The sequence below is a fragment of the Streptomyces roseirectus genome, assembly GCF_014489635.1.
Taxonomy (GTDB): domain Bacteria; phylum Actinomycetota; class Actinomycetes; order Streptomycetales; family Streptomycetaceae; genus Streptomyces; species Streptomyces roseirectus.
Map to the genome: position 1 here is coordinate 401,106 of NZ_CP060828.1, position 56,593 is coordinate 457,698.

General features: G+C 73.5%; 51 protein-coding genes and 1 pseudogene (2 of these 52 only partly in view). 24 read left to right on the forward strand and 28 right to left on the reverse strand.

Annotation, left to right across the window (positions count from 1 at the left end):
- The 5 genes from IAG44_RS01510 to IAG44_RS01530 form a co-directional block, all read left to right on the forward strand.
- Window positions 1–1,077, forward strand: partial view of a hypothetical protein gene (locus IAG44_RS01510; RefSeq protein ID WP_187745317.1) — the 3' end only. Its footprint begins 2,124 nt before the window's first position; only the last 1,077 of its 3,201 coding nucleotides appear in the window; the start codon falls outside the window, past its left edge; the stop codon is at window positions 1,075–1,077.
- 436 nt (window positions 1,078–1,513) lie between these two features.
- Window positions 1,514–2,089, forward strand: a complete 576-nt coding sequence (locus IAG44_RS01515) for a 2-oxoacid:acceptor oxidoreductase family protein (protein ID WP_187745318.1) — start codon at window positions 1,514–1,516, stop codon at window positions 2,087–2,089.
- Entirely contained in the window at window positions 2,073–3,314 is a 1,242-nt protein-coding gene (gene porA, locus IAG44_RS01520; protein ID WP_187745319.1) for a pyruvate ferredoxin oxidoreductase, read from the forward strand. The genes IAG44_RS01515 and porA overlap by 17 nt, the downstream gene beginning before the upstream one ends.
- Window positions 3,311–4,300 (forward strand): thiamine pyrophosphate-dependent enzyme, encoded by a 990-nt coding sequence (locus IAG44_RS01525; protein WP_187745320.1) that lies wholly within the window; start codon window positions 3,311–3,313, stop codon window positions 4,298–4,300. The genes porA and IAG44_RS01525 overlap by 4 nt, the downstream gene beginning before the upstream one ends.
- Window positions 4,297–5,922 (forward strand): NAD(P)-binding protein, encoded by a 1,626-nt coding sequence (locus IAG44_RS01530; protein ID WP_187745321.1) that lies wholly within the window; start codon window positions 4,297–4,299, stop codon window positions 5,920–5,922. Before IAG44_RS01525 ends, IAG44_RS01530 begins: the two co-directional genes overlap by 4 nt.
- A gap of 53 nt (window positions 5,923–5,975) precedes the next feature.
- On the opposite strand, the gene IAG44_RS01535 is transcribed toward IAG44_RS01530, so the two are convergent.
- The 10 genes from IAG44_RS01535 to IAG44_RS01580 all read right to left on the reverse strand — a co-directional run bounded on the left by IAG44_RS01535 (window position 5,976) and on the right by IAG44_RS01580 (window position 16,075).
- A complete protein-coding gene (locus IAG44_RS01535; RefSeq protein WP_187745322.1) occupies window positions 5,976–7,382 on the reverse strand; it encodes an NAD(P)(+) transhydrogenase (Re/Si-specific) subunit beta in 1,407 nt (468 codons plus the stop codon).
- Between the two features lie 6 nt (window positions 7,383–7,388).
- Window positions 7,389–7,712 carry an NAD(P) transhydrogenase subunit alpha part 2 gene (locus tag IAG44_RS01540; RefSeq protein ID WP_187745323.1) on the reverse strand — a complete coding sequence of 108 codons (324 nt, stop codon included), beginning with the start codon at window positions 7,710–7,712 and terminating at the stop codon, window positions 7,389–7,391.
- Window positions 7,709–8,827 (reverse strand): NAD(P) transhydrogenase subunit alpha, encoded by a 1,119-nt coding sequence (locus IAG44_RS01545; protein ID WP_187745324.1) that lies wholly within the window; start codon window positions 8,825–8,827, stop codon window positions 7,709–7,711. Before IAG44_RS01545 ends, IAG44_RS01540 begins: the two co-directional genes overlap by 4 nt.
- Before the next feature lie 66 nt (window positions 8,828–8,893).
- Window positions 8,894–9,907: a zinc-dependent alcohol dehydrogenase gene (locus tag IAG44_RS01550; protein WP_187752444.1), complete on the reverse strand. Its 1,014-nt coding sequence runs from the start codon at window positions 9,905–9,907 to the stop codon at window positions 8,894–8,896.
- Between the two features lie 28 nt (window positions 9,908–9,935).
- Complete coding sequence (locus tag IAG44_RS01555; RefSeq protein WP_281404332.1) at window positions 9,936–11,459, reverse strand: aldehyde dehydrogenase family protein; 1,524 nt, start codon at window positions 11,457–11,459, stop codon at window positions 9,936–9,938.
- A 43-nt stretch (window positions 11,460–11,502) separates the two neighbouring features.
- A complete protein-coding gene (locus IAG44_RS01560) occupies window positions 11,503–12,696 on the reverse strand; it encodes a sigma-54-dependent transcriptional regulator family protein (RefSeq protein ID WP_187745325.1) in 1,194 nt (397 codons plus the stop codon).
- 35 nt (window positions 12,697–12,731) lie between these two features.
- On the reverse strand, window positions 12,732–13,553 hold the full coding sequence (locus tag IAG44_RS01565) for a universal stress protein (protein WP_187745326.1): 822 nt from the start codon (window positions 13,551–13,553) through the stop codon (window positions 12,732–12,734).
- 556 nt (window positions 13,554–14,109) lie between these two features.
- Window positions 14,110–14,811: a response regulator gene (locus IAG44_RS01570; RefSeq protein ID WP_187745327.1), complete on the reverse strand. Its 702-nt coding sequence runs from the start codon at window positions 14,809–14,811 to the stop codon at window positions 14,110–14,112.
- A gap of 64 nt (window positions 14,812–14,875) precedes the next feature.
- Window positions 14,876–15,586 (reverse strand): CBS domain-containing protein, encoded by a 711-nt coding sequence (locus tag IAG44_RS01575; protein WP_187745328.1) that lies wholly within the window; start codon window positions 15,584–15,586, stop codon window positions 14,876–14,878.
- 24 nt (window positions 15,587–15,610) lie between these two features.
- Complete coding sequence (locus IAG44_RS01580) at window positions 15,611–16,075, reverse strand: cyclic nucleotide-binding domain-containing protein (protein WP_187745329.1); 465 nt, start codon at window positions 16,073–16,075, stop codon at window positions 15,611–15,613.
- Window positions 16,076–16,323: 248 nt separating this feature from the next.
- Here IAG44_RS01580 and IAG44_RS01585 point away from each other — a divergent pair, with 248 nt between their 5' ends.
- The 8 genes from IAG44_RS01585 to IAG44_RS01620 all read left to right on the forward strand — a co-directional run bounded on the left by IAG44_RS01585 (window position 16,324) and on the right by IAG44_RS01620 (window position 25,993).
- Window positions 16,324–16,938 (forward strand): hypothetical protein, encoded by a 615-nt coding sequence (locus IAG44_RS01585; protein ID WP_187745330.1) that lies wholly within the window; start codon window positions 16,324–16,326, stop codon window positions 16,936–16,938.
- A gap of 72 nt (window positions 16,939–17,010) precedes the next feature.
- Window positions 17,011–17,853 carry a universal stress protein gene (locus IAG44_RS01590; RefSeq protein ID WP_187745331.1) on the forward strand — a complete coding sequence of 281 codons (843 nt, stop codon included), beginning with the start codon at window positions 17,011–17,013 and terminating at the stop codon, window positions 17,851–17,853.
- 24 nt (window positions 17,854–17,877) lie between these two features.
- Window positions 17,878–18,714, forward strand: coding sequence for a universal stress protein (locus IAG44_RS01595; RefSeq protein WP_187745332.1), 837 nt, complete (start codon window positions 17,878–17,880; stop codon window positions 18,712–18,714).
- An 18-nt stretch (window positions 18,715–18,732) separates the two neighbouring features.
- Window positions 18,733–21,090: a phosphoketolase family protein gene (locus IAG44_RS01600; RefSeq protein ID WP_187745333.1), complete on the forward strand. Its 2,358-nt coding sequence runs from the start codon at window positions 18,733–18,735 to the stop codon at window positions 21,088–21,090.
- A gap of 33 nt (window positions 21,091–21,123) precedes the next feature.
- Window positions 21,124–22,119 (forward strand): type I glyceraldehyde-3-phosphate dehydrogenase, encoded by a 996-nt coding sequence (gap, locus tag IAG44_RS01605; RefSeq protein WP_187745334.1) that lies wholly within the window; start codon window positions 21,124–21,126, stop codon window positions 22,117–22,119.
- Window positions 22,120–22,141: 22 nt separating this feature from the next.
- Window positions 22,142–24,838 carry a bifunctional acetate--CoA ligase family protein/GNAT family N-acetyltransferase gene (locus IAG44_RS01610; protein ID WP_187745335.1) on the forward strand — a complete coding sequence of 899 codons (2,697 nt, stop codon included), beginning with the start codon at window positions 22,142–22,144 and terminating at the stop codon, window positions 24,836–24,838.
- Window positions 24,839–24,851: 13 nt separating this feature from the next.
- On the forward strand, window positions 24,852–25,505 hold the full coding sequence (locus IAG44_RS01615; RefSeq protein ID WP_187745336.1) for a CBS domain-containing protein: 654 nt from the start codon (window positions 24,852–24,854) through the stop codon (window positions 25,503–25,505).
- Window positions 25,502–25,993: a flavodoxin domain-containing protein gene (locus IAG44_RS01620; RefSeq protein WP_187745337.1), complete on the forward strand. Its 492-nt coding sequence runs from the start codon at window positions 25,502–25,504 to the stop codon at window positions 25,991–25,993. Before IAG44_RS01615 ends, IAG44_RS01620 begins: the two co-directional genes overlap by 4 nt.
- Window positions 25,994–26,004: 11 nt before the next feature.
- On the opposite strand, the gene IAG44_RS01625 is transcribed toward IAG44_RS01620, so the two are convergent.
- From IAG44_RS01625 to IAG44_RS01635, 3 genes are all read right to left on the reverse strand, one after another.
- On the reverse strand, window positions 26,005–26,646 hold the full coding sequence (locus IAG44_RS01625) for a universal stress protein (protein ID WP_187745338.1): 642 nt from the start codon (window positions 26,644–26,646) through the stop codon (window positions 26,005–26,007).
- Between the two features lie 104 nt (window positions 26,647–26,750).
- The gene (locus tag IAG44_RS01630; RefSeq protein ID WP_187745339.1) at window positions 26,751–27,320 is read right to left on the reverse strand and encodes an Rv1733c family protein; all 570 of its coding nucleotides are present in this window, start codon (window positions 27,318–27,320) and stop codon (window positions 26,751–26,753) included.
- Between the two features lie 123 nt (window positions 27,321–27,443).
- Window positions 27,444–27,800 (reverse strand): STAS domain-containing protein, encoded by a 357-nt coding sequence (locus IAG44_RS01635; protein WP_187745340.1) that lies wholly within the window; start codon window positions 27,798–27,800, stop codon window positions 27,444–27,446.
- 214 nt (window positions 27,801–28,014) lie between these two features.
- Here IAG44_RS01635 and IAG44_RS01640 point away from each other — a divergent pair, with 214 nt between their 5' ends.
- A complete protein-coding gene (locus IAG44_RS01640; protein ID WP_187745341.1) occupies window positions 28,015–28,803 on the forward strand; it encodes a universal stress protein in 789 nt (262 codons plus the stop codon).
- Here IAG44_RS01640 and IAG44_RS01645 read toward each other — a convergent pair whose 3' ends face one another.
- Window positions 28,804–29,241 carry a pyridoxamine 5'-phosphate oxidase family protein gene (locus IAG44_RS01645; protein ID WP_187745342.1) on the reverse strand — a complete coding sequence of 146 codons (438 nt, stop codon included), beginning with the start codon at window positions 29,239–29,241 and terminating at the stop codon, window positions 28,804–28,806.
- Window positions 29,242–29,339: 98 nt separating this feature from the next.
- Window positions 29,340–29,675 carry a hypothetical protein gene (locus IAG44_RS01650; protein WP_187745343.1) on the reverse strand — a complete coding sequence of 112 codons (336 nt, stop codon included), beginning with the start codon at window positions 29,673–29,675 and terminating at the stop codon, window positions 29,340–29,342.
- A 217-nt stretch (window positions 29,676–29,892) separates the two neighbouring features.
- Between IAG44_RS01650 and IAG44_RS01655 the strand changes: the two genes are divergently transcribed.
- The gene (locus IAG44_RS01655) at window positions 29,893–31,584 is read left to right on the forward strand and encodes a sensor histidine kinase (RefSeq protein WP_246561365.1); all 1,692 of its coding nucleotides are present in this window, start codon (window positions 29,893–29,895) and stop codon (window positions 31,582–31,584) included.
- Between the two features lie 104 nt (window positions 31,585–31,688).
- The gene (locus IAG44_RS01660) at window positions 31,689–31,991 is read left to right on the forward strand and encodes an Hsp20/alpha crystallin family protein (protein WP_187745345.1); all 303 of its coding nucleotides are present in this window, start codon (window positions 31,689–31,691) and stop codon (window positions 31,989–31,991) included.
- A gap of 120 nt (window positions 31,992–32,111) precedes the next feature.
- Here IAG44_RS01660 and IAG44_RS01665 read toward each other — a convergent pair whose 3' ends face one another.
- Window positions 32,112–32,744, reverse strand: coding sequence for a CBS domain-containing protein (locus IAG44_RS01665; RefSeq protein WP_187745346.1), 633 nt, complete (start codon window positions 32,742–32,744; stop codon window positions 32,112–32,114).
- A 207-nt stretch (window positions 32,745–32,951) separates the two neighbouring features.
- Between IAG44_RS01665 and IAG44_RS01670 the strand changes: the two genes are divergently transcribed.
- Entirely contained in the window at window positions 32,952–33,125 is a 174-nt protein-coding gene (locus IAG44_RS01670) for a hypothetical protein (protein ID WP_187745347.1), read from the forward strand.
- A 59-nt stretch (window positions 33,126–33,184) separates the two neighbouring features.
- Here IAG44_RS01670 and IAG44_RS01675 read toward each other — a convergent pair whose 3' ends face one another.
- From IAG44_RS01675 to IAG44_RS01680, 3 genes are read right to left on the reverse strand one after another with little or no spacing between them, the layout of a single operon-like run.
- Entirely contained in the window at window positions 33,185–33,613 is a 429-nt protein-coding gene (locus tag IAG44_RS01675) for a universal stress protein (RefSeq protein WP_187745348.1), read from the reverse strand.
- Window positions 33,610–33,732 carry a hypothetical protein gene (locus IAG44_RS44155; RefSeq protein ID WP_281404264.1) on the reverse strand — a complete coding sequence of 41 codons (123 nt, stop codon included), beginning with the start codon at window positions 33,730–33,732 and terminating at the stop codon, window positions 33,610–33,612. Before IAG44_RS44155 ends, IAG44_RS01675 begins: the two co-directional genes overlap by 4 nt.
- A 48-nt stretch (window positions 33,733–33,780) precedes the next feature.
- Window positions 33,781–34,488, reverse strand: coding sequence for a CBS domain-containing protein (locus IAG44_RS01680; protein WP_187745349.1), 708 nt, complete (start codon window positions 34,486–34,488; stop codon window positions 33,781–33,783).
- Window positions 34,489–34,675: 187 nt separating this feature from the next.
- Between IAG44_RS01680 and IAG44_RS01685 the strand changes: the two genes are divergently transcribed.
- Entirely contained in the window at window positions 34,676–35,563 is an 888-nt protein-coding gene (locus IAG44_RS01685; RefSeq protein ID WP_187745350.1) for a universal stress protein, read from the forward strand.
- A gap of 416 nt (window positions 35,564–35,979) precedes the next feature.
- Here IAG44_RS01685 and ppdK read toward each other — a convergent pair whose 3' ends face one another.
- Together ppdK and IAG44_RS01695 are read right to left on the reverse strand one after the other, a co-directional pair.
- Entirely contained in the window at window positions 35,980–38,634 is a 2,655-nt protein-coding gene (gene ppdK, locus IAG44_RS01690) for a pyruvate, phosphate dikinase (protein WP_187745351.1), read from the reverse strand.
- A gap of 648 nt (window positions 38,635–39,282) precedes the next feature.
- Window positions 39,283–40,536, reverse strand: a complete 1,254-nt coding sequence (locus IAG44_RS01695) for an MFS transporter (protein WP_187752446.1) — start codon at window positions 40,534–40,536, stop codon at window positions 39,283–39,285.
- 246 nt (window positions 40,537–40,782) lie between these two features.
- Between IAG44_RS01695 and IAG44_RS01700 the strand changes: the two genes are divergently transcribed.
- The 5 genes and pseudogenes from IAG44_RS01700 to IAG44_RS43135 all read left to right on the forward strand — a co-directional run.
- On the forward strand, window positions 40,783–44,448 hold the full coding sequence (locus IAG44_RS01700; protein WP_187745352.1) for a nitrate reductase subunit alpha: 3,666 nt from the start codon (window positions 40,783–40,785) through the stop codon (window positions 44,446–44,448).
- Between the two features lie 3 nt (window positions 44,449–44,451).
- The gene (gene narH / locus IAG44_RS01705; protein WP_187745353.1) at window positions 44,452–45,963 is read left to right on the forward strand and encodes a nitrate reductase subunit beta; all 1,512 of its coding nucleotides are present in this window, start codon (window positions 44,452–44,454) and stop codon (window positions 45,961–45,963) included.
- Between the two features lie 25 nt (window positions 45,964–45,988).
- Window positions 45,989–46,717 (forward strand): nitrate reductase molybdenum cofactor assembly chaperone, encoded by a 729-nt coding sequence (narJ, locus tag IAG44_RS01710; protein ID WP_187745354.1) that lies wholly within the window; start codon window positions 45,989–45,991, stop codon window positions 46,715–46,717.
- Window positions 46,714–47,430, forward strand: a complete 717-nt coding sequence (narI, locus tag IAG44_RS01715; protein ID WP_187745355.1) for a respiratory nitrate reductase subunit gamma — start codon at window positions 46,714–46,716, stop codon at window positions 47,428–47,430. Before narJ ends, narI begins: the two co-directional genes overlap by 4 nt.
- Before the next feature lie 17 nt (window positions 47,431–47,447).
- Window positions 47,448–47,684, forward strand: a pseudogene (locus IAG44_RS43135) (IS630 family transposase); the annotation flags it as partial.
- A gap of 252 nt (window positions 47,685–47,936) precedes the next feature.
- Here the strand turns inward: IAG44_RS43135 and IAG44_RS01720 are convergent.
- Entirely contained in the window at window positions 47,937–48,797 is an 861-nt protein-coding gene (locus IAG44_RS01720; RefSeq protein ID WP_246561368.1) for an RNA polymerase sigma factor, read from the reverse strand.
- Between the two features lie 160 nt (window positions 48,798–48,957).
- On the opposite strand from IAG44_RS01720, the gene IAG44_RS01725 reads away from it, so the two are divergent.
- Entirely contained in the window at window positions 48,958–49,728 is a 771-nt protein-coding gene (locus IAG44_RS01725) for a FadR/GntR family transcriptional regulator (protein ID WP_187745356.1), read from the forward strand.
- Between the two features lie 9 nt (window positions 49,729–49,737).
- On the opposite strand, the gene IAG44_RS01730 is transcribed toward IAG44_RS01725, so the two are convergent.
- From IAG44_RS01730 to IAG44_RS01755, 6 genes are all read right to left on the reverse strand, one after another.
- On the reverse strand, window positions 49,738–52,035 hold the full coding sequence (locus IAG44_RS01730) for a right-handed parallel beta-helix repeat-containing protein (RefSeq protein ID WP_246563534.1): 2,298 nt from the start codon (window positions 52,033–52,035) through the stop codon (window positions 49,738–49,740).
- A 93-nt stretch (window positions 52,036–52,128) separates the two neighbouring features.
- A complete protein-coding gene (locus IAG44_RS01735; protein ID WP_187745357.1) occupies window positions 52,129–53,001 on the reverse strand; it encodes a sugar phosphate isomerase/epimerase family protein in 873 nt (290 codons plus the stop codon).
- A 4-nt stretch (window positions 53,002–53,005) separates the two neighbouring features.
- Entirely contained in the window at window positions 53,006–54,178 is a 1,173-nt protein-coding gene (locus tag IAG44_RS01740; RefSeq protein WP_187752449.1) for a substrate-binding domain-containing protein, read from the reverse strand.
- 22 nt (window positions 54,179–54,200) lie between these two features.
- Entirely contained in the window at window positions 54,201–55,172 is a 972-nt protein-coding gene (locus tag IAG44_RS01745; protein WP_187745358.1) for an ABC transporter permease, read from the reverse strand.
- Window position 55,173: 1 nt separating this feature from the next.
- Window positions 55,174–56,145, reverse strand: a complete 972-nt coding sequence (locus IAG44_RS01750) for an ABC transporter permease (protein WP_187745359.1) — start codon at window positions 56,143–56,145, stop codon at window positions 55,174–55,176.
- Window positions 56,142–56,593 carry the 3' portion of a sugar ABC transporter ATP-binding protein gene (locus IAG44_RS01755; RefSeq protein ID WP_187745360.1) on the reverse strand. It continues 1,060 nt past the right edge of the window, so 452 of the gene's 1,512 nt are visible here — the last part of the coding sequence; its start codon lies beyond the right edge, outside the window; its stop codon occupies window positions 56,142–56,144. The genes IAG44_RS01750 and IAG44_RS01755 overlap by 4 nt, the downstream gene beginning before the upstream one ends.

A 56,593-nucleotide genomic window follows, 5' to 3' on the forward strand; every position in this document is an offset into this window, starting at 1 on the left:
GCCCAGGAGCCGCTCAGCCATGAGACACAGTTCCGCAGGGCGACCGAGAACCGGAAGCTGTCCCGTGTCCTGGCCGACGCCGGGCGGCGGGGCGACGCCCGCGACCGCGCTCTGCTGGCGCTCCAGCAGTTCACCGTCCTGACCCGTACCGACGACTCGTACGCGTACCAACTGGGCAAGGCCCACGCGTTGAGCAACGCCGGGGTGCGCCATCGCGAGACCGGACGGCTCACCGAGTCGCTGGAGGCCGCTCGCGAGTCCGTACGTCTCTACGAGACGCTGCTGCATACTCACCGTGACCGTTCGCACCACCGCTATCTCAGCATCGCCCAGTGCAACCTGTCGGACTCGCTGTCGGACAAGGGCCGTTGGCGTGAGGCGCTCCAGGCCGCGGCCGACGCCTGCGCCCTGGTCTCCGGCGAGCTGCCCCCCCCCCCGGGTCCGCCGAGGAGTCGTTGCGCTCCTGGGAGATACCCGAGGCCCAGGCCCTCGCCTGGCGCGTTCTCGCCGAACGCCAGGCCGACGCGGCCGACCCGCGGGAGTTCGTCAAGGCGGTCGCCTCGGCCACCTGCGCCAGGGACGTCTACCGGCGTCTGCTGGACCGGCACAGCGGCCGGTGGGAACGCGACTACGCCCGCACGGTGGCCGTCCTGGGGCGCTGCCACAACGAGCGCTGTCAGTGGGACGACGGCATCAGGGTCCTCCGCGAGGCGGTCGCGCTGTACGAGGACCTGGAGCACCAGTACCGGGAGGCCTCACGCCCGCAGTACACCGAGGCACTGCGCGATCTGGCGTGCGCGTATCTCGGCAAGGCCGGGGAACCCGGCCGGGACGACGCTCCGGCGCTGCTGGCAGAAGGGGCGAGGTGGGCCGAGAGAGCCCACCGTCATCACGCGGACATGGCCCCGGAGGAGAAGAACGCCCAACGCGCGCACAACGCGCGCACCATGGGTGTGCGGGCCGCGCTGGAGCTGGGCCTGTGCCATCCACGGCGAGCCCGCGACCTGGCCGGGCAGGCCCTGGACATCCTGGACCGGCATGTGCCGGACAAGACCTGGAAGCACCGCCGTGACGTGATCTGGCTCACCCGTGTGTACGCCGGCGCCCTGAATGCCTGCGGTGACGCGGCCGCGGCGGACGAACAGTCCCGCAGGGCCGACAGCCTGCAGCAGCTCCTCAGTTACGAGGAGCCCTGCCGGCCGGCGGCCGGGCCGGTGGTTCCCCTGGCCTGCGTGCCGGGGGCGGGCCTGCGAGCCTCCCTGCCTCCGTACGGGGGCATGCCGTGAACGGTCCCGTTCCGCTCGCTCCTGTGCGGGCCGGTGCTCAGGATCGCGGCCGTGGCCGCAGCCGTCGTGATCTCCTCGGCCGTCTCGGGCCCGGGCCGGGTGAGGGTGCGGTGTCCCCGGCGGATTCCGTGCCGCCCGACCCCGGCGTCGGGGACGTTCGGCCCCTGAGACCCGGCCGGAGCGCACGGTAGGACTGAAACCACCGGCCCCGGCGGGAGGGAGTTGCCGTGTTCCAGGTGCGCATCCACGGCCGCGGCGGTCAAGGAGCCGTCACCGCGGCGGAGTTGTTGTCGGTGGCGGCGTTCGACGAGGGCCGGCACGCGCAGGCGTTCCCGAGTTTCGGTTCCGAGCGCACCGGTGCTCCGGTCCTGGCGTTCTGCCGGATCGACGACCGGCCGATCCGGGTGCGTGAACCGGTCACCCGCCCCGACGCCCTCGTCGTCCAGGACGCGACGCTGCTGCACCAGGTGGACGTCTTCCAGGGGCTGCGGCCCGGCGGCGCCGTCCTCGTCAACTCCCCCGGGGACGCCGACGCCCTGGGGCTGGGCCCGCTTCCCTGTCGCGTCCTCACCGTCCCCGCGACCGCACTCGCCCTTCGGCGCATCGGCCGCCCGGTGCCGAACGCCGCCCTGCTCGGCGGACTGGCCGCGCTGACCGGCTGCGTGGGCCTCGACGCGCTGACCGCGGCGATCCTCGAACGCTTCCCCGGCCGGCTGGGCCGGGCCAACGCGGACGCCGCACAGGAGGCGTACGCACTCGTCCGGAGCCTGTGTGAGGAGCACGCGCATGTGGAAGCAGACTGAAGGCTCGCGCGCGGTCGCCGAGACCGTCGCCCACTGCCGGCCCGAGGTGATCGCCGCCTACCCGATCTCGCCGCAGACGCACATCGTCGAGGAACTGAGCCGTCTGGTGCGCTCCGGGACGCTCGACCCGTGCGAGTACGTCAACGTGGAGTCGGAGTTCGCGGCGATGTCGATGTGCATCGGCGCCTCGGCGGCCGGCGCCCGTGCCTACACCGCGACCGCCAGTCAGGGCCTGCTGTACATGGTGGAGGCCCTCTACAACGCCTCCGGGCTGGGACTGCCGGTCGTGATGACGGTCGCCAACCGGGCGATCGGGGCGCCCATCAACATCTGGAACGACCACAGCGACAGCATGTCCCAGCGGGACTCGGGCTGGATCCAGCTGTACGCCCGGGACAACCAGGAGGCCGCCGACCTGCACCCGCAGGCGTTCCGGCTGGCGGAGGAGCTGTCGCTGCCGGTGATGGTGTGCATGGACGGCTTCGTGCTCACGCACGCGTGGGAGCGGATCGACGTCCCGGACCAGGAGCGGGTGGACGCGTTCCTGCCGCCGTTCGAGCCCCGGCAGGTCCTGGATCCGGCCGAGCCGGTGTCGATCGGCGCGATGGTGGGACCGGACGCCTTCACCGAGGTGCGCTACCTCGCCCACGCCAAGCAGACGCAGGCGCTGGAGGCGATTCCCCGCGTCTCGGCGGAGTTCGGGGAGGTCTTCGGGCGGGTGAGCGGCGGGCTGGTCCACCCGTACGCCTGCGAGGACGCCGACACGGTCGTCGTGTCGCTCGGGTCGGTGTGCGGCACGGTGTGCGACGTCGTGGACGAGATGCGCGAGCGTGGGGTGCGGATCGGCGCCCTGGCCGTCACGTCGTTCCGGCCGTTCCCGCTGGAGGAGGTCCGGGCCGTGCTCGGCGGGGCCCGTCGGGTCGTCGTGCTGGAGCGGGCGTTCTCGGTCGGCGTCGGCGGGATCGTGTCGGCGAACGTGCGCACCGCGCTGTCGGGGATCCGTCTCGACGGCCACACGGTGGTCGCCGGGCTCGGCGGGCGCGCGATCACGAAGGCGTCGCTGCACCGGCTGTTCGACGACGCGCTCGCCGGGCGGCTGGGCGAGCTGACCTTCCTGGACCTCGACACCGGGCTCGTGGAGCGGGAGCTGGCGCGCATGGCGCGCACCCGGCGGTCGGGTCCTTCGGCGGAGAACATCCTGCGGGACGTGGGGAGCAACCGATGAGCGGCGCACGGCAGGTGAAGTTCTACCAGGTCGGCAGTCTCGCCGCCGGGAACCGGCTACTGGCCCCCGCACTGCGCTCCGGCCAGGCCGACCCGGACCGGTCCAACGCGCTGACCTGCGGGCACCGGGCCTGCCAGGGGTGCGGAGAGGCGCTCGGCGCCCGGTACGTCCTGGACGCGGCGCAGCGGGCGTCCGGCGGGAAGGTGATCGCGGTCAACGCGACCGGGTGCCTGGAGGTGTTCTCCACCCCCTATCCGGAGACGTCGTGGCAACTGCCGTGGCTGCACTCGCTGTTCGGCAACGCGCCCGCTGTCGCGGCGGGGGTCGCCGCCGCGCTGCGTGCCCAGGGCCGCACGGACGTCCGGGTGATCGGGCAGGGCGGGGACGGCGGCACGGTGGACATCGGGCTGGGCTGTCTGTCGGGCATGTTCGAGCGTGACGACGATGTGCTGTACGTCTGTTACGACAACGAGGCGTACATGAACACGGGTGTGCAGCGCTCCGGGGCCACTCCCCCGGCCGCGCGCACCGCCACCACCCAGACGGGCGCGCCTTTCGGGCAGGGCAAGAGCCTGCCGCTGATCGCGATGGCGCACGGCATCCCGTACGTCGCCACCGCGACCGTCGCCGGGCTGCGCGACCTGGAGGCCAAGGTGCACCGGGCGATGGGGATGCGCGGCGCCCGCTATCTGCACGTGCTGGTGCCCTGTCCGCTGGGCTGGGGCACGGCGTCGCACGACACGGTGCGCGTCGCGCGGCTGGCCGAGCGGTGCGGCCTGTTCCCGGTGTTCGAGGCCGTGGACGGGGAGGTCACCGACGTGACGCCGATCCGGCGGCGGATCCCGGTCGAGGAGTATCTGCGCCCGCAGAAGCGGTACGCGCACCTCTTCGAGCCCGAGGTCCGCACGGACGTGATCGCCCGTCTCCAGCGGGCCGCCGACCGTAATGTCGCCCGCTTCGGGCTCGCCGAGGAGGAAGCGCCGTGAAGGAGAAACCGTTCGCGATCACTCTCGACGTGGGGTCCAGCCTCGCCAACCACACAGGGGCCTGGCGCACCGAGCGTCCCGAGTACGTCCACCGGCTGCCGCCGTGCAACCAGGCGTGCCCCGCCGGGGAGAACATCCAGCAGTGGCTGTTCCACGCGGAGAGCGGCGACTACGAGTCGGCCTGGCGGGAGCTGATGCGGGACAACCCGCTGCCCGCCGTGATGGGCCGGGTCTGCTATCGCCCGTGCGAGAGTGCCTGCAACCGTGTGCAGGTCGACAACGCGGTGGGCATCAACTCCGTGGAGCGGTTCCTCGGTGACGAGGCGATCCGGCAGGGCTGGAGCGTGGCCCCGCCCGCCACCGTCTCGGGCAGGCGGGTCCTGGTCGTCGGCTCCGGTCCGGCCGGCCTGTCGGCCGCCTACCACCTGCGGCTGCTCGGCCACGAGGTGACCGTGCGCGAGGCGCAGGAGCGGCTCGGCGGGATGATGCGGTACGGCATCCCGCGCTACCGGCTGCCCCGCGAGGTGCTGGACGCGGAGATCGGCCGGATCCGCGCGCTGGGCGTCGTCTTCGAGACGGGCGCGCGGGTGCGGGACGTGCCGGCAGCGCGGGAGGACGGCGGCTTCGACGCCGTGTTCCTCGCGGTGGGCGCGGGCATCGGCAAGCGGGCTTATCTCCCGGCAGGGGACAGCGCTCGGATCCTCGACGCGGTGGCGCTGCTCGGCAGCATGGAGGGGCAGGAGCCCCCGCTGCTGGGGCGCAGGGTCGCCGTCTACGGGGGCGGCAACACGGCGATGGACGCGGCCCGCACCGCCCGCCGCCTCGGTGCCACCGACGCCGTGGTGGTCTACCGGCGCACCCGTGACCGGATGCCCGCGCACGACGAGGAGGTCGAGGAGGCGCTGGAGGAGGGCGTGCGGATGAAGTGGCTGTCCACCATCAAGCACGCGGACGAGGGCCGGCTGACCATCGAGCGGATGGCCCTGGACGAGACGGGGTTCCCGCGGCCCACGGGCGAGTTCGAGGAGTTGGAGGCGGACTCGGTGGTGCTGGCGCTCGGCCAGGAGTCCGACCTGTCCCTCGTCGCGAGCATGCCGGACCTGACCGTCGACCACGGCACGGTCCAGGTGGCCGACGGGCTGTTGACCGGCCACGAGGGTGTCTTCGCCGGCGGCGACATGGTGCCCGCCGAGCGGACGGTCACCGTGGCCGTGGGGCACGGCAAGAAGGCGGCCCGGCACATCGACGCCTTCCTACGGGGCACGTCCTACGTGCCCGGCCCGAAGCATCCGCCCGCGAGTGCCGACCGGCTGAACACCTGGTACTACTCCGACGCCCCGGCCTCCGTGCGGCCCCGCCTGGCGCCGGCCCGCCGCGTGTCCACCTTCGACGAGGTGGTCCAGGGCCTCGACCGGTCCACCGCGCTCTTCGAGGCACGGCGCTGCATGTCCTGCGGGAACTGCTTCGAGTGCGACAACTGCTACGGCGTCTGCCCCGACAACGCGATCACCAAGCTCGGTCCGGGCCGGGGGTTCGCGATCGACCTCGACTACTGCAAGGGCTGCGGGCTGTGTGCCGCGGAGTGCCCGTCGGGGGCGATCGACATGGTGGCGCAGGAGTGATCCCGTGCGGCGGGCCCCGCGGTCCTCGCGCGGGGCCCGCCGTGTCCGTCGCGTCAGCCGACGTACTCGCCGAGGGCCGTCTTCAGTTCGGTCAGTCCCTTCTTCGCGTCGGTGAAGAACATCCCGGTCCTCGGGTCGGTGTAGAGCTCGTTGTCGAGGCCGGCGTACCCGTGGCCCATGGAGCGTTTGATGACGACGACGCTGCGGGCCTTGTCGACGTCGAGGATCGGCATCCCGGAGATCGCGTTGCCGGGGCGGCGGGCGGCCGGGTTGGTGACGTCGTTGGCGCCGATCACGAGGGCCACGTCGGCCTGCGGGAACTCGGGGTTGACGTCGTCCATCTCCTTGAGCCGGGTGTAGGGCACGTTCGCCTCGGCGAGCAGGACGTTCATGTGGCCCGGCATCCGGCCCGCGACCGGGTGCACGGCGTATCCGACGTCGACGCCGTGGTCGGTGAGCAGCTGGGCCAGGGCGCCGAGTTCGTGCTGTGCCTGGGCGGCGGCGAGGCCGTACCCGGGGACGAGGATCACCTTGCGTGCGTACGCCAGTTGGATCGCGACGTCGTCGGCGGACAGGGAGCGCACCTGGGCCGGGGCTCCCCCGGCCGCGGCGGGGGAGCTGTCGCCGGTGCCGAAGCCGCCGACGACGATGTTCGCGACGGAGCGGTTCATGGCGTCGGCCATCAGTTTGGTGAGGATGCCGCCCGAGGCGCTGACGAGCATGCCGGCGACAATCAGCGCGGTCTCGTTCAGCACGAAGCCCGCCATCGCGACGGCGGACCCGGTGAAGGCGTTGAGGAGGGCGATGACGACGGGCATGTCGGCGCCGCCGATGGGCAGCACCATGCTCACGCCGAACAGCAGCGCGACCGCCACGAGGCCGTAGAGGGCCGGCCGGGAGTCGGGAGCCAGCACGAGCCACACCGTGCCGGCGACGAAGGAGGCCGGCAGCAGCAGGTTCAGCAGCCGCGCCCCGGGGAGGACGACCGGCGCTCCGGAGACGACGCCCTGGAGTTTCCCGGCGGCGATCAGCGATCCGGAGAAGGTGACGGCGCCGATCACGATGTCGAGCGCGCCGGGCAGTGAGACCCGTACGCCGGTTCCCGCCGGGTCCCGGGCCTGGAGCAGGTCGTTCACGGCGATCAGCGCCGCCGCACCGCCGCCGACGGCGTTGAAGACGCTCACCAGCTGGGGCATGGCGGTCATCCGTATCTCGCGTGCCGCCCAGAGGCCGAGAGCGGCGCCGAGGAGTCCGCCCGAGGCCAGGACGAGCCAGCCGGTGCGGGTGATCGCGCCCTCGTCGGCGACGAGCCACACGGCGGCGGCGACCGCGAGGGACATGGCGGCGGCGGAGAGAGCGTTGCCGCGGCGGGCCGTGCGCGGATGGTTCATCAGATGCAGACCGAGGACGAAGCAGGCCGCCGCGGCCAGGAACACGTAGTGGACGGCGTCGGAGACCATGGCCGCTCACTCCCCCGCCTTCGTCCCGGCCTTCGTCCCGGCCTGCGGCCGGGCCCTGAACATCTCCAGCATCCGGTCGGTGACGACGTAGCCGCCGACGACGTTCATCGCGCCGAACACCATGGCGACGAAGGCCAGGACGTGACCGGGCCAGGTGTGGGACTCGGCGGCGATCAGCATGGCCCCGATGACGACGATGCCGTGCACCGCGTTGGAACCGGACATCAGTGGGGTGTGCAGGGTCGCGGGCACCTTGCTGATGACCTCGACGCCGACCAGCACGCTCAGGACGAACACGGTGATCGCGGTGAGCAGATCGAGGTCGTTCATGGTGTGTCGCCTCCCATCAGGGCCGCGGTGATCTCGTCGGCCGGGTCGAGGACGAGTACGCCGTCCCGCACCAGGTGGCGCAGGAGGGCGACGAGGTTGCGGGCGTAGGCCGTGGACGCGGCGGTGGCCGTCGCCGACGGCAGCCGTCCGGCGCCGATGAGAGTGACGCCGCCTTCCAGGACGTCCGTCTTGTCGGGTTCGGAGCCCTCGACGTTGCCGCCGGAGCCGCTCGCGGCGAGGTCGACGACGACCGAGCCGGGCCTCATCCGTTTCAGCGCGTCCCGGCTCACCAGGAGCGGCGGCCTGCGGCCCGGTACCTGGGCGGTGGTGATGACGATGTCGCAGCGGGCGATGTGGGCGTCGAGCGCGGCGCGCTGGGCCCGCTGTTCCCCGGCTGTCAGCTCCCTCGCGTAACCGCCTCGCTCGATGCCCGGTCCCTCTTGTGGCGGCGGGCTCGGTATGTCGAGGAACCGGGCGCCCAGTGACTCCACCTCCCCTCGGGATGCGGGGCGTACGTCGTACGCCGTGACGACGGCGCCGAGGCGGCGGGCGGTGGCGATGGCCTGCAGTCCGGCCACCCCGGCGCCGAGGACGAGGACCTGCGCCGGACGTGTGGTGCCCGCCGCGGTGGTCAGCATCGGGAGGAAGCGGTCGTACGCCTCGGCGGCGACGAGGGCGGCCTTGTAGCCGGCGACGTTCGCCTGTGAGGTGAGGGCGTCCATCGCCTGGGCCCGGCTGAGGGTGCGGGGCAGCAGGTCGAGGCTGATCGTGCGGACCCCGCGTCCGCGCAGGTCCCGCACGAGGCCGGGGTGGCGGGCCGGTTCCAGCAGGCCCACGAGGGTCTGCCCGCTCCTCAGTGCCCGGGCGCTGTCCGCGTCCGGCGGTCCCACGCACAGGACGGCGTCGGCGCGTGCGCACAGGACGTCGAAGGGTACGGTCTCGGCACCCGCCGCGGTGTAGTCGGCGTCGGTGAACCAGGCGGCGGAGCCTGCCCCGGTCTCGATCAGGACGTCGATGCCCGCCGTGCGCAGGAGGGCGACGGCCTCGGGGACGAGGGCGACGCGGCGTTCGCCGGGCGTCCGCTCGCGCGGCACGCCCACGGTGACGGTGGCCATGATCTGCTGCCTCTCCCCGGGGCCCGGTGGTGCCGGGCCCCGGACCTCTCGAAACGGCCGGAGTGCTCAGAACTCGAAGACGAGCCGCGCCTCGGCCCGGCCGCCGAGGACCTCGTCGAAGGACTCGTTGACCTGTTCCAGCCGCCGGGGTTCGGCGATGATCCGGGTGCGTCCGGCCGCGTGCAGCGCGAACACCTCGGTCAGGTCCTGGCGGGTGCCGACGATGGAGCCGAGGACGGAGATGCCGCCGAGCACGGTCTCGAAGACCGGCACACTGATCGCCGCGTCGTCGGCGGGCAGTGCCACCATGACGAGCCGTCCGCCCCGGTCCAGGCACCGGTACGCCTGCTCGAAGGCCGTGGGTGAGGCCGCCAGGACGACGGCGACGTCCGCGCCGCCGGCCCGCCTGATCTCCTCGACCGGGTCGTGGGTGCGGGCGTTGACGGTCCGGTCGGCGCCGAGGCGGTGGGCGAGGCCCAGCTTGCCGGGTTCGAGGTCGACTGCGGTGACGAAGCCGCCGACCAGGCGCGCGTACTGGAGCGCGAGGTGTCCGAGGCCGCCGATACCGAAGACGGCGACCCGTTCGGCCGGGGTGACCCGGGCGACCTTGATCGCCTTGTACGTGGTGACGCCGGCGCAGGTCAGCGGGGCGGCGTCGAAGGACGACACCGCGTCGGGCACCCGGACGACCGCCGTGGCGCTCGCGACGGCGTACTCGGCGTAGCAGCCGTCGACGGAGTAGCCCGTGTTGACCTGGGACGCGCACAGGGTCTCCCAGCCGGAGACGCAGTGTCGGCAGGTGCCGCAGGACGATCCGAGCCAGGGGACGGCGACCCGCTCGCCCGTCAGTCCGCCCGGGACTCCGGCGCCGACCGCCCGGACCGTGCCGACGCCCTCGTGGCCGGGGACGAACGGCGGGGTGGGTTTCACGGGCCAGTCGCCGTGGGCGGCGTGGATGTCGGTGTGGCAGAGCCCGGACGCCTCCATCTCCACGAGCAGTTGTCCGGGTCCGGGCTCGGGGACGGGCAGGTCCTGGATCTCCAGGGGCTTGCCGAAGTCGGTGACGACTGCTGCCTTCATGGTGGGGCGCGGTGTCACGGGATGCCTCCTAGAACAGGCCGAGCGGCTTGGTGCCGTAGCTGACCAGCAGGTTCTTGGTCTGGCTGTAGTGGTCGAGCATTGTCTTGTGGGTCTCTCGGCCGATGCCGGAGATCTTGTAGCCGCCGAAGGCGGCGCCGGCCGGGTACAGGTGGTAGCAGTTGGTCCAGACCCGTCCGGCCTTGATGGCGCGGCCGACGCGGTAGGCGCGGGCGCCGTCGCGGCTCCACACCCCGGCGCCGAGGCCGTAGAGCGTGTCGTTGGCGAGGGCCACGGCCTCGGCCTCGTCCTTGAAGGTGGTGACCGCGAGGACCGGGCCGAAGATCTCCTCCTGGAAGACCCGCATCCGGTTGTGGCCCTTGAGGACGGTCGGCTCGTAGAAGTAGCCGTCCGTGAACCGGCCGCCGAGGTCGGCCCGCTGTCCTCCGACGAGTACCTCGGCGCCTTCCTCGGCTCCGACGGCGACGTAGGAGGAGATCTTGTCGATCTGCCGCTGGGAGACCTGGGGGCCCATCATGGTGCCGGTGTCGAGCGGATCGCCCAGCCTGATGGCGCGGACACGCTCCAGGCAGCGCCCCATGAACTCCTCGTAGATGTCCTCCTGGATCAGGGCACGGGAGGGGCAGGTGCAGACCTCGCCCTTGTTGAAGGCGTAGAGCACCAGCCCTTCGACGGCCTTGTCCAGGAAGTCGTCGTCGGCGGCGGCCACGTCGCCGAAGAAGATGTTCGGCGACTTGCCGCCCAGTTCCAGGGTGACCGGGATGATGTTCTGCGACGCGTACTGCATGATCAGGCGGCCGGTGGTGGTCTCTCCGGTGAAGGCGACCTTGGCGATGCGCCTGTTGGTGGCGAGCGCCTTGCCGATCTCGGCGCCGGGGCCGTTCACGACGTTGAGGACGCCCGGCGGGAGGAGGTCACCGACGACCTCCATCAGCTTCAGGATCGACCACGGCGTCGGTGAGGCCGGCTTGATGACCGTGCAGTTGCCCGCGGCGAGCGCCGGGGCGAGCTTCCACGCGGCCATCAGCAGCGGGAAGTTGAAGGGGATGATCTGTCCGACCACGCCCAGCGGTTCGTGGAAGTGGTAGGCGATGGTCTCCTTGTCGATCTCGGTGATCTCGCTCTCCTCGGCGCGGATCGCCGCCGCGAAGTAGCGGAAGTGGTCGGCGGCCAGCGGGAGGTCGGCGGCCAGGGTCTCGCGGACGGGCTTGCCGTTCTCCCAGCTCTCGGCGACCGCGAGTTCCTCGCGGTGGGCGTCGATGGCGTCGGCGACCTTGTTCAGTGCGGCGGCTCGCTGTGCCGTGGTCGCCTCGCCCCAGGTGTCCTTGGCGGAGTGGGCGGCGTCCAGGGCGAGTTCGATGTCCTCGGGCCCGGACTTCGGGACCTCGCAGATCGGGCGGGCGGTGGCGGGGCACAGGTCCGGCGTGTACTGCCCGGTGGTCGGGGCCTGCCACTTGCCGCCGATGAAGTTCTCGTAGCGGGGTGCGACGTCGACGGGGCTGCCCGGTGCGCCCGGAGGCTCGTACTTCATGATCGTCCCCTTTCCGGTGACGACGGTCGGGCTGATGTGCGACACGCTAGGAGCGGGAACGCTGCAACCGCGCTGCATGTCCGGTGGTCCTCTCCAGATGGCCGGCGCGGGCAGCGGCGGCGGCGCGCTGCGGTGATCCGCCGGGCAGGGAGCGGGCGAGCGCGGTCCAGGCCGGGGCGTCGTCGGTGCCCCATTCCGAGACGGTCCAGCGGCGCAGCAGATCAGCGCTGCCCGCGGCCAGCACGGCACCGCGCAACTGCTGTTCCAGCGACCGCCGGTGTGCCACGACGAGCGGCGCCTCGGAGCGCGGCAGCAGCGGGCCGGGGTAGCGGGTGAGGGCCGCGGCCGGCCGGCCCTGTGCGAGGAGGCCGGCCACCTCGTCGTAGTCGGCGCGTACCGGGCCGAGCAGCGCGTAGGGCCGGGAGCCGAGGAGACCGGGGCCGAGGGCCGCGCGCAGCCGGGTCAGCTCGGCGCGCAGTGTCGAGGGGGGTATCTCGTGCTCCGAGAGGTCCACCGCGAGCCGGTCTCCGCTCACGCCCCGGCCCTCCAGGGCCAGTGTCACCACGATCTCGCTGTGCCGGGGGCTGAGGCGGCGCACGCGCCCGGCGTGCTCCAGCAGGGCGCTGTCCCGGGCGAGTGCCCGCAGCCGTACGACGTCCTCGGCGGCCGGGGTGCGCGGGAGCACCGCCTGTGCGGCCAGGGCCGCCGCGCGCACCGCGGCCAGTGCCGGGGGCGTGGCGATGCTCGGGCCGCCGGAGAGGTCGATCGCGCCGAGCAACAGCCCGGTGCGGGGGTCGCGCACGGGCGCCGCGGCACACGACCAGGTGCGGACGGCTGTGCCGTAGTGCTCGCCCTCCACGATCTGGACGGCCCGGCCCAGTTCCAGGGCGGTGCCGGGGGCGTTGGTCCCGGCCGACGGTTCGGACCACCCGGCGCCCTCGACGAACCGTATCCGCTCGGCTCGGCGCAGCGCGCTTCGGTCGCCCTCGACCCACAGCAGGGTTCCGTCGGTGTCCGCGACCGCGAAGACGTGCCCGTCGTCGGTGGCGCCCCGCCCCAGGAGGTCGCGCAGGAGAGGCAGCGCGGCGGCGAGGGAATGGCCGCGCCGGCGCTCGTCCAGTTCGGTGGCGGCTTCGGGCACCGGGGCGAGAGCGTCGGCCCGTACACCGCGTGCGGTACAGCGCGCCCACGACTCGGCCACCAGACGGCGGGGCCCGTGGGCGGGGGGAGGAACGGGCATGGCGCCTCCTGCGTGCGGTTCTCCGGCGTGCCGGTTCAGCCGGCGTCCGGCACCAGCACCACGGGGCAGTGGGAGCGGCTGAGCAGGGTGTGGGTGACGGGGCCGGAGTGCCGGTGGGTGCCGATGACGACGACGGCCGCCTCGCGGCCCGCCTCCAGGAGGGCGTGGGCGGGGTCGGTGTTCACGGCGCGGATGTCGACGGGTACGCGCGGGTGCCGCTCCCGCAGCCTGGCGACGCCGAAGCGGGGTACGGCCCCCTCGGCGCGTTCCTCCTGTGCCCGGCGCCGCTGGCCGGGGCTCGTCGCGGGGATCGGCGAGGGCATCTCGGGCGTGGTGTGTCGGTGGGCCATGGCGTGCAGGACGCGCAGCGGCGCCTGCCGGCGTTCCGCCTCCTCGAAGGCGTAGACGGCCGCTTCCTCGTCGGCGTCGCCCCGCAGCCCGAGCACCACGGGGCGTCCGGTGCCGGCGGGTTCGCGGGGGCGGTCGTCGCGTACGACGAGCAGCGGGCCGCGGGCCCGTGCGGCCAGCCTGAGGCTGACCGAGCCGGCGAGGAGCCCGGCGAGCGGGCCCATCCCCCGGGTGCCGACGACCGTGAGGAGCGCGCCGGCGCTCGCGCGGGCCAGCACCTCCACCGGCCCGCCCTCGACGGCCTCGCCGGTGACCGGCAGCCCCGGCCGGCGCAGCCGCGTGCGGCTCACGGCCGAGGCGAGCACGGGCCCCGCCTCGTCGCGGTCGCGCACGGCGTACACGACCCGCAGGGCGGCCGCCCGGCACCCGGCCTCCTCCATGGCGCGGTCCAGCGCGCGCACGGCGCCCGGTGAACCGTCCACTCCGACGACGACATCGTGGCGAGTCATGGTCCGTTCCCCTTCCCTGCGGCAGGCGGCTCCAGACCGATGCTCGTCCCGGGCCGGCACCGGTGACAGGGGCCTCAGGAACCCGGGGGCGCGCCGGACGGCCCCTTGCGGCGGGCCGAACGGCCCCGGCACGCACCGACGACGCCGCCCGCGGGCGGGGCGGCGGCATCCGGCAAAGCTGTCGGCCCACGCTGCGGCGGCCGGTGGGCGCGAGGGGTTCGCTGCGCGGCCACGGCTCGCACCGCCCGCCAGGCGATGTACCGCGTCGGGGCCGGTGGCCCGGCGCACCTCTCCCCGGACGACGGCGTAGTTGACGGGCACATCGAGGGGGTCCTCGACGGTGGGGACGGCGAGTTCGGTGCGGCGGGCGGTGTGTGCCTGGCCGGCGGGGCGGTCGGCGGTGGCGCCGGTGAGCGCCGACGCCGTGGTCTCCAGCGCGGCGGCGAGCCGGAACAGCGCGCCGGAGCCGGGGGCCGCCCCCTTCCGCGCCTGCGGACAGCCGAGACAGCCGGGCGCCGTGCCCGTCCGTGCGGCGATCTCCTGGCTCCCCGCGCCGCTACCTCCCCCGGCGCTCCTCCGGCTCCGGTGGCTCCAGGTGGGAGGCCAGGACGGCGGCCTGGACGCGGCGTTGGACGCCGAGTTTGGCGAGGAGGCGGGAGATGTGGTTCTTGACGGTCTTCTCGGAGAGGTAGAGCTTCTTGCCGATCTCCCGGTTGGTGAGGCCGTCGCCGATGAGGGCGAGGATGTCGCGTTCGCGCGGGGAGAGGCCGGCGAGTTCGTCGGGGACGGCCGGGGTGTCGGCGGGGTCGGCGCGCAGGGAGCGCATGAGGCGGGCGGTGGTCGCGGGGTCGAGCATGGACTGGCCTGAGGCGACCGTGCGGACCGCCGAGACGAGGTCGGAGCCCTTGATCTGCTTGAGGACGTAGCCGGAGGCCCCGGCCATGATCGCGTCGAGGAGGGCGTCCTCGTCGTCGAACGAGGTCAGCATCAGGCAGGCCAGCTCGGGCATCCGGTCGCGCAGTTCACGGCAGACGGTGATGCCGTCGCCGTCGGGGAGGCGGACGTCGAGGACGGCGACGTCGGGCCGCAGCGCCGGGCCCCGGACGAGCGCGTGCTCGACCGTCCCGGCGTCCCCGACGACCGAGATGTCGGGTTCGGCGTCGAGGAGGTCGGTCAGGCCGCGGCGTACGACCTCGTGGTCGTCGAGCAGGAACACGCGGATCGGGTCCTGCTCGGTGAAGGTGCGTGCCTGCGCCATGACGGCCTCTCGCTCGGTGGACGTGCTTGCCCACGACGATCATCACCGGCCGGGCCCGCTCGCACTAGGGCCGACCGGCCCCATCTGACATCTTCCCGCCCGGCACCAGTTCGAACGCGACGTCCACGACCCCTTCGACCGCTCGCACCAGCCGTGCGGCCACCGGCACGAGGGAGGTGTCGCGGATCCGTCCGGCGAGGGTCACCACGCCGTCGTGGACGTCGACCCGCACCAGGGAGGCGGGCTGCGGGAAGAGGTGGGCGACGATCTCGCGGCGGACCTCCTCGGCGATCGACTCGTCCTCGCGTAGGAAGACCTTGAGGAGGTCGGTGCGGCTGACGATGCCCTGCAGCCGGCCCAGTTCGTCCACGACGGGCAGGCGCTTGACCTTCGCGCGTGCCATGGTGCGGGCGGCCCGGGCGAGGGTGGTGTCGGGGCGGACGGTGAGCGCGGGGGAGGTCATCAGGTCCCGGGCTCGCAGGCCGCCGGCCTTCTCCAGGTCCTTGAGGCGACGCGGTTGGGCGATGGGGGTCCCCCCGGTCGAGCGCGGCCGAGACCGGGAGATGTCCGGGTCGCCGTCGCGGAACTCCTCCTTGCACAGCAGGTCCGCCTCGGAGACCACGCCGATCACCCGGTCCTCGGCCGCCAGCACGGGCAGACCGCTGACCCGCCACTCCCGCATCAGCCGCACGATCTCCTTGAAGCCGGCGTCCTGTCCGACGCTGACGACGGTGTGCGTCATGACGTCGCTGACGATGTGTGGTGTGCCGTGCATGGGTGTCCTCTCCTCGGTCAGAGGTCAGATGCGGGTGCCGGCGCCGTAGGGGGCGTACAGGTCGAGGAGCCGGGTGCGGGCGGAGCGCAGGCGGTGGGCCAGGATGCCGCCCACCCACAGGGCGACGGAGTTGCCGAGCGCCGGGTCGTCCTGGCACAGCGAGCGCACGGCGACGCCGTCGAACTCGTAGGCCCGCACCAGGGTCGTGGCCTCGGCGCCGAGGTGCCAGGCGTGAGGTCCCAGCAGCCAGGACCAGCCGACGAGTTCGTCGTGTCCCAGGTTCTCGATGACGGCGGCCCGGCGGCCCGGCACCTTCATGTCGAGTTCGACGCGTCCGGTGCGGATGACCCAGAACCGGTCGGCCCGCCCGCCCTCTTCGAAGATCCGGGTGCCCGGCGGGAAGGACACCTCGCTCGCGAGGCGCATCAGCCGGTGCCGGTGCTCGGCCGGGAGGGCGCGCAGCATGCTCGGGGTGGGGGCGGCGTTCATGGCGTGTCCTCCCGGTGCGGGGGCGTACGACGGGCTGCTGCCAGCGTGTGCCCGCCCCGCGCGGCGCGGCCATGGGCCGTTCGGTCCGCCGGCGCGCCGACCGGCACCCTCCCCGGACGGCGGCCCGGGTCAGGGCCGTTCGGCCCTGCGCGGGGCGACCTTCGGCATCCGGCGCCGGGCGCCGGCCCTGACGAGAGTGAGGTGTGTCAGGCAACGGCCTGCCCCGTCCCCGAAGGGAAACCACCGCCATGTCCGTGCACGAACACCCCCACCGCAGCTCCGGGTTCCACCTGCCGTCCTTCCGTGCCCGCCTGGCCCCGGCCACGGGTGAGGCGGTGCGCGCGCACACCGCGGCGGCGTACGCGTTCGCCTCCCTGCGGCTGCTCACCGGGTTCGTCTTCCTGTGGGCGTTCCTCGACAAGACCTTCGGTTTCGGTTACGCCACCGCCTCCGGCAAGGGATGGGTCGACGGCGGTTCACCCACCCGGGGCTTCCTGTCCCGTGTCTCGGCCGGTCCGATGGAGTCGACGTTCCACTCCTGGGCCGGGGACACCTGGGCGGACTGGCTGTTCATGCTCGGCCTGCTCGGCATCGGCCTCGCCCTCGTCGCGGGGGTCGCGCTGCGGATCGCCGCCGTCGCGGGCGCCGCGCTGATGGCGTTCATGTGGATCGCCGAGTGGCCGCCGGCCAAGCACCTCTCGGACGGCTCGGCCAGCATGTCGACCAACCCGTTCGCCGACTACCACCTGGTCTACGCGGTCGTCCTGATCGTGCTGGCCGTCGTCGCGGCGGGCGACGCGCTGGGCCTCGGACGGCTGTGGGCCCGGCTGCCCCTCGTGCGCGACCACGCCTGGCTGCGCTGACTCCCGGACGCGCGGTGGGCCCGCTCCCTCGGTCCACCGCGCTCCCAACCCCCTTTCCCGGAGGTGGAAGACATGCTGCGTTCGATCACCGTGGGCCTCGACGGCTCACCCGAGAGCCTGGCGGCGGCCGAGTGGGCGGCCTGCGAGGCCGTGTCGCTCGGTCTGCCGCTGACGCTCCTGCAGGTCGGGGAGCCGGTCCCCGCGCCGGTGCCGGGCCCCGAGACCTACCGGCGGTGGACCGACCACGTCCCCCGTCAGACCGCCCTCGGTCTGCGGCTGCGCCACCCCGGCGTGCGGGTGCGCGGCGAACACGTCACCGGCTCGCCCGCCGACGTCCTGTCGCACGCCTCGAAGGACGCCGAACTCCTCGTCCTCGGCTCCCGCGGGCCGGGCGGGATCGGCGGCTTCGTGACCGGTTCCGTCGGCCTGGGCGTGCTGGCCCACGCCCAGCGTCCCGTGGTGTTCGTCAGGGCCCGCAGGCCGCACGAGGGGCGGCCGGTCGTGCTGGGCCTGGACACCGATCACCCGGACAGCGCGCTCATGGACTTCGCCTTCGACTCCGCCGCCCGGCGCGGCACGCCCCTGCTGATCCTGCACGCCTGGAGCCCGGCGCCGTACCTCGCGTACGCGACCCTCGACGACCCGCCCCTGCGCGCCTCCCTCGCGCGGGGCGACGCCGAGGAGCTGGCCGACGTGGTGCGGCCCTGGCGGCAGAAGTTCCCCGACGTCGAGGTCGCCGAGGAGTCCCGGTACGGCAGCGCCGCCGCGCACCTCGTGGCCGCCGCGCGTGAGGCGTCGCTGGTGGTCGTGGGCCGCCGGGGGCGGCGCGGTCCTTTCGGCACCCACATCGGGCACGTCACGTACGCCGCCCTGCACCACTCCCCCGCCCCCGTCGCCGTCGTGTCCCACGGCTGACCGCCCCCCCCAAGGAGAACCCCCATGGAGACAACACCCGTCCGCCCCTGGTGCGGGGTGGTGAGGGCGGTGCGGGAGCCGGTCGTCGTCGGTGTCGACGGCTCCGAGGCGAGCCTGCGGGCCGTGGACTGGGCGGCGGACGAGGCGGCCCTGCGCGGGGCGCCGCTGCGCCTGGTGCACGCCTCGCTGTGGAACGACCACCAGGAGGACGGCTGGGGCTACGACTGCCGTCTCCTGGAATCCGCCGCCCGGCGTGCTCACCGCCGTGACCCCCGGGTGCGGATCTCCACCGAGGTCGCGGGCGAGCGGGCCGAGCGCGCGCTGCTGCGGGCCGGGGAGAGCGCCGCCGTGCTGGTGCTGGGCACCCGGGACCGCGCCGACCTCACCGGACGGCTGCTGGGCTCGCTGAGCCTGGCCGTGGCCGCCCGCGCCGACTGCCCCGTGATCGTCGTGCGGGACGGCCACCACGCCCCGGAGCACGGCAGGATCGTCGTCGGCGTCGGTGGTCCGGCGGCGGTGCGCTTCGCCCTGCGCGAGGCCGAGGTGCGTGACGCGGAGCTGGAGGCCGTCCGGACGTGGCGGTCCCCGGCGCGGCCGGGCGCCGGGCGGCCGGCGGGCGCGTCGCCCGAGCGGCGTGCCGCGCAGGCGCTGGAGCGGGCGCTGCGGCACGCGCCCGAGCGGCTGCGGATCCGGCGCCGCACCGCCGAGGGCAGCGCCCGCAACCTCCTCGTGTCCGCCTCCCGCGGGGCTGATCTCGTGGTCGTGGGCACCCGGTCCGGTGCCGGGCGGCTGGGTCAGGTGACCCGCCGGGTCCTGCGCCACTCCGCCTGTCCGGTCGCTGTCGTACCCGAGCGCCACTGAAACCCCCTGGAGCATCCGATGTCCCACCTGTCCGACGACGAACTGCGTACCCTCGACGCCCACTGGCGGGCCGCCAACTACCTCTCCGCCGGCCAGATCTACCTCCTGGCCAACCCCCTGCTGACCGAACCCCTCAGGCCCGAGCACATCAAGCCCCGGCTGCTGGGCCACTGGGGCACCTCGCCCGGCCTGACCCTCGTGTACACGCACCTCAACCGCGTCATCAAGGCGCGCGGTCTGGACGCGCTGTGCGTGTGGGGGCCGGGGCACGGGGGCCCGGCGGTGCTGGCGGGCTCCTGGCTGGAGGGCAGCTACGGCGAGACCTATCCCGACGTCTCCCGCGACGCGGCCGGCATGGAGCGCCTGTTCCGGCAGTTCTCCTTCCCGGGCGGGGTGCCGAGCCACGTCGCCCCGGAGACGCCGGGCTCGATCCACGAGGGCGGCGAGCTGGGCTACTCCCTCGCCCACGCCTACGGCGCCGCCTTCGACAACCCCGGTCTGCTGGTCGCGTGCGTGATCGGCGACGGTGAGGCGGAGACCGGTCCGCTGGCCGGGTCGTGGCACGCGAACAAGTTCCTCGACCCGGCGCACGACGGCGCCGTCCTGCCGATCCTCCACCTCAACGGCTACAAGATCGCCAACCCGACGGTGCTGTCGCGGCTGCCCGAGTCCGAACTCGACGACCTGCTGCGCGGCTACGGCCACCAGCCGATCCACGTCACCGGCGACGACCCGGCCGCCGTCCACCAGGCCCTGGCCGCGGCCATGGACGACGCCCTCGACCGCATCGCGATCATGCAGGAGACGGCCCGTGAGGGCGGCGTCACCGAGCGCGTGCACTGGCCGGTGATCGTCCTGCGCACCCCCAAGGGCTGGACCGGTCCCGCCGAGGTGGACGGCGAGCCCGTCGAGGGCACCTGGCGCGCCCACCAGGTCCCGCTGGCCGGCGTCCGGGAGAACCCCGAGCACCTGCGGCAGCTGGAGGCGTGGCTGCGTTCCTACCGGCCGGACGAGCTGTTCGGTTCCGACGGCCGCCCCACCGCCGACGTTCTCGCCTGCGTCCCGGAGGGCACCCGACGACTCGGCGCCAATCCCCACGCCAACGGCGGCCTTCTCACACGCGAACTGCCCCTGCCCGACCTGGACGAATTCGCCGTCCCCGTCGACAAACCCGGCACCACCCTCCATGAACCCACGCGCGTGCTCGGTGACTTGCTCGCCCGCGTCATGCACGACACACGGCTGCGCCGGGACTTCCGCATCGTGGGACCCGACGAGACGGCTTCCAACCGCCTCCAGGCCGTCTTCGGCGCCAGCGGCAAGGCGTGGCAGGCCGCGCTGCTTCCGGTGGACGAGCATCTGGAGCGGCACGGGCGGGTGCTGGAGATCCTTTCCGAACACCTGTGCCAGGGCTGGCTGGAGGGGTATCTGCTGACCGGGCGGCACGGGCTGTTCTCCTGCTACGAGGCGTTCGTGCACATCGTCGACTCGATGGTCAACCAGCACATCAAGTGGCTGAAGACGTCGCGGGAGCTGCCCTGGCGGGCGCCGATCGCCTCGTTGAACTACCTGCTGACGTCGCACGTGTGGCGCCAGGACCACAACGGCTTCTCCCACCAGGACCCGGGTTTCGTGGACCACGTCCTCAACAAGAGCCCCGAGGTCGTGCGGGTGTACCTGCCGCCGGACGCCAACACGCTGCTGTCGGTGGCCGACCACGCGCTGCGCAGCCGTGACCACGTCAACGTGATCGTGGCGGGCAAGCAGCCCTGCTTCGACTGGCTGTCGCTGGACCAGGCCCGCGCCCACTGCGCGCGCGGCGCCGGGATCTGGGACTGGGCGGGCACGGAGAGCGGGGGCGCGCCGGACGTCGTGCTCGCCTGCGCGGGCGACGTGCCGACCCAGGAGGTGCTGGCCGCCGCCCAGTTGCTGCGCCGGCACCTGCCCTCCCTGGCCGTGCGGGTGGTCAACGTGGTCGACATGACGCGCCTGCTGCCGCGCGAGGAACACCCGCACGGGATGAGCGACTTCGAGTACGACGGCCTGTTCACCGCGGACCGGCCGGTGATCTTCGCCTACCACGGCTACCCCTGGCTCATCCACCGCCTCGCCTACCGGCGCACCGGCCACGCCCAGCTGCATGTGCGCGGCTACAAGGAGTCGGGGACCACGACCACGCCCTTCGACATGGTCGTCCGCAACGACCTCGACCGCTTCCGCCTGGTCATGGACGTCATCGACCGCGTCCCCGGCCTCGCCGTGCGCGCGGCGGCCGTGCGCCAGCAGATGGCCGACGCCCGCACCCGCCACCACGCCTGGATCCGCGAGCACGGCACCGACCTGCCGGAGATCGCGGACTGGACCTGGACCGCCTGAGCATCCACGACCCGAGTGAAGGAGTTCACCGTCATGACCGTACGTGTCGGTATCAACGGCTTCGGCCGGATCGGCCGCACCTATCTGCGCGCGGCTCTGGAGCGCGGTGAGGGTGTCGAGGTCGTCGCCGTCAACGACGTCGCCCCCGCCGCCACCCTGGCCCATCTCCTGGAGTTCGACTCGACGTTCGGGCGTCTGGGGCGGGAGGTGCGGCACGACGAAGGGTCGGTCACCGTGGACGGCCGGCGCATCGCCGTCACCGCCGAACGCGATCCGGCCGCGCTGCGCTGGGGAGAGCTGGGCGTCGACGTCGTGATCGAGTCCACCGGCCGTTTCCGCGACCGTGACTCGGCCGCCCTGCACCTGAAGGCGGGGGCCCGCAGCGTGCTGCTGTCCGCGCCGGGCAAGGGCGTGGACGCGACCTTGGTGGTCGGTGTCAACCACACCGCCTTCGACCGTGCGCACGACCGGATCGTGTCGGCCGCGTCCTGCACCACCAACTGTGTCGCGCCGATGGTGAAGGTCCTCGACGACGCGTTCGGCGTCGAGCGCGGGATGCTCACCACCGTGCACGGCTACACCAACGACCAGGCGTTGATCGACGGCCCGCACAAGGACCTGCGCCGGGCCCGTTCCGCCGCCCTCAGCATCATCCCGACCGGCACGGGTGCCGCCCGCGCGGTGGGCCTGGTGCTGCCGGAGCTCGCCGGGACGCTGGACGGGATCGCGGTGCGGGTGCCGGTGGAGGACGGCTCGCTCACCGACCTGACGGTGGTCCTGAACCGTCCGGTGACGCGGGACGAGGTCAACGAGGCGTTCGAGGCGGCGGCCGAGGGCCCGCTGCGCGGCGTCCTGCGGGTCTCGCACGCCCCGATCGTCTCCCGCGACGTGATCGGCGACCCCGCCTCCTGTGTCTTCGACCCGGCGCTGACCCAGGTGGGCGGCACGCTGGCGAAGGTCTTCGGCTGGTACGACAACGAGTGGGGCTACACCAACCGGCTGCTGGACCTCACCCTCCTGATGGCCTGACCGTTCCCGAAGGAGTGCTCCGATGACGGACGACCTGCTCGACCGTGCCCCCGCGCACGTGCTGCTCGCGGACGGCACCACCGCGTGCGTGAGGCCCGTGCTCCCCGGCGACCACGACCAGGTGGAGGGGCTGTACGAGGAGATGTCGCCGGAGAACCTGCGGCTGAGGTTCTTCTCCCCGTGCCGGCGTTCGGCCGCCCTGGCCGCCGACCGGGCCTGCGCGCCGGCCCGCCCCGGCTACCGGGCCCTGCTCGCCGAGGTGCGCGGGCAGGTCCTCGGGATCGCCGAGTACGACACCGGCGGGGACGGTGACCGGGCGGAGATCTCGATCGCCGTCGCCGAGGGGATCCACGGCCGGGGTGTGGGGACCCTGCTCGTCGAGCACCTGGTGTCGGCGGCCCGCGCGGACGGGGTCACGGTCTTCACGGCGGACGCGCTCAGCGAGAACCGTGAGGTGCTGCGGCTCTTCGCCGACCTGGGCCTGCGCACCTCGCGCCGGTTCGAGGGCCCCGAGGTGCGGTGCGTGATCCGGCTGGACGAGGACGACGCCTATCTGAGGGCCGTCGAGGAGCGCGGCAGGCGCGCCGACGTGGCGAGTCTGCGTCCGCTGCTGCGCCCCCGGGCGGTCGCCGTCGTCGGTGCGGGGCGCACCCCGGGCTCGGTGGGCCGGGCGGTCCTGCACCACCTGCACACCGGCGGTTTCGCGCACCGCCTGTTCGCCGTGAACCCGAGCGTGACCTCGGTCCTCGGCGTGCCGTCGTACCCGGCGGTGAGCGTCCTGCCGCAGCCTCCCGACCTGGTGGTCGTGGCGGTGCCCGCGGCGGCGGTCGCGGCGACGGCCGAGGAGTGCGGCAAGGCCGGGGTGCGGGCGCTCGTCGTGGTCTCCTCGGGGCTGGACGCCGACCAGGCCAGGGGTCTGCTGGCGGCCTGCCGGACGTACGGGATGCGGCTGGTGGGGCCCAACTGCCTGGGTGTCGTCAACGCCGATCCCGCGCTGTGCCTCGACGCCACGTTCGCCGCCCGCCACCCGCTGCCCGGGGCCGCCGGGATCGCGGTGCAGTCCGGCGGGGTGGGCATCGCGCTGCTCGACGGGATGTCGCGGCTGGGCATCGGGGTGTCGTCGTTCGTGTCGCTGGGCGACAAGTACGACGTCAGCGGCAACGACCTGCTCCAGTGGTGGGAGGACGACGGACGTACCGCCCTGGCCGTGCTGCACCTGGAGTCCTTCGGGAACCCGCGCGCGTTCTCCCGCACCGCCCGCCGGGTCACCCGCCGGATCCCGGTGCTGACGGTGGACGCGGGGCGCACCGAGGCGGGCCGGCGGGCCGCCGCCTCGCACACCGCCGCCGCGGCCACGCCCACCATGACCCGGCAGGCGCTGTTCACCCAGGCCGGGATCACGGCGACCCGCTCGGTCGGCGAACTTCTGGAGACCGCGGCCCTGCTGTACTCCCAGCCGCTGCCCGAGGGGGCGCGGGTGGCGGTCGTCACCAACGCGGGCGGGGCCGGGGTGCTGGCCGCCGACGCCTGTGTGGAGGCGGGGCTCGTCCTGCCGTCCCTGTCCGGGGCCGTGCTCGAAGGGCTGCCGCGGGGCGTCGCGGCCGGGAACCCGGTCGACGCCACGGCCGCGGTGTCGGAGGCCCAGCTGGCCGAGTGCGTCGAGCGGGTCCTGGCGTCCGGGGGCGTCGACGCCGTGCTGGTCGCCCTGGTGCCGACCGCCGTGGCCGCCGCGACCGGCGACGACCTGGTCCGTGCCCTCACCTCGGGGCCGGGCCGCCGGGCCAAGCCGGTGCTCGCCGTGCGTCTGGAACAGGACGTGCCGGTCAGGCTGCTGCCCGCCGCCGGCGGCGGCACCGTCCCGTCGTACGCCGAACCGCAGGCGGCGGCCCGCGCGCTGGCCCACGCGGCCGGCCGGGCGGCCTGGCTGGCGCGGCCCGCCGGTGTCGTGCCGGAGCTGGACGACGTCGGCGCGGCGGACACCGCGCGGGCGCACGGTGTGGTCGACGCGTGGCTGGCCGCGCATCCGGACGGGGGCTGGCTCGACCCGCGGACCTGCGCCGATCTCCTGGCTTGCTACGGCGTGCCGCTGATCCCGTGGGCCTGGGCCGAGACGGAGGACGAGGCGGTGTGCGCGGCGGAGCGGCTGCGCGGGGCCGACGGGCGGGTGGTCCTGAAGGCGCACTGGCCGGGGCTGGTCCACAAGAGCGCGCAGGGGGCCGTCCGGCTCGACCTGCGCGGCGACCGCCAGGTGCGGGCCGCCTTCCGGGAGCTGGCGGAGCGTTTCGACGGGCAGCTGACCGGCGTGCTGGTGCAGGCGCTGGCCGGCCGGGGCACCGAGCTGTTCGCGGGCGTCGTCCAGGACGGGGTCTTCGGCCCGCTCGTCCTGTTCGGCCTCGGCGGGACGGCCACGGACGTACTCGCCGACCACGCGGCGCGGCTCGCCCCACTCACCGACCACGACGTGCACGACCTGATGACGTCGCCGCGCTGCGCGCCGCTGCTGTTCGGCACGGACGGCGAGGGCCCGGTGGCGCTGGAGGAGCTGGAACGGCTGCTCCAGCGGCTGTCGCGGATGGCGGCCGACCTGCCGCGGCTCGTGGAGGCCGACCTGAACCCGGTCCTCGCCACGCCGGACGGCGTGACCGCTCTCGACGCCCGGATCCGGCTGCTGCCGCACCGGGCCCACGACCCCTTCCTGCGCCGGCTGCGCGGGGACTGAGGAGGCATCGGAGATGAACGACGGAAAAGTGGGCTCCGTGATGACGGCGGACGTCGTCCACGCCCTGCCCGGCACCCCGTTCAAGGAGGTCGCGCGGCTGCTCGCCGACCACCGGATCAGCGGGCTGCCGGTACTGGACGACGACGACAAGGTTCTCGGGGTGGTCTCCGAGACGGACCTGATGGCACGCCAGGCGGCTCCGGGGCCGGAGCGTCCGGCGCGGCGTACCCGGGCGAAGCGTCGGCAGGCCACCAAGGTGGCCGCTCGCACCGCCGGGCAGCTGATGTCCGGGCCCGCGGTCACCGTGCACGCCGACGACACCATCGCCGAGGCCGCCCGCACCATGGCGGAGCGGCATGTCGCGCGGCTGCCCGTCGTCGACGTGGAGGAGCGGCTGGTCGGCATCGTCACCCGGGGCGACCTGCTGCGGGTGTTCCTGCTGCCCGACGCGCAGTTGCGTGCCCAGGTGATCGAGCAGGTCCTGACACGGGGTCTGTGGCTGCCGGCGGGCTGCGTCGAGGTCTTCGTGACGGAGGGGGTCGTCACGCTCAGCGGACACCTGGACAACCCGGGTGACCGGGAGATCGCCGTCTCCATGACCCGGCGCCTCGACGGCGTCGTCGATGTCGTGGACCGGCTCCATGTGCGCCGGGGAGGTGCGTCATGACCGTGTTGATCGTCTACGGCACCACCAACGGGTCGACGGCGCGCATCGCCGAGGCGGTCGCCGCCGGCCTGCGTGAGCGCGGTCTGGCCGTCGAGACCCGCGCCGCCGGTTCCGTGACCGACGTGACGCGGTACGAGGCCGTCGTGGTCGGCGGCGCGCTGTATGCCGGGCGCTGGCACCGTGACGCGCGCCGTTTCGTGCGCCGGCACCGGTGGGCCCTCGTGCGGCGGCCCCTGTGGCTCTTCAGCAGCGGGCCGCTGGACGCCTCCGCCGGTGAGCGGGACATTCCGCCCGTGCGTGGGGTGCGGCGCGCGATGGTCTCGCTGGACGCGCGCGGGCACGTCACCTTCGGCGGCTGTCTGGAGGAGGGGGCCCGGGGCTGGGTGGCCGGGCGGATCCTGGCCGCCGGGAAGGGCGGGGACTTCCGGGACTTCGACGCGGTCGGGGCGTGGGCCGGGCGGGTCGCGGAGGAACTGGCGGCCGACTGACCGCCGTGTGGTCAGCCGCTGTGCCGTGGCACGACCGCGACCGGGCAGCCGGCCTCCCACAGCAGGGCCCGCACGGCCTGGCCGGGCGGGCCGGCGACCACGATCAGGGCGGCGTGGGCACGGTGGTGGAGCAGGGCATCGGCCTGGGTGAACAGGAGGACGTCCGCCAGGACGGGGACGTCCGGGTAGGCCGCGCGCCAGGGCCGCAGCGCGTCGGACAGGAGCTGCACCTCGTGGTCCTCCCAGGTCGCGCGGTCCTCCTCCGGGACGCCGAAGGGCATCCGGGCGGCCTCGGGAGGCAGGGTCCAGGCGTGGACGGCGCGCAGGCGCGTACCCCTCAGGCGGGCGCTGTCGAAGGCGAAGCGCAGGGCGGTGTCCGAGGGGGCGCGGGCGTCGACGCCGAGGACGACGTCGGTGCGGAGGGGGGTGGCTGCGGGGACGTCGGGGATCAGGACGACCGGGCCGGGTGCGGTGGCGGCGAGGGGGACGGCGTGGGGGCCGCCGACGGTCACGGCGGCGTCCGGCGCGGGCTCGTCCCGCACCCGCAGGGGCAGCCCGCGCAGGCGGGCCTCGTGTGCGGCCCACTCGGCGGCCCGGCCGGTGCCGGGAGTGCCGGGGGCACCGGGGTGTGCGAGGACGATCACGGATTCCATCGGACTTCCTGCCTTCTGTCACACGACTGGGTGCTCCGCGGCGGCGCACGGCGCCGTTCGGGGCGCGGCCCCCGTCCCCGTTCTTCTGTGTTCTTCTGTTCTCCTCACCCGGTCCGGTGTCCCCACCGCGGCCCGACAACGTCCCACTCACGCCCCCATCCGTCGATCCGCCGCCGGTCGAGCTGCCGGCGGGCGGCGCGTCCCGCGCCGTACAGGGCCCCGGCGAGGGCGCAGGCGGCGCCGGCGCCCAGGGTCGCGGACTCGATGCCGGCCTCCAGGGCGTCCGGGGGCTCGGTCTTCAGCCGGCCTCGGGTGTCCTGCCAGACCACGACCTTCGTCCCGGCCCGCTGCCCGGCGTCGGCCAGGGTCCGGCCGGTGCGGGTGGAGCCGTCGGGCGCGGACCAGCGGACCTCGGCAGAGCGGCGGCCTCCCGCCGGCCCGCCCTTGGCGGTGCTCTCGGGCACGTCGTCGAGGAGGACGGCCTGTGCGGGACGCCGCTCGGCCCGCTGCCGTGCGAACGTCTCGTCGGCGGCGTGGGCGGTCACCGTGCCGACGGCGGTGCCGGCCACGGCGATCAGCAGCCAGACGGCCAGGACGAGCCATGCCTCGGCGATGTCGTCGGGGCGCCGCAGCGGGTTGCTCCGCCACCGCCACAGCCGTTTCCTCGCGCGCATCGGTCCGCACCTCCCGGGGGTCGTGACGTCATGTCGACGGTGGCAGCCCGGGGCGGTCCCGTGCAGGGGCCGGACAGGTGCCCCGGCGGGCCGACTCGCCCTGCCGGAAGGGCCGTTCAGCCCTCACCGGGCCGCCGTCGCGGCCGGCTGCGGGATCACCTCGAACGCGCCCGCCAGTCCGGCGTGCCGCAGCAGCCGTGTGAACCCGGCGCCGGGACCGGCCAGCCGCAGCCGCCCGCCGCCGGCCAGTACCCGGCCGCGTGCCCGGCACAGCAGGCCGAGGCCGCAGCAGTCGACGAAGGTGACGGGCCGCAGGTCCAGCACCACGTCGGGGCGCGGGCCGCAGGTCAGGTCGTCGAGGGCGGGTCCGAGGGCGATGACCGCCAGGAGGTCCAGGTCGCCGCCGAGCGTGACGACGGTCGTGCCGTCGTCGGTCCGCGCCGTGCGCAGCGTCGCGGACCTCGTGTGCTTGTCGTCCATGCCCCTCAGCCAAGCCCGCCGGGCACGCGGGCGGTAAGGGCCGTTCGAACCACGCGCGCCGTGTTCGAGCGGGCCCGAACGGCCCCGGCGGCACCCGCCGCCCGGTACGGCCGATCCCTGGTGGGACCGACGGTCCCCGGTGCGGGACCTGTGGCCCCTGCTGCCGGGTGCGGCGCGGGGCCAGGGTGGGGGCATCCCGTCGAAGGAGGCCCCCGTGTCCCGTCCCGTCACCGTCGGTCTCGACGGTTCGTCCGAAAGCCTCGCGGCGGCCGAGTGGGGCGCCGGGGAGGCGCCGGCGTGCGGCGCGCCGCTGCGGCTCGTCCATGTGGGGGATCAACCGCCGTACGGCTTCGTGCCGTTCGCGGGCGAGGCGATCCCCGCGCCGGGGGCCGACCGGCGGGAGCCGATGCTGCGTGAGGTCGCCGCCCGGCTGGCCCACGGCCGTCCGGGGCTGCGGGTCGGGACCGGGCAGGTTCCGGGGCGGCCGGTGCCGGTGCTGGTCGGGGAGGCGGACGCGGCCGAGGTGCTGGTGCTCGGTTCGCGAGGGCTGGGCAGGGCGGCGGGGTTCCTGCTCGGTTCCGTCGCGTCGGGGGTGGCCGCCCGGTCCCGGCGGCCGGTCGTCCTGGTCCGGTCCGGGCAGCCGGGCCGGGCCGGTGAGGTGGTGGTGGGGATCGATCTCTCCGGCGTGGACGACGGCGTCCTCGGGTTCGCGTTCGCCGCGGCGGCCCGCCGCGGCGAAGGTCTGCGGGTCGTGCACGGCCGGCGGCGGGCGTCGGGCCCGGACGGGCCGGAGCACGCGCTCGCCCCGTGGCGGACGAAGTTCCCCGGCGTCGAGGTGGCCTGCGAACCGGTGGTCGGCGAGGCCGGGTCCCATCTCGTGGACATGTCGGGCGGGGCGTGCCTGGTGGTCGTCGGGCGGCGCGGCGAGGGCGCCCTGGGGCCCGTGGCGCACGCGGTGCTGCGGCACGCCGCCGCTCCGGTCGCGGTCGTGCCGCACGGCTGATCAGGCGGCGACGAGGCGGACGCCGGTCACCAGGGTCGGGTGGATGCGGATCGCGTGTTCCATGGTCCGGTCCACCCAGGGGCGCAACAGCGCGTCGTAGCGGGCGCGTTCGCCGGGGTCGGTGACCAGGCGGGCGTAGCCGGTGACGACGACGCTCCAGCCGAGGTGGGTCACGGGGTCGATGTCGTCGGCCTCGTAGGCGACCACGACACCGTCGCCCTCGCCCTGGCCGGCGCGCAGGGTGAGGGCCGCGCGCTCGTGGGTGCGGATGACGAGGTCGCCGTCGACGAGGACGTGGTTGACCGGGCGGACGGTCGGCAGCGCCTGCCGGGTGAAGACGACGCGCCCGAGGGACACGCTCCCGAGCAGTGCGAGTGCTTCGGCGTGACCGAGGTCCACGCTTCTGCGTGCCGGGGCGGGGGTGGCGTCGTCGGTCATCGTTGTCCGTGAGTCGGTGGAGGGAGCGGCACCAGTGTGCCCGCGGAGCGGCCCCGGCGCTGGTGCCATTGGTCCCGGCTCCGGGGCCGGTCGGCCCTTCATGTCCCGGCGTCCGTGCGCCACGGGGGCGGGGTGTGCGTCCTGGGGCGGGCGGCCCGTGCCGTCACCTGGTCCGCCAGCCGGGCGGCGGCCTGCCAGGCGGTGGCCGCCGTCACGTGGACGACCGTGAAGGACCCGGCGACCAGGAGTACGGCGGTCACCGACCAGGGCCGGTCGGTCCGGGAGACCTTCGCCCTGCTGACGGTCAGTGTGCCCTCGGCGGCCGGGGCGCCGGCGCGTGCGCAGGCCGCGTCGAGCTTCGCGAGGACATGGGCGACGGCTTCCTCGCCCACCTCGCCCCGGGTCCGCACCCTCAGGCCGTCACGTGTCGTCATGTTCGTCGCCCCTTCTGGTCGCCGTGGGTTTCGTGCGGTTCCAGCGTCCTGCGGCGGACGGCGGTGGCGCAGGTGCCGTCGGTCCCGGTCCCGAGGCCGGTCGGCCCTGCCCTCGGAGGTGGACGACTTGGCCCGTTCTCGGTGTCCTGCCAGGGCATCGCCCACTACCGTGGGCCCTGACCGGATGAGCCGGGTGCGCGGATGTCGAGGAGTGCGGGTGGGAAGTCCCGAGGAGGCCCGGGTACGGTTGCCTCAGCTGCGGCTGGACGAGTTGCTGGAGGAGCTGCAGGCACGGCTGGACGCCGCCCGGGGCACCCGGGACCGGGTGCACAGCCTGTTGGAGGCGGTGCTGTCGGTCGGCCGGGAACTCGACCTGGAACAGGCCCTGTTCAGCATCGTCGAGGCGGCGGCGGCCCTGGTGGACGCCGAGTACGCGGCGCTCGGTGTGATCGGCCCCGACGGCCGGCGGCTGTCGGCGTTCCACACGATCGGGGTGAGCGCGGAGCAGATCGCGAGGATCGGCCCGTATCCGGAGGGGCACGGCATCCTGGGCGAGCTGATCCACCACCCGGAGCCGCTGCGCCTGGCGAAGATCTCCGACCACCCCGCCTCCTACGGTTTCCCGCCGCACCATCCGCCCATGAACACCTTCCTCGGTGTCCCGATCCGGGTGCGTGAGCAGGTGTTCGGGAATCTCTACCTGACCGAGAAGCGCGGCGGCGCCCAGTTCGACGAGGAGGACGTCTCCGTGACGGCGACCCTCGCGGTCGCGGCCGGGGTGGCGATCGACAACGCCCGGCTGTACGCGGAGTCCCGGCTGCGGGAGCGCTGGCTGGGGGCGAACACGGAGATCACGCACCGGCTGATGTCGGGCGGCGGGCAGAGCGAGGTGCTGGGGCTGATCGCCGAGCGGGCCCGTGACATCACGGGGTCCGCGCTGGCCGTCGTCGCCATGCCGATGGAGGACACCGGGTCGTTCACCGTGGAGCTGGCGCTGGGGCGGGAGGCCGATGCCCTGCGCGGTCTCGTGCTGCCCGCCGAGGGGGGTCCGATCGGTGCCGCGTTCACCCGGGGAGCGGCCGTCACCAGCGCGGAGCGGCTGTCGCTGGTGCCGTCGCTCGGCCCGTCGGTGGCGGTGCCCGTCGGGACCGGCGCCGACGGGGTGCGCGGGGTGCTGCTGCTGGTCCGGGAGGCGGGCCGGGTGGCGTTCACGGACAAGGAGATCGAACCCCTCCAGGTCTTCGCCGCGCAGGCGGCCATCGCGATGGAGCTGGCCGAGCGGCGGCGCGACGCCGAGGAGATCGCCGTCCTCAAGGACCGGGACCGGATCGCCCGCGACCTGCACGACCTCGCCATCCAACGCCTCTTCGCGACGGGGATGACCCTCCAGAGCGCCGGCCGGTTCATCGAGCACTCCGAGGCGTCGGAGCGGGTGCTGCGGGCGGTGGACGACCTCGACGAGACCATCAAGCTGATCCGTTCGACGATCTTCGGCCTCCAGACCCGGGAGGGCACCACCGGCACCGGTCTGCGCGCCCGCGCGGTCCGGGTGGCCGGCGAGGCCGCTGTGGCGCTCGGGTTCGCGCCGGGTTTCCGCATGGAGGGGCTGATCGACACGGACGTCCCGAAGGAGGTCGCGGACCATGTGGTCGCGGTGCTGTCCGAGGCCCTGACGAACGTCGCCCGGCACGCCCGCGCCACCGGCGCCGAGGTCTCCCTGGCCACCGACGGGCGCGAGCTGGTCCTCACCGTCCGCGACGACGGCGTCGGCATCCCGGCACAGGGGCGGCGCAGCGGGCTGCGGAACATGGCGGAGCGGGCGCGGGAGCTCGGCGGGCGGCTGGAGTGGGAGTGCCCGGACGGGGGCGGGACGACGCTGGTGTGGCGGGTGCCGGTGAGCGCCGCGTAGCGTGCCGGGGCCGACCGGCCCCCGGGGCAGGGACGGTCGGCTCACTGCCGCGCGAACCCTCTTACGTCACGCTGGAGTTGACGGACAGAGAGAGGAGGAAGCGCATGAGCGGCATGATCGAGCGGTTCCCCGGCCGGCCGGTGCTGCCCGGTCTGCACGGCGTCGCGGGTCTGCACGGCATCCGTGTCGAGGAGCCGCCGGCGGACGGCGTGTACGCCCTGCGCGCCGAGCTTCCGGGCGTCGCCCCCGGCGAGGACGTCGAGATCACCGTCTCCGAGGGCGTGCTGCCCCTGGGGGCGAAGGGCGACGAGGCGACCGCGGCGTACAAGGACGGTGTCCTGACCATCACGGTTCCGGTCCCACAGGAGAAGACGGGCGCCCGGACCATCCAGGTGCGGACCGGCTGACCCGGGGGGGAGCCGCCTCCGCACAGATGCGCGGCCGGTTTCACACCGGCCGCGCATCGCCGTGTCCGGGCCGTGGACAAGGACTCCGCGCACGTCCTCCGTGGGCGTCATCCGTGCACGTCAGGAGGCCGACGGCGGCAGGAGACGGCAGCAGACGTCGACGACGCCCTCGACGGCCCTCGCCCGCCGGCCGGCCGCGCTGACCGTGGCGCTGTCGCCGAGGGTGCCGGTCAGGGTGACGATCCCGTCGGCGACCTCGACACGGATCCCGTCGTCCGCGAGCGTCCGGCGCACCTCTTCGGCGAGGTCCGCGTCGGCGCGCAGGAACACCGTCAGCAGATCGGCGCGGCTGACGACACCTTCGAGCCGTCCCTCGCCGTCGATGACGAACAGTCGCTTGACCTGGCGCCGGGCCATGATCCGCGCGGCCTCGGACAGCGTGGTGCCGGTGTGCACGGTCACGGCCGGGGCGCTCATCAGCTCCCCGGCGGTCAGCGCGCCGGCCTTCGCCAGATCGTCCAGCCGCCGCAGCTGCACGACCCGGTCCGGCACACTGTCCCGGAACTCCTCCTTCGGCAGCAGATCGGCCTCGGAGACGACCCCGACGACCCTGCCGTCGCCCTCCAGGACGGGGGCGGCGGTGACCTGCCACCGCTCCAGCAACGTCACGACGTCCTTGAACAGGGTCTCCCGGCCGACGGCGACGACGGTGCGCGTCATCACGTCGCCCACGGTGTGCGGGGCGGTGTCCATGGGTTCCTCCGGGAACGCGGCCTGTCCTGTGGGTCCAGCATCGGCGCGGGCGCTCACGGGGGACACGGGTCTCGCGGCCCCGAGGGCGGGCCGTTCGGCCCTCGGGGCCGGGGCCGTCTCGCGAGCCGTTCGCCCCATGTACCGCGCTTCGTACGGGAGTTCGCTGAGAGTGAGAGGAAAGGGCCCCGACGAGGAAGGGCGAGGACCGTGCACACGAGTCTCACACCGGAGTTCTGGCAGCACTTCGCGGCCCTGCTGGCCGTGGCGATCGTGGTGACGGTCGTCCTCAGCGCGGCGCTGGACGCACTCGTCGTCCGTCTGCGCCGGCACCCCGCGCGGCGGGCCCCGCACCGCATGCCCCGGACTCCCACACACTGCTGACGCGACGACGGTCCGGGTGCCCTTGCCGCCGCGGCGGGGGCACCCGGACCGTCGTACGTCTACGGATGGGCGGACACCATGACCACCGGCACCCGGGCATGCCGCAGGCACTCCCGGGCGACCGGACCGCCCGCGGGCAGTTCGCCGCACCCGTGCGCGGAGCGCCCCACGGCGAGGAGGACGGCCCCGCGGGCCCGCTCCAGCAGCGCCTGCGCGGGCGCCCCCTCCACCAGAACAGGGCGCACGGCGACGTCGACGCGTTCGCCCAGTGTCTTGACGAGGCTCTCCTCCAGGACACGCGCGGCCTCCGCCCGCTGCTGCGCGGCCGTCGGACGGTCCGCCACCGGGGCGTAGGGCGCGAGACCGGCCGGCTCCCAGGCAAGGACGGCGACCACCCGCGCGTGCAGCAGGCGGGCGTGTCCGGCCGCCCAGCGCAGGGCGGCCAGGGACGCCTCGGAGCCGTCGACGCCCACCACGATGTCGGTCATGTCCGGTGTCCGTGGTGGTTGCCGAAGTCGCCGGAGTCATCGGAGTCGTCGGAGTAGTCGGATTCGAACATCACGCACACGCCCACGAGGATCACTCCGACGAGGATCAGTGCGGCCACGATCGTTCCCCTTTCTGTGTTCCGAGCGTCCCGCGGTCCGCGCGCGGCTCAGAGCTTCCGCAGCCAGTCGTCGGCCACGCCGTGCAGGGCCTGTTCGGCGGGCCGCAGGCGGGTGTCGTCCGTCCGGTAGGTGAGGTGGTCGACGACGTCCACGACACCGTCGAGCCGGCGGGTCATGCCGACCGCGATGGGGATCTCACTGCGCCGCTCCAGCCGTCCGGTGAGGAAGACGACGCCGTCGCGTACCGCGACGTCGATGGTCTGCGGGACCAGCCACAGGGTCTCCAGGAGGACCTCCTGCCGCACGGCGCGCAGGATCTCGGCGTCCGGGCGCAGGAAGACGTGGAGCAGGTCCCGGCGGGTGACGATGCCCGCGAGCCGCATCTCCTCGTCCACGACGGGCAGGCGTTCGACGCCGTGGGCGGCCATGAGCCGGGCGGCCTCGGTGACGGTGGCGTCGGCGCGTACGGTGACGGCGGGCGTCGACATGATGCCGCCGGCGCTGCGTGCCCGGCTCTTCGCCTCGGCGTGCCGGGCGCGGGCGCTGAGGTGGTGGCGCACGCCGGGCCGGCGCGTCTGGTGCGAGATGAGATCGGTCCCGGAGATCACGCCGATCACCTTGCCGTCCTCGTCGACCACCGGAAGGCCGCCGATGCGGTGCTCGTCGAGCAGGCGCACCACCTCTTTGAACGGGGTCCCGTACTCGGCGGTGACCACCCCATGGGTCATGAGGGCGCCGACCTTCATGGGCTTCATGTCCGAGCCTCCTTCGCACTCTGCCCGCGGCCCGTCCTGCCGCGGGCTCCGGTTCCAGGTTCCGTCGTGGGGGTCCGGGTCCGCAGAGGCCGGTCGGTCCCCGTCGAGGCCCGGTGGGCCCTCCCCGCGCCGGTCGCACCGCAGGAGGCTGGGCAGTGGAGAACCGCCCCTGGCCGGAGGTGCCGTGATGAAGGATCAGCCCGTGGTCGTCGGAGTCGACGGATCCGACGCGAGTATGGCCGCCGCGCAGTGGGCGGCCCGCGAGGCGCTGCGGCGTGACCAGCCCCTGCGTCTGGTGCACGCCTGGAACCGGTACACCCGGCAGCGGGACACCGTCCTCTCCAGCGCGGCCCAGCGGCACCTGGCCCGGCGCTCACTGCTGCGGGCCGGGGAGCGGGTGCGCGCCGCGTGCCCCGGGCTGCGGATCCAGGACGACCTGCTGGCGGGTCCCGCGACCGCCGCCCTGGTGCACGAGGCCGACCGGGCGGCGCCGCTGGTGCTGGGCTCGCGCGGGCTGGGCGGGTTCACCGGGCTCCTGGTGGGGTCGGTCGCGCTCGGTGTGGTGGCGAAAGCGACGCGACCGGTCGTCCTGGTGCGCGCGGACGCGGACGCGCCGGACGAGCACGTCCCGGAGACCGACGGCAGCCCCTCGACGTTCACCGGCTACCGGGACGTCGTGCTCGCCCTCGACGTCACCGACTCCTGCGACGAGGTGATCGAGTTCGCCTTCGAGGCGGCCCGGCTGCGCGGCGCACGCCTGCGCGCCGTGTACGCCTGGCAGTCGTCCGGCTCGTTCGGCCTCGGGCCGGGCGACATCGCCCTCACGGAGGTGTCCCGGGCCGAGGAGTGGCTGGGCTGCCTCAGGGCCGTCCTCACGCCGTGGCGCGACAAGTATCCGGACGTGACGGTCCTGGAGACCGTCGTCGAGGACAAGCCGGCCGGCGCCCTGGTCCGCGCCGCGGCCGCCGCGAGCCTCGCCGTCGTCGGCCACCGCCTCACCCACCGCACGGGTCCCGTCACCCACGCGGCGATCCAGCGCGCCGGGTGCCCGGTCGCGGTGGTGCCGCACGGGTGAGCACACGGCCGGGCGCCGGGCCCACCACGGGATACCCGAACCGCGAGATCCCCGTCCCCGGCCTCCGGTCTGCGCACGTGCACGGCGTGCGGCGGTGCGTGGCGTGACGGGGCTGCGCGGAAGGCGAACTCCTGGACGGCGTCGGCGCGCAGGGCGAGTCCGGGCGCGCGGTGCACCGGTTCGGTGGACTCCCCCGGTCCGGGGCACCGCTCGCTGTCCGAGATGTGACGAGACCGGGGCCCCCGCCCTCAGTTCGGGCGGGGGCCCCGGTCTCGTCGTCAGTCAGGGATGCTGTCCCCCGCGTGCGGCAGACGCACGGGCAGTGCCCCGGCGCCGGGCTTTCGTGGCGGCCCGGTCGGCCGCGGCGGGGCTCGCCCGGGAGCCGTCGAGCCCGGCGACGGCGAGGCCGGTCCTGGTCACCTGCTGTCACTCGTGTCCGTGCCCTCCAGCGTCGCGCGGCCCGCTTCGAGGCGGGCGACGGGGACGCGGAAGGGGGAGCAGGAGACGTAAGTGAGGCCGGCCCGGTGGAAGAAGCGGATGGACGCGGGGTCGCCGCCATGTTCGCCGCAGACCCCGGTCTCCAGGCGGGCGTTGGCGAGGCGGCCGAACGTGACGGCGAGTTCGACCAGCCGGCCGACGCCTTCCTCGTCGATCGTCTCGAAGGGCGACGCGGTGAGCACGCCCTTCTCCAGATAGAGAGGGAAGAAGGACGCCTCGGCGTCGTCGCGGGACAGGCCCCAGGCCGTCTGGGTGAGGTCGTTGGTGCCGAAGGAGAAGAAGTCGGCCGTCTCCGCCAGTTGTCCGGCGATGAGCGCGGCGCGCGGCAGTTCGATCATCGTGCCGATGGGCAGGTCCATGGGCAGGCCGGTCTCGGCGGAGACCTCGGCGAGGACGCGCGCGGTCTCGGCGCAGGCCAGCCGCAGTTCCTCGGCGGTGCCGACGAGCGGGACCATGATCTCGGCGCGCGGCCGGCCCCCGTCGCGCAGCCGCCGGGCGACGGCCTCGGCGACGGCCCGTACCTGCATGGCCATCAGACCCGGTACGGCCAGGCCCAGGCGCACCCCGCGCAGTCCGAGCATCGGGTTCTGCTCGTGCAGGCGTTCGACGGCGTCGAGGAGTTCCCGGTCACGGACGTCCGGGTGCTTCGCGGTCGCCAGACGGACGGCGAGCGCGGTGCGGTCGGGCAGGAACTCGTGCAGCGGCGGGTCAAGCAGCCGGATCGTCACCGGCAGGCCGTCCATGGCCTTGAGGATGCCGGTGAAGTCGGCGCGCTGGAGCGGCAGCAGGGCGGCCAGGGCGCGTTCGCGGGCGGTGTCGTCGCGGGCGAGGATCATCGCCTCGACGAGGGAGCGGCGCTCCCCGAGGAACATGTGCTCGGTACGGCACAGCCCGATGCCCTGGGCGCCCAGCGCGCGGGCGCGGGCCGCGTCCTCGGGGGTGTCGGCGTTGGCGCGCACCTCGAGCCGGCGCACGGAGTCGGCGTGCGCGAGGGCACCCAGGACCGCCTCGGTGAGCGGTCCGGTCGCCGTGCCGGTCTCCAGGGCGCGGGTGACGTCGGAGGCGGTGAGCGGGAGCGCGCCGAGGTGGACAGTGCCCGCGGTGCCGTCGACGGAGAGAGTGTCGCCCTCGCGGACGACGGTCCCGTCGGCGGTGGTCAGGAGGCGGGCGTCCGGGTCGACGGTGACGGACTCGGCGCCGCACACGCAGACCTTGCCCATGCCTCGGGCGACGACGGCGGCGTGGCTGGTCTTGCCGCCGCGGCTGGTCAGGACGGCCTCGGCGGCGATCATGCCGGGCAGGTCGTCGGGGACGGTCTCGCGGCGGACCAGGACGGTGCGCTCGCCGGCGGCGGCCCGGCGGACGGCCTCGGCGGAGTCGAAGACGGCGACCCCGACGGCGGCGCCCGGCGAGGCGGGCAGACCGTGGGCGAGGGGTGCGGCGCCGGGGCGGGTCGCGAAGCGGGGGAACATCAGCCGGGTCAGTTCGGTCCCGTCCACCCGGGCCAGCGCCTCGTCGGCGCTGATCGTCCGCTCCTCCCGCAGGTCGTGGGCGATGCGGAAGGCGGCCTCGGCGGTGCGTTTGCCGATCCTGGTCTGGAGGATCCACAGCCGGCCGCGCTCGACGGTGAACTCGACGTCGCACAGGTCCCGGTAGTGGTCCTCCAGCGTCTCCAGGTGGCCGGCGAGTTCGGTGTGGGCGCGGGGGACGTGGGTCTTCAGCTCGGCGAGCGGGACCGCGTCCCGGACCCCCGCGACGACGTCCTCGCCCTGTGCGTCGGGCAGGTAGTCGCCGTACAGGCCACGTTCGCCGGTCGCGGGGTCGCGGGTGAAGGCGACGCCGGTGCCGGAGTCGGGTCCGAGGTTGCCGTAGACCATCGCCTGGACGTTGACGGCGGTGCCGAGGTCGTCGGCGATGTGTTCGCGGTGCCGGTAGACGCGGGCGCGCTCGCCGTTCCAGGAGTCGAAGACCGCGCGGATCGCCCGGACCAGTTGCTCGCCGGGGTCCTGCGGGAACTCCTCGCCCGTCTCCTTGCGGATGATGTCCTTGAACTCCTCGACGAGCGCGACGAGTTCGGCCGCGTCCAGCTCGCGTCCCGTCATGGCCGCCTCGAACAGGCCGCCGTCCACCCCCATCACGGTGTGGCCGAACATCTGCACCAGCCGCCGGTAGGAGTCCCAGGCGAAGCGTTCCCGGCCGGACGCCTTGGCCAGCGCGGTGACCGACACGTCGTTGAGGCCGATGTCCAGGACGGTGTCCATCATCCCGGGCATCGAGAACCGGGCGCCGGAGCGCACGGACACCAGCAGCGGGTCCTCGGCGTCACCGAGGGTGCGTCCCGTGGCCCGCTCCAGTCCGGCCAGGGCACGGGCCACCTCGACACCGAGCCCGTCCGGCTCCTGCCCGGTGGCCAGATAGGCGGTGCACGCCTCGGTGGTGACGGTGAACCCGGGCGGGACGGGCAGTCCGAGCCGCGTCATCTCCGCGAGCCCTGCGCCCTTCCCGCCCAGGAGAGCGGCCATGGTCCGGTCGCCCTCGGCGAACGTGTGGACGTACGTGGTCGGCTTGTCCATCGGGGTCGTGCCGCCTCTCGATGCCGGGTGCCTTCACGGGACGAGCGCGGACGCCGGTTCTGACACCGGCCCGCTCGCTCCACCAGCGTCACGTCGCCCGGCCCCGTGCGACAGGGGCCGCCCGGGACGCGCCCGAGGCCGATCGGCCCCGGTCCGGCGTCCGTCCGCCGGAGCGGAGAAATCCCTCGGGCCGTACCCGCGCGGCTCCCGGCGGAAGCATCGACAGCCGCGTTCGCGGAACGCCGAGAGTTCGGATGCCGCCGGGCGCCAGGTGTGGACGGCGCGCGGCCGGGCTGCCCCGAACGGGGATCGCTCGTCCTCGAGGGGAATCGGGTCGTCCGGCGGCCGCGGCTGTTCCTCGACCGCGTCGGTGATCGTCCACGGGTCCCGTTCGATCGCCCCGAGCGCGGCGTCGATCAGGTCGGGGCCGTGCGGGTGGCCGTCGCCGAAGTCGAATCCGATCAGCGAGCATGGTGATCTCGGCGACGCCCTTCGGGCAGCGCGTCGGGCTTCTCCTCCGTGCCGGGCTCGAAGACCCGCAGCGCGGTCGCACCGGCGTGACGAAGAGCCGCATGGCCGGTCGTGGCGTACCTCTGCGGAAACTCGTGTGTCCTGCCGCCGGCCGAACGTCCGTGCCCTGTACGGCCGTCAGGACGGGACCCGGGCGGACGCCGGGCCACGGCTTCCCAGCGCGGACCGCACCCCGGTCCCGGTGAAGACCAGCGCCCCCGTGGCGACCGCGCCGAGCAGGAGCAGTCCGACGGCGTACGACCCGTACACCCCGTAGAGCCCGCCCATCACGAGCGGCGGCACGAACCCGCCGAGGCCGCCGGCGGCGCCGACGACGCCGGTGACCGAGCCGACCTTGTCGGCGGGAGCCAGGAGGGCGACGAGGGCGAAGACCGCCCCGCTGCCCGCGCCGAGGGCCCCGGCCATGGTGAGGAAGGCGGCGGTGCCGACCGGCGCGAGGTCTGGGGTGAGGGACTGGACGCACGCCCCGACAAGGACGGCGCCGAGGGCGGTCGCGAGGACGCGGACCGGTCCGACGCGGTCGGAGAGCCAGCCGCCGACCGGCCGCATCGCCACCGCGAGCAGCACGAACCCGGCCATCCGGTCGGCGGCGTCGGCCTGGGTGAGGCCGTAGCCGTTCTTGAGGTAGGTGGGCAGGTAGACGGAGAAGGCGACGTATCCGCCGAAGGCCACGGCGTACAGGGCGGCGGCCTGCCAGGTCACCGGGAGGCGGAGGGTGTCGGCCAGCCGGTGGGAAAGGCGCTGCGTCACGGCGGTGCGGCCGGGCGCGTCACGCAGGACGAGCGCGGCGAGGGCGGCGTAGGCGACGAGACCGGCCGCCGTGATCAGGAAGGGGCTCGCCGTGCCGTGCGCGTCGACCAGTTTCACCGTGCTCAGCGCGCTGATCGCGGTGCCGCCCATGCCCATGCCGAAGACGCCGATGGCGAGCCCTCGCCGTTCGGGCGGGAACCAGGCGGTCACGAACGGCACCCCGACGGCGAACGCGGTGCCGCCGATGCCGAGGAAGAAGCCGCCGGCCAGCAGCGCGGCGAGCGAGGTGTCCCCGGCCGACCCGAGGTACAGCACCGGCGGGACCGTGGCCGCCGACACCACGGGGAACATCACGCGCCCGCCGAACCGGTCGGTGAGCGCCCCGACGGGGATCCTCCCCAGCGAGCCGACCACGACGGGGACGGCGACCAGCAGCGACTGCTGGAAGGAGCTGAGGTGCAGGGTGTCCTTGAAGCGGGGGCCGAGCGGGCTGAGCAGCGCCCAGGCCCAGAAGTTGACGGCGAAGCCGAGCGTGGCCAGGGCCAGCATCAGCCACGCCCGGCGGGGGACGGAAGCGACGTCCGCCGGTGTCTCGCTCTGTTTCCTCGACGGCTGGGGCATGGCCATCCGTTCCTCTCCACGGGTGCCGGCGACGGTGGTGCCGGTGACTCTGATGCAGGCGACGCTGATGCCGGTGAACGGCACACCACTCTCGGTCCAGGGGCGCGACGGGCGAAGGAGGCCGACAAGCCCTCGTCCGGGGCCCGGTGGTCCTTGATCACCGCCCGTGCGGGGGGCTGTCCGGGCCTGCCGCAGGGCCGTTCGGCCCACGGTGGCCCGGCCCGCGCCCCGCCTAGCGTTCCGGCCATGGCGAACGACAGAAGGACACCCGGCGCCGGAAAGTGGCCGCTCGCGGCGCGGCGGCTGCTGACCCGGCGTGAGGTGTCGGCCGACGGCCACGCGGTGTTCGGCACGGCCGACGCCCGCTGGGAGGGCTTCTACCGCGACCGCTGGGCGCACGACAGGGTGGTGCGTTCCACGCACGGCGTGAACTGCACGGGCTCCTGCTCGTGGATGGTGTACGTCAAGGACGGCATCATCACCTGGGAGCACCAGGCCACCGACTACCCGTCCATCGGCGCGGACTGCCCCGAGTACGAGCCGCGGGGCTGCCCGCGGGGCGCCTCGTTCTCCTGGTACACCTACTCCCCCAGCCGGGTCAGGTACCCGTACGTGCGGGGCGAGTTGCTGACGCTGTGGCGCGAGGCCCGGCGCCGGCTCGGCGACCCGGTGGCGGCCTGGGCGGAGATCACCGGTGACCCGGCGAAGGCCCGCGCCTACAAGCGGGCGCGCGGCAAGGGCGGGCTGGTGCGGGCGAGCTGGGAGGAGGTGACCGAACTGGTCGCCGCCGCCCACGTGCACACCGTCAAGGCGTACGGCCCGGACCGGGTCGCGGGGTTCTCGCCGATCCCGGCGATGTCGATGGCGTCGTTCGCGGCCGGTGCCCGTTTCCTGTCGCTGATCGGCGGGACGCTGCTGTCGTTCTACGACTGGTACGCGGACCTGCCGATCGCCTCGCCGCAGGTCTTCGGCGACCAGACGGACGTCCCCGAGGCCGCGGACTGGTGGAACGCGGGTTACCTGATCATGTGGGGCTCCAACATCCCCGTCACCCGCACGCCCGACGCGCACTTCCTGACCGAGACGCGCTACAACGGCACGAAGGTCGTGGCGGTCAGCCCCGACTACGCCGACAACGTCAAGCACGCCGACGAGTGGCTGGCACCGCACCCGGGGACGGACGGCGCGCTGGCCATGGCGATGGGCCACGTGATCCTGCGGGAGTTCCTGGTCGACCGTGACGTGCCGTATTTCCGCGACTACTTGAGCAGGTTCACCGACGCGCCGTTCCTGGTGACCTTGCGCGAGCACGATCTGGGGCTCGTCCCCGGCGGGTTCCTGACCGCCGCCGATCTCGGCAGCGACGAGGAGCACGCCCGGTTCAAGACGGTCCTCCTCGACGGGGCCACCGGTGATCCGGTGATCCCCGGCGGCTCGCTCGGCTTCCGGTGGGGAGAAGCCGGGCGAGGCCGCTGGAACCTCGATCTGGGCGGCGTGGTACCGGAGTTGAGCCTGCTCGACCGGGCGGAGGGGGCGGCCGAGGTGGTGCTGCCGCGCTTCGACGAGGGCGCGACCGAGGGCGGTTCGACGATGGTGCGGGGCGTGCCGGTCCGCAGGGTCGGCGGGCACCTGGTGACGACCGTGTTCGACCTGATGCTGGCCCAGTACGGGGTGGGCCGTCCGGGGCTGCCGGGACGCTGGCCGTCGTCGTACGAGGACGCGGGCCAGCCGTACACCCCGGCCTGGCAGGAGACGGTCACCTCGGTGCCGGCCGCGCAGGCCGCCCGGATCGCGCGGGAGTTCGCGCGCAACGCCGAGCGCACCGAGGGGCGTTCGATGATCGCGCTGGGTGCCGGGACCAACCACTGGTTCCACTCCGACACCATCTACCGGGCGTTCCTCGCACTGGTGACGATGACCGGCTGCCAGGGCGTGAACGGCGGCGGGTGGGCGCACTACGTCGGCCAGGAGAAGATCCGTCCGCTCACCGGACTCCAGCATCTGGCGTTCGCCTTCGACTGGCAGCGGCCCACCCGGCACATGGCGGGTACGTCGTACTGGTACCTGAACACCGATCAGTGGCGCTACGAGGCGTTCGGGCCGGACGAGCTGGCGTCCCCGCTGGGCACCGGTCGCTTCGCCGGCCGGGCCACCGCCGACTGCCTGGCACAGGCGGTCCGGCTGGGCTGGACGCCCGGCCATCCCGGGTTCGACCGCAACCCGCTGGACCTGGCGGACGAGGCGGCGGCTCGGGGGCGCACACCCGCGGACCACGTCGTCGGTGAACTCACCTCGGGGCGGCTGAAGTTCGCCGTCGAGGACCCCGACGACCCGGCCGTCTTCCCGCGGGTGCTGACGGTGTGGCGGGCGAACCTGCTGGGCTCCTCCGGCAAGGGCAACGAGTACTTCCTGCGCCACCTCCTCGGCACGGACGCGGCCGTCCGCTCGGCCGAGACCCCGCCGGAGGGCCGCCCGCGGGAGGTGGTGTGGCGGGAGGAGGCGCCCGAGGGCAAGCTCGACCTGCTGGTCACGATGGACTTCCGGATGACGTCGACCGGGCTGCTGGCCGACGTCGTCCTGCCGGCCGCGACGTGGTACGAGAAGGACGACCTGTCCAGCACGGACATGCACCCCTTCGTGCACGCCTTCACCCCGGCCATCGCCCCGCCCTGGCAGGCCCGCACCGACCACGACACGTTCCTGGCGCTCGCCGACCGCTTCAGCGAGCTGGCCGCCGAGCACCTGGGCACCCGGACCGACGTCGTCGCCGTCCCCCTCCTGCACGACACCCCGGACGAACTCGCCCAGCCCGGCGGGGTGGTGCGGGACTGGAAGCTCGGCGAGTGCGCGCCGGTCCCCGGCCGGACCATGCCGAAGCTGGTCACGATCGAGCGCGACTATGCGGCCGTCGCCCGGAAGATGCGTGCCCTCGGCCCGCTCCTGGGCACCCTCGGCACCACGACGAAGGGCGTCACCGTCCACCCGGACCGGGAGATCGAGGAGCTGGGACGACGCAACGGCACCCTCGACGGCCGCCCCTCGCTGGCCACCGCGTCCCACCTGTGCGAGGCGATCCTCGCCCTGTCCGGCACCACCAACGGCCGCCTGGCGACCGAGGGTTTCCGCCGGCTCCAGGAACGGACCGGCAGCGAGGGCCTGGTGGGGCTGGCCGCCGAACGGGAGGCCGAGCGCATCACCTTCGCCGACACCCGCACCCAGCCCCGCGCGGTCATGACGTCGTACGAGTGGTCCGGCAGCGAGACCGGGGGCCGCCGCTACTCCCCGTTCGTCATCAACACCGAGCACCTGAAGCCCTGGCACACCCTCACCGGCCGCCAGCACTTCTTCGTCCAGCACGACTGGATCGCCGAACTCGGCGAGCAACTGCCCGTCTACCGGCCGCCGTTGAACGCCCGAAGGCACTACGGCGACGACGAACTCGGCGGTGACCGCGCGGAGGTGACGGTCCGTTACCTCACCCCGCACTCCAAGTGGTCCATCCACTCGGCGTACCAGGACAACGCCCACATGCTCGCCCTCTCCCGGGGCGGCCCGGTGATCTGGATGTCCACGGCCGACGCGTCGAAGATCGGCGTCAGGGACAACGAGTGGATCGAGGCGTACAACCGCAACGGCGTCGTCGTCGCCCGCGCGGTGGTCACCCACCGGATGCCCGAGGGCACGGTGTACATGTACCACGCCAAGGACCGCACGGTGAACGTCCCGAGGTCCGAGCTCAGCGGGAAGCGGGGCGGCATCCACAACTCGCTGACGAGGCTGCTGGTCAAACCCACCCATCTCGCGGGCGGCTGTGCCCAGTTGACGTACGCCTTCAACTACTACGGCCCGACCGGCAACCAGCGCGACGAGGTCACCGTGATCCGCCGCCGTTCACAGGACGTGGAGTACTGACCCATGCGCGTGCTGGCCCAGGTGGCGATGGTGATGAACCTCGACAAGTGCATCGGCTGCCACACGTGTTCGGTGACCTGCAAGCAGACGTGGACCAACCGGCCCGGCGTCGAGTACGCCTGGTTCAACAACGTCGAGACGAAACCCGGCGTCGGCTACCCGCGCCGCTACGAGGACCAGGAGCACTGGAAGGGCGGCTGGGCCCTCGACGGGCGGGGCCGGCTGGTCCTGCGTTCGGGCGGCCGGGCCAGACGCCTGCTGTCGTTGTTCGCCAATCCCGACCTGCCGTCCGTCGAGGACTACTACGAGCCCGTCACCTACGACTACGACCACCTCGTCAGCGCCCCCGCCGGTCCCGATCTCCCGGTGGCCCGGCCCCGCTCGCTCCTGACCGGCAGGCCGGCCGCCGTCACCTGGGGCGCCAACTGGGAGGACGGGCTGGGCGGGGCGCCGGAGCACGCGGGCGACGACCCGAACCTCAGCGGGAGCTGGGCGGAGAAGGTGCGGTTCGAGTTCGAGCAGACCTTCCTCTTCCATCTGCCCCGCCTGTGCGAGCACTGCCTCAACCCGGCCTGCGTGGCGGCCTGTCCGTCCGGGGCGCTGTACAAGCGGGTCGAGGACGGCATCGTCCTCGTCGACCAGGACCGCTGCCGGGGCTGGCGGATGTGTGTGACGGCGTGCCCGTACAAGAAGGTGTACGTCAACCACGCCACCGGCAAGGCCGAGAAGTGCACGTTCTGCTTCCCGCGCGTCGAGGCGGGCCGACCCACCGTGTGTTCGGAGACCTGCGTGGGGCGGCTGCGCTACCTCGGCCTGCTCCTGTACGACGCCGACCGCGTCGCGGGGGCCGCGGCCACCCCGGACGCGCGGGATCTGCTGGAGGCGCAGCGGGACGTCTTCCTCGACCCCCGTGACCCCGAAGTCGCCGCCGCCGCGCGGGAGTCGGGCATCCCGGAGGACTGGCTGGACGCCGCCCGCCGCTCCCCTGTCCACGACCTCGTCGTCCGGCACCGGATCGCTCTGCCGCTGCACCCGGAGTACCGCACCCTGCCCATGGTCTGGTACGTGCCCCCGCTCTCCCCGGTGCTGGACGCCGTCACCGGCGCGGGCGGGGACCAGGACGACCCCGATCACGTCTTCGCGGCCGTCACCCGGCTGCGCATCCCGCTGGAGTACCTGGCCGAGCTGTTCACCGCCGGGGACACGGACGTCGTCGCCGGGGTGCTGATGAAACTGACGGCGCTGCGCTCGTACATGCGCCGGCGCGCGCTGGGCGAGCCGGGGGACGACGCCGCGCTGAAGGCCGTCCGTCTCACGCCCGGGGACGCCGAGGAGCTGCACCGGCTGCTCGCGGTCGCCAAGTACGCCGACCGGTACGTGGTTCCGGCGGCGCACAGGGAGGACGCGGCGGCGCTGGGCGCGCTGGAGAACCGCTGCCCGGTCGAGTCGCCCGCGGGCCGCCGGGTGCCGCTGGGCATGCCCACGCTGCGCCGGAGCGGCGGAGGCCGTCCGTGAACCCCGCCGTCTTTGGAGGCCGTCCGTGAGTCCGCTGCCCTCGTCCCTGCCCGCCATGGTCCGCACCCGGGTGCGGGCCGCCGTGCTCCGTCCGTCCCGGCTCACGCCGGAGGAGGCCGAGGCGCGGGCCCTGCTGCTGCGGCTGTGCTCCCTGCTGCTCCAGTATCCGGACCGTGAACTCGTCGCGGGGCGCGCCGAGTTGGCGAACGCCGTGGCAGCGCTGCCGCGTTCGCGCGCCGCCGGTGAACTGGCCGTCTTTCTCGCCTGGTTCGCTGGGCAGGAGGGCGAGGCGCTGGAGCGGCACTACGTCGAGATGTTCGACCTGCGGCGCAGGAGCGGTCTCCACCTCACGTACTACCTGCACGGCGACACCCGCCGCCGGGGCATGGCGCTGCTGACGCTCAGCCGGCGTTACCGCGCGGCCGGCTGGGACGTCGGTGGCGGGGAGCTGCCCGATCATCTGCCGGTGGTGCTGGAGTTCGCGGCGCTGGCGGGTCCGGGCGGCGGGGAGGCTCCGCTGCGTCAGCACCGGCGTGGCCTGGAGCTGATCCGGTGTGCGCTGGCGGAGGCCGGCTCGCCCTACCGGCACGTGCTGGCCGCGCTGTGCGGTCTGCTGCCGCCGCCCACGCGGGCCGACCTGGCCGCCGTCGCACGGCTCGCCGCCGACGGGCCGCCCGCCGAGGAGGTGGGCCTCACCCCGTACGGGTACGGCGAGTTCGCGCCCCCGCCCGCCTGCCAGGAGGACTCCCGGTGAACGTCTCGGCCGGTGACCTGCTGCTGTGGGTCGCCTTCCCCTACGTCTGTCTCGCCGTGTTCGCGGCCGGGCACGTCTGGCGCTGGCGCCACGACCAGTTCGGCTGGACCAGCCACACCAGTCAGCTCCTCGAACACCGCTGGCTGCGCTGGGGCAGCCCGCTGTTCCACCTCGGCGCGTTCCTGGTGATCGCCGGGCACGTGGTGGGGCTCGCGGTGCCCGGCGCGTGGACCGAGGCGGCGGGGATCAGCGAGCACGCGTACCACACCGGGGCCGTCTGGCTGGGGTCGGGCGCGGGGCTCGCGATGGTCACCGGGCTGGGCCTGCTGTGCGCCCGCCGGGTCCTGGCCCGGCGGATCCGGCTCACCACGGACCGCGCCGACAAGGTCCTCTTCCCGCTGCTGGCCGCGACCGTCCTGCTGGGGATCGCCGCCACCGCCGCGCACAACGTCTTCGGCCCCGGCTACGACTACCGCGCCGGCGTCTCCCCCTGGTTCCGGGGCCTGTTCGCCCTGCGCCCCCGGCCTCAGGACATGGCCGACGCTCCTCTCCTGTTCCGGCTCCACGCGCTGAGCGCCTGCCTGCTGTTCGCCGTCTGGCCGTTCACCCGGCTCGTGCACGTCTGGAGCGCGCCCGTCGGCTATCTCACCCGGCCCTACCTGGTCTACCGCGGCCGGGCTGTCCGACGGGAGCTTCGCCACCCGGTTCGGTAGTTGCCGGCAGGTGAGCACCGAGGCCGCCACCACCACGGCACGGCTCAGCCACCAAGTCAGCCGGGTTCGCGGACGCTCTCAGCGTCGCTTCTCCAACGCCGCTCCGGCCCGCCACAAGCACGGTGAACGCTCACGCCTGATCCACCGGCCCACGCGGCATCTCGGTCTGGATCACCTGCTGCTTCCCGCCGGCCTACGCACCCGACCTCCACCCCGTCGAGGGCATCCGGTCCCTACTGCGGCGCAGCAGCCAGACCGGGGGCAGAGCCTCGCCGACCTCCGGCGTCGACCCGCGCCCGAGTATCTGGCCTCCGAGTCGAATACTCGCTACGGCAGGGACAGAGGAAGACCGAAGAGCTTCGAACCGGACGCGGTCATCGCGCAGGCGCCCGCCACCACCAGACCGGTTTCTGCCGGCAGGGACCAGCATGCATGCGCGGTGGGTCTCTCCGCATTGCCGGTGGCCGCGCCTTGTCCGCACCGGCCCCCCTCAGCAGGAACACGATCTACAGCTGGGGTACCAGCCGTTGGAGGGGTACCAGTTCGCCGGCCGCTCGGACGCAGTCCGCGCAGGAGCGGGTGTGGCGGGTGATGCGTTTGCGCCAGAGGGTGCTGGGGACGCCGTCCCAGCCGCACAGTGCGGCGGTCAGCCGGGAGCAGCGGGGGCTGGCTTCCAGGGCGGCGACGAGGGATCGGCTCGACTCCAGTTGGTTGCGCATCCGTTGGAGGCGCACGCCGGCGTGGGCCACGCTCGTTCCCAGTTCGGCGGCGAGTTTCGCCCGGGTCAGCCGGCCGGTGGTCTCCAGCCACCACAGGGAGAGGAGCGCGCGGGCGTCGGGGTCGAGCCAGCGGCTGGCGCGTACGGTCTTGCGGCGGTGGCCGGACAGTTCGACGTGGATGAGGGCCAGGTTCTCGGCGTCGGCGTCCGGCGAGTCGGTCAGCCTGTCGAGGGGGGCCGTTCGTTCGGCGTCCGCCCGGCGCCGGTGCAGGTGGGTGCTGATCTGCCGGGTCGCGATCGTGACCAGCCAGGGCCGGAAGCACTCCGGTGCGCGCAGCGTGCGCAGTTCGGGCAGCGCCCGCAGCATCGTCTCCTGCACCACGTCATCGACGTCCGCGAGTTCACCCAACGCCCTGCGCACGATCGCGTACACCAACGGCAGGTACGTCGCGGCCAGTTCGTCGAGCGCACGTGGATCGCCGTCCTGCGCGGCGACGACCAGACTCGTCTCGTCGACTCGGCGGCCGGCCGGGAGCGGGCCGAGGATCGCCCGGTCGCGCCGGGGGTGCGCGCGTAACTCCCCGGTGCCGTCGGTGGAGCGGCTGCCGTTCGCGAGGGTGCGGGCCCCGCGGTGGACAACTGTCTTCATTGCTGTCCCGCTCTCCTGAGGTGGCCGGCTGTGCGGCGTGGGAGGTTGAGGAGGAACGCAACTCGTATGACGTATGTAACTCGTATGACGTATGACGTCAACCGGATGGCGTACAGTGGACGGGCGTCCGTGGTGCGCCACTTGAACCCGGGGGGTGTCCATGACGGCAGCACCGCGGTCATCCGCAGAGGCGGTCGAAGCCCCCGCCTGGAGTCGGCGCCCGGCGAATCTCGCCGCAGCGGTCACGGCTGAGCTGGTGGAGCGGATCGTCCGTGGGGTCCATCCGTCCGGTTCGCCGCTTCCTCCTGAGCCCGTGCTGTGCAAGACCTTCTCGGTCAGCCGGACCGTGGTGCGTGAGGCGGTGAAGATCCTTCAGGAGAAGGGGCTGGTGCAGGTCCGTCAGGGCGCCGGCACGATGGTCACGCCGCCGGCGATGTGGAACATGCTCGACGAACTGGTCCTCGGCGCGACGATCGCCGAGGACGAGAGCCTGGCCGTCCTCGATCACCTCGTGGCGACCCGCCGCGCGCTGGAGTCCGACATGGCCAACGTCGCCGCCCGCCTGGCGGACGCCGAGGCGCTGGAGCGGCTGCGCGCGCTGGTGGAGCGGATGGACGAACTCGTCGACGACCCCGCCGCGTACCAGGAGGAGGACCGGGCGTTCCACGACACGGTGATGCAGGCGTCGGGGAACCGGATCGGCCGTGGCGTGGTCCGTGCGCTGGAGCGTCAGGTCGTCGACTCCGCCCGGTACACGGGACTGACCGGCCGCGCCTTCTGTGTCGCGTCCAATCAGGGCCATCGGCGCATCTACGAGCGGATCGCCGCGCACGATCCCCGGGGCGCGTCCGAGGCGATGTTCACCCACATCACGCAGGCGTGGGTGGTGCGCCGCAGCGGGCCGGGTGAGCCGACCCTGCTGCGGCGTTAGAGGCGGCTGTTACCTCATCGTCCACTGCTGGTTGGTGCCGCCGTGGCAGGACCAGAGCTGGATCCGGGTGCCGTTGGCGGTGCCGCTACCGCTCGCGTCGAGGCAGAGTCCGGACTGGACGCCGGTGATGGTGCCGCCGGCGCTGACGTTCCACTGCTGGTTGGTCTGGCCGTTGCAGTCCCAGATGATGACGGCGGTGCCGTTGGCAGTGCCGCCGCCGCTCGCGTCGAGGCACTTGTTGCCGGGGAGGGTCAGTTGTTTGCCGGCGGTGTGGGTCCAGGTCTGGCCGGTCGCGCCGGTGCAGTCCCACAGCTGGGTCTGGGTGCCGTTGGTGGTACTGGAGCCCGGGACGGTCAGGCAGCGGCCGGACTGCGTGCCCACGATCTGCCGGGCCGGCTGCGGGGTGGTGTCCCGCGGTCCGGCGGACGCCATCACGTCCTGGGCGCCGGCCGGCCAGTTGCCGCCTGTGACCGTGACGTTGCCGGAGACGACGTTGCCGCGGTCCCCGTTGGTCACGTTCGTGCTGCCGTTGGTCGACCAGTTGTCGGTGAGCGTCCAGTTCCCCATGTTCTCGCCGCCCCAGTAGTTGGCCGTCGCCCACGTCCCGGTGTTGGAGAACACGTTGTTGGTGACCTTGTAGTACTTGGAGCCCTCGTCGAAGTAGATCCCGAAGTAGCCGTTGGTGCGCAGGCAGTGGTTCCGGCTGATCTGCGCGTTCGGGTTCCAGCCGAGCGTGTAGATGCAGCCGCCGTCGTTCATCTGCTGCATGACGTCGTGGATGTAGTTGCCGATGAGCCGGTTGCCTGACGCGGTGGTCGGTGTCGTGTAGCGCGGCTGGTAGTTGTAGAGGCCGCGGTTCGCGTAGTGGTCGCTGCCGCCGGCGTCGTTGGAGCCCCAGCCGTAGCCGATCGACATGCCGGAGTACGGCATGTTGTAGACCTCGTTGTGGGACACGTTCGTGCCCGTGACGTAGGTGGTCAGGACGGAGACGATGCCCCGGTAGTCCGCGCCGAGGTCGTGGATGCGGTTGTCGCTGATGGTGATGTCCTTGTTGACCATGCGCGGGTCGCCGGGGTGGTGGGCGTCGGCGCGCACGCCGCCCACGAGGATGCCGCCGGCGGAGCTGCGGGCGATCTCCGACCGCGTCACCGTGATGTTGCCGGCGCCCAGTCCGACGCCGCTGGCGTGCGCGTTGGCGTCGTTGCCGATGCCGATGGCCGTCTGGCCGAGGTTGACGAACCGGGAGTCGCTGAAGGTGATGGTGTTGGCGGCGGAGATCTGCACGGCGGCCGGCATCTGCTGCCAGTGCGGCCGGGCGGCCTCGAACTGGGCGCAGCCGTTGTGGCAGGCGTCGAAGCCGGGCCAGTTCCAGTTGCCGGCGAGGTAGGCGCCGGTCTGCTGGTCCACGTAGCCCTGGTTGCTGCTGGGGCCGAGCCAGCTCGTGCCGGTGAAGGTGATCCCGCTGAAGGTGATGTGGTGGGCGGGTTCGCTGTAGGTGCCGCCGAGGTTGACCAGCGATTGCAGCGTGGGGAGTTCCACGCCGGCGGTGTTCATGTTCTGTCCGGCGAGGGGGATGTAGTAGAGGGTTCTGGTCGTGGGGTTGAGGTACCACTCGCCGGGCGAGTCGAGGAATTCGTACGCGTTGGACAGGTAGAACGGGCCGGCCCGGTGGGGCTTCATGAGGGTGTCGTAGCCGAAGTTGTTGTTGTTCCACGCCGGCTGCCGCATCGTCAGGAAGTTCCCGCTGATGCTCTGCACCGGCGAGTACCGGTCGGTGAAGGAGTTGACGCCCTCCACCTCGATCCGGCTCTGGTTCGCCAGGTTGTTGAGGTAGCTCAGCGCTCCGCTGGTGAACCTCAGCCCGGAGCCGGAGGCGGTGAAGTCCGCCCTGTTGACCTGGGTGCGGGCCCGGGTGGCGACGGCGCCGTCGACGTAGAGCTGTCGGGTGTCGAGACCGGCGGGCACCTCGGCCTTCCAGATGTTCTTGCCGGTGTCGGCCACCGACCAGCCGGTGACCGCGCGGGCGCCGGTGATCACCGGGCGCGCGGACGGGGCGGCCTGCCACACGACCGTGTGGCCGTTGGAGCCGGAGTCCTCCGCCGTCAGCCGTAACGGCTGGGCCAGTCGGTACACGCCGTCGGCCAGCCGCACCACGATGTCGTCGGACATGGCGTCGTTGAGCGAGCGCACCGCCGCCTGCGCGGCCGTCAGGGAGCACGGCTGCGTGCTGGAGCAGTCGGTGCCGGTGCCGGTCGGTGCGGCGTACAGGGTGAGGGGGGCCGCGGAGGCGGGCGTGGGGAGCGCCACCACGGCGGTCGCGGCCAGGCCGGCGGCGGCGACCGTGGTCAGCAGCCGCCTGCGTGCCGTGAATATCGCGAGTGGGGTGAACACGTTTTCTCCTTAGGACGGTTCCGGCGGCAGACCGCGCAGGACGGTGCGCAGGTGGGTCAGCCCGTCACGGGCGAGGGTGTCCTGCGTCGGGGCGAGCGGACGCCAGATCGAGGCGGCGGTGGCGATGGCCTCGTTCTGCGCGGTGAACGACTCGATGCACACGGCGCCGTCGTAGCCGGTCGCGGCCAGGCCGGTGAGGAAGCGTGGCCAGTCGAAGTGGTCGGCGCCCGGTGCGCCGCGGTCGGTGCCGCTGGCCTGGACGTGCTTGATGTGCGGGCCGGCCGTGACGAGCGCCGCGTAGGGGTCGGCCTCCTCGATGTTCATGTGGTAGGTGTCGATCATGAGGCCGACGTTCGCGGGCAGGCCGTCGATCAACTCCACCGCCTGTTCGAGGGTGTTGACGACGCTCGTCTCGTAGCGGTTGAGGGCTTCCACGCCGATGCCGACGCCCCGCTCCCCCGCGTGGTCGGCCACCGGCCGCAGGGCGCGGCGGACGTCCGCGTAGCAGGTCGCGCGCTCCGTCGGGGACATGCGCCAGGTGCGTCCCACCGCCGCGTAGACGGGGCCGCCGACGACGGGCGCGCCGACGGCCGCCGCGCCGTCCACGCACGCTTTCAGGTACTCCGCGGTGGCGGCGACGGTTTCCGGCGGCGCGTTCACGAGGTCGCGTCCGGGTGAGGTGACCGCGCAGACGCCGGCCGCGCGCAGGCCGTGCGCGGCCAGGAGGTCCCGGGTGCGGGCCGGGTCCCAGTCGCCGGGGTGTTCGATCGGCAGCTCGACGGCGTCGAACCCGAACGCGGCGATCCTGGGGACGAGTTCGGCGAGGGCCGCGTCGTCGACCGGCGAGGCCCAGACCCATGGGTTGACGCCGATGGGGTACACCGGGCTACTTCCAGCGCTTCGGGTAGTCGGGCAGGTCGGTGCAGCCGCACATCGCGTAGTGCAGCGGCGGCATGGTGGGGTCGACGTACTCGTCGAGGTTGTCCTGGGTGATGACCGGCTGGGGCAGCTTCCAGGGGTTGGGCACCGGCTGGCCGTCGAGGATCTTCAGGGCGGCGATGACCGGGGTGCGCCACTGGTAGGTGGGGTAGGTCGGGGCGATCGCCGTGAGTTTCTTGTCCTTCCACAGTTTCAGGAAGTCGAGCTGGTCCTCGCCGTTGATCGGCGGCACGGGTTTGCCGGCGTCCACGAACGCCTCGACCGCCGCGGCCGCGACCGCCCCGGCGTCCATCCAGACGCCGTCGATCGTGCCGTAGCGCTGGATGTAGTCGTTCACGATCTTCTTCGTCCTGGCGGGGTCGCCGTCGGTGAACTCGACGCCGACGACGTCGACGCCCGCCTTGTCGAAGGCGATCTTCGCGGCGGACCAGCGGGTCTCCAGGACGTCGACGCCGGGCAGGATGCGCAGGGCGAGGACCTTGCCGCCCGGTTTCGTCTGCTGGGTGACGAACTCGGCGGCGACGTGGCCGAATCCGTAGCCGCCGATGGGGTTGATGAACGTCACCGGGCAGGTCGTGTCGACGCCGCGGTCGAAGACGACGACCGGCAGGCCCTTCCGGCAGGCGGCCTCGACGGCCGGGGTGAGGGTCGCGGTGGTGTTGGGCGAGACGATGAGCGCGTGGCAGCCCTTGCCGAGGAGGTCGTTGATGTCGGCGATCTGTTTCTGGTCCTTGCCTTCGGCGTCGATGTGGACGAACTCGGAGATCCGGTCGCGGTGCGTGTCGACCTCGGCCTGCATGGTTGTGAAGCCGACCTGGCGCCAGGGGTTGTTGAGCCCGGCGTTGGAGAAGCAGATCTTGTAGGGGCCGGGCTTCTTGTACTTCGCGGTGTCCACCGTCGCCGGGTCGAGCGCCTGTTCCCAGGGCTTGCCGGCGGGCCCGGTGGGCGTGGTGTCCAGGAGTGTGAGCTGTTTGTCGTAGTCGGCCTGTACGAAGAACTTGGACTGTTTCCCGGTGCCCGCTCCGGTGCTCGCGGCGGGCGAGCCCGAGGTGCCGGCGGTGGGGTCGTCGGTGGAGCAGCCGGCCAGGACCAGCAGGATGCTCACGGCCGTCACCGTCATGGAATGTCTCACTGGATCCCCTTCATCCGGACGGGAGTCGGAAGGACGCCGCTGCCACGGCGAGCAGGATGATCGCGCCCTGGACGGTCGGTTCGAGGGCGCCGGAGACGCCGTAGAAGTTCATGAGCGTGAACAGCGTCTCCAGGGTCAGCGCGCCCAGCATGGCGCCGACGACGGACCCGCGGCCCCCGCCCAGCGCGACGCCGCCGAGGACGGCCGCGGTGATCGCGCCGAACTCCAGTCCGGCGCCGGCCTGGAACGACACGCCGCTGTAGCCGCCGATGAGGATCGCCGCGAGGGTGGCGGCGAGGGCGCTGAGGACGAACGCCAGGGTCTTGGCGCGCCCCACGCGCACGCCGCTCAGCTCGGCGGTGCGCGGGTTGCCGCCGACGGCGGTCAGGGTGCGGCCGAAGTCCGAACGCGTCAGCAGCAGCGCGAGAGCGGCCACCGCGAGGAGGACGAGCAGGGCGTACGGGACGCGTTCCAGGACGGGTACGTTCTCGATGCCCGACCGGCCGATCCGGCGGAACTCCTCGGAGAGGCTGCCCTTCGGGGCGCCGTCGGACCACAGGTAGACGGCGCCGACGAGGATCAGGAACATCCCGAGGGTCGTGATGAACGACGGCACCCCGAGCCGTGTGGTGACGAGGCCGTTGACGAGGCCGACGGCGACGCCGAACGCGAACAGGAGGAGGGCGACGGGCCAGCCGGCCGACGGATCACCGTCGATCAGCCGGGCGGCGACCACCACTTGCGCGGTGACCAGGGAGCCGACGGACAGGTCGAGTTCGCCGGAGACGATCACGAAGTACTGGCCGGCGGCGAGCAGCACGATCGGCGCGGAGCGGCCGAGGAACGCCATCAGCGACGGCGGTGAGAGGAAGTCGGGCTGGCGGGCGGTCAGCAGGATCAGCAGCACCACCAGGATCGCGACGATCGGCGCGAGCGAGCCGGAGCGCAGGTCGAGGCGGTGCAGGGCGCGCGCGGTCCGCATGCTAGGTCGCCTTCCGCAGCGTCCGGCGGGCGTGGACGGCGACCGCCGCGATGATGACGACGCCGCGGATGACCTGCTTGAAGAACACGTCGACCTCCAGCTGGTTGAAGACCGCGTCGATGCTCGCGAGCAGCAGGACGCCGCCGACCGTGCCGATGACGCCGCCTCTCCCGCCGGCCAGGGCGGTGCCGCCGAGCACGACGGCGGCGATCGACTCCAGGTCGTACAGGCCCTCGGTGCCGACCCTCGGCGCGCCGGCGCCGAGCCGGCCGGCGAGGTAGATCCCGGCGAGGCCGGCGCACAGGGCGCACAGCACGTGGGCGGTGACGAGGACCCGGTGGCCCCGGACGCCGGACAGCCGGGCGACCTCCGGGTCGCCGCCGACGGCGATCAGGTGGTGGCCGAAGCGGGTGCGGGCCAGCACGAACCAGGCGGCGGCGGTGACGCCGAGCAGCAGCAGGAACGACACCGGCACCGGGCCGACGCGCTGGTATCCGAGGCCCTTCACCAGGGCGGGCGCGGTCTTGCCGGCCGGGCCGTCGTACCCGTTGTCGAGGTATCCCTTCAGCAGGAGTCCGACGCCGACGGTCGCGATGAAGGGGTTGATCCGTGCGACGGTGACGAGCAGGCCGTTGACGAGGCCGATCGCGGCGCTGACGGCGAGCGTCAGGGCGATCGCCGGCAGCAGCGCGCCGTCGTCACCGGCCATGGTCTCGGCGGCGACGAGGGTGCTGAGGCTGACCACGTACGCCACGGACAGGTCCAGCGAGCCCCCGAGGACGACCAGGGTCTGGCCGACGGCGACGAGGCCGAGGCCGGTGGCGACGTGCAGCAGGCTGACGGTCGTCGGCTGGCTGAACAGCCGTCCGCCGTCGAGGGTGACGGCGAGCCAGCCGATCGCCAGGGTGAGGGCCAGGGCGACGAACACGCCGGGCGGGGTCCAGCGGGCCGGCGGGGACAGCGCGCCGCTCATCCGGCCGTCTCCCGCACGGTGCCGACCGCCAGGCGGACGACGTCCTCCTCCGTCGCCCCGGCGGGCAGTTCGCCGGCGATGCGGCCGTCGCGCATGACGATGATCCGGTCGCTCATGCCGAGCAGTTCGGGCAGTTCGGACGAGACCATCAGGACGGCGGCGCCGTCGCGGGCGAGCCGGCGGACGAGGTCGTGGATCGCCGACTTGGCGCCGACGTCGATGCCCCGGGTCGGTTCGTCGAAGAGCAGGATGCGCGGGGCGAGCGCGAGCCATCGGGCCAGCACGACCTTCTGCTGGTTGCCGCCGGACAGGAAGCGGATCTCCTGGTCCTCGCCCGCGGCGCGCAGGTCGACGGCGGCCAGCAGTTCGCGGATCCGCGTGGTGCGGGCGCCGCGTCCGGTGCGGGCCGGGTGGAGTGCGCGGCCGGCCAGGAGCGCGTTGTCGAGGA

Coding starts and splice junctions, on each gene's coding strand:
- IAG44_RS01665 (WP_187745346.1), bottom strand. CDS start 32,744: ATGGACACCGCCCCGCACACCGTGGGCGACGTGATGACGCGCACCGTC.
- IAG44_RS01610 (WP_187745335.1), top strand. CDS start 22,142: ATGACGGACGACCTGCTCGACCGTGCCCCCGCGCACGTGCTGCTCGCG.
- IAG44_RS01570 (WP_187745327.1), bottom strand. CDS start 14,811: ATGGCGCAGGCACGCACCTTCACCGAGCAGGACCCGATCCGCGTGTTC.
- IAG44_RS01560 (WP_187745325.1), bottom strand. CDS start 12,696: ATGCCCGTTCCTCCCCCCGCCCACGGGCCCCGCCGTCTGGTGGCCGAG.
- IAG44_RS01725 (WP_187745356.1), top strand. CDS start 48,958: ATGACGGCAGCACCGCGGTCATCCGCAGAGGCGGTCGAAGCCCCCGCC.
- IAG44_RS01680 (WP_187745349.1), bottom strand. CDS start 34,488: ATGAAGCCCATGAAGGTCGGCGCCCTCATGACCCATGGGGTGGTCACC.
- IAG44_RS01590 (WP_187745331.1), top strand. CDS start 17,011: ATGCTGCGTTCGATCACCGTGGGCCTCGACGGCTCACCCGAGAGCCTG.
- IAG44_RS01525 (WP_187745320.1), top strand. CDS start 3,311: ATGAGCGGCGCACGGCAGGTGAAGTTCTACCAGGTCGGCAGTCTCGCC.
- IAG44_RS01750 (WP_187745359.1), bottom strand. CDS start 56,145: ATGAGCGGCGCGCTGTCCCCGCCGGCCCGCTGGACCCCGCCCGGCGTG.
- IAG44_RS01660 (WP_187745345.1), top strand. CDS start 31,689: ATGAGCGGCATGATCGAGCGGTTCCCCGGCCGGCCGGTGCTGCCCGGT.
- IAG44_RS01620 (WP_187745337.1), top strand. CDS start 25,502: ATGACCGTGTTGATCGTCTACGGCACCACCAACGGGTCGACGGCGCGC.
- IAG44_RS01740 (WP_187752449.1), bottom strand. CDS start 54,178: ATGACGGTGACGGCCGTGAGCATCCTGCTGGTCCTGGCCGGCTGCTCC.
- IAG44_RS01595 (WP_187745332.1), top strand. CDS start 17,878: ATGGAGACAACACCCGTCCGCCCCTGGTGCGGGGTGGTGAGGGCGGTG.
- IAG44_RS01675 (WP_187745348.1), bottom strand. CDS start 33,613: ATGACCGACATCGTGGTGGGCGTCGACGGCTCCGAGGCGTCCCTGGCC.
- IAG44_RS01600 (WP_187745333.1), top strand. CDS start 18,733: ATGTCCCACCTGTCCGACGACGAACTGCGTACCCTCGACGCCCACTGG.
- porA (WP_187745319.1), top strand. CDS start 2,073: ATGTGGAAGCAGACTGAAGGCTCGCGCGCGGTCGCCGAGACCGTCGCC.
- IAG44_RS01575 (WP_187745328.1), bottom strand. CDS start 15,586: ATGCACGGCACACCACACATCGTCAGCGACGTCATGACGCACACCGTC.
- IAG44_RS01545 (WP_187745324.1), bottom strand. CDS start 8,827: ATGGCCACCGTCACCGTGGGCGTGCCGCGCGAGCGGACGCCCGGCGAA.
- IAG44_RS01650 (WP_187745343.1), bottom strand. CDS start 29,675: ATGACGACACGTGACGGCCTGAGGGTGCGGACCCGGGGCGAGGTGGGC.
- IAG44_RS01695 (WP_187752446.1), bottom strand. CDS start 40,536: ATGCCCCAGCCGTCGAGGAAACAGAGCGAGACACCGGCGGACGTCGCT.
- IAG44_RS01685 (WP_187745350.1), top strand. CDS start 34,676: ATGAAGGATCAGCCCGTGGTCGTCGGAGTCGACGGATCCGACGCGAGT.
- IAG44_RS01720 (WP_246561368.1), bottom strand. CDS start 48,797: ATGAAGACAGTTGTCCACCGCGGGGCCCGCACCCTCGCGAACGGCAGC.
- IAG44_RS01585 (WP_187745330.1), top strand. CDS start 16,324: ATGTCCGTGCACGAACACCCCCACCGCAGCTCCGGGTTCCACCTGCCG.
- IAG44_RS01700 (WP_187745352.1), top strand. CDS start 40,783: ATGGCGAACGACAGAAGGACACCCGGCGCCGGAAAGTGGCCGCTCGCG.
- IAG44_RS01645 (WP_187745342.1), bottom strand. CDS start 29,241: ATGACCGACGACGCCACCCCCGCCCCGGCACGCAGAAGCGTGGACCTC.
- ppdK (WP_187745351.1), bottom strand. CDS start 38,634: ATGGACAAGCCGACCACGTACGTCCACACGTTCGCCGAGGGCGACCGG.
- IAG44_RS01550 (WP_187752444.1), bottom strand. CDS start 9,907: ATGAAGGCAGCAGTCGTCACCGACTTCGGCAAGCCCCTGGAGATCCAG.
- IAG44_RS01625 (WP_187745338.1), bottom strand. CDS start 26,646: ATGGAATCCGTGATCGTCCTCGCACACCCCGGTGCCCCCGGCACTCCC.
- gap (WP_187745334.1), top strand. CDS start 21,124: ATGACCGTACGTGTCGGTATCAACGGCTTCGGCCGGATCGGCCGCACC.
- IAG44_RS01615 (WP_187745336.1), top strand. CDS start 24,852: ATGAACGACGGAAAAGTGGGCTCCGTGATGACGGCGGACGTCGTCCAC.
- IAG44_RS01745 (WP_187745358.1), bottom strand. CDS start 55,172: ATGCGGACCGCGCGCGCCCTGCACCGCCTCGACCTGCGCTCCGGCTCG.
- IAG44_RS01635 (WP_187745340.1), bottom strand. CDS start 27,800: ATGGACGACAAGCACACGAGGTCCGCGACGCTGCGCACGGCGCGGACC.
- IAG44_RS01565 (WP_187745326.1), bottom strand. CDS start 13,553: ATGACTCGCCACGATGTCGTCGTCGGAGTGGACGGTTCACCGGGCGCC.
- IAG44_RS01580 (WP_187745329.1), bottom strand. CDS start 16,075: ATGAACGCCGCCCCCACCCCGAGCATGCTGCGCGCCCTCCCGGCCGAG.
- narH (WP_187745353.1), top strand. CDS start 44,452: ATGCGCGTGCTGGCCCAGGTGGCGATGGTGATGAACCTCGACAAGTGC.
- IAG44_RS01540 (WP_187745323.1), bottom strand. CDS start 7,712: ATGAACGACCTCGATCTGCTCACCGCGATCACCGTGTTCGTCCTGAGC.
- IAG44_RS01630 (WP_187745339.1), bottom strand. CDS start 27,320: ATGCGCGCGAGGAAACGGCTGTGGCGGTGGCGGAGCAACCCGCTGCGG.
- IAG44_RS01535 (WP_187745322.1), bottom strand. CDS start 7,382: ATGGTCTCCGACGCCGTCCACTACGTGTTCCTGGCCGCGGCGGCCTGC.